Origin of the sequence: Novipirellula caenicola (genome assembly GCF_039545035.1) — a bacterium.
Lineage (GTDB): Bacteria > Planctomycetota > Planctomycetia > Pirellulales > Pirellulaceae > Novipirellula > Novipirellula caenicola.
The window spans coordinates 173,014-230,684 of the sequence record NZ_BAABRO010000013.1 but is presented as its reverse complement, the minus strand read 5'-3'; the positions used below and the strand labels follow the sequence as shown (position 1 = coordinate 230,684).

Genomic DNA, 57,671 nt, shown 5'->3' with positions numbered 1-57,671 from the left:
CGGGGCAATCGCCTCAAAGGGTAGGTGCATCTTCAACGTAGCGGAAGTCGTCAAGACTTTCGTTCCATGGCGTATGCCCCCCGCCGAAACTCTTGACGGCTTGTTGATTTAATGAAGTTTCCTGCGGCAAGGGGTGTATGATGGACTTTCTAGTCCGTCAATGGCGCATTCGACGGACTAAGAAGTCCATCGTACGACTAAAACAACAAGCCGTTGACGAGTTCCGCTACGAAATGCTTCACGGCATTGGGGCAAACAACAAATGTGCTTAATCAATGATTCTTGCCCACCCGCTTACGCATCGGTCAAGGTATCGATCGGTGGCGATCGACGGTAGGTGAATCACATTCTATGAGAAAACTTTTTCGCTCGCGGCAATCGGATGTTTTCTTCATTCGGGGCTACGCCAAATCGGGGACCAATTGGCTTTGCAATCTGATGAATCTGCATCCCCAGATCGGATGCACGGGTGAATTTCATTTGCGTCCTCTGTTCGAAAGTGTGCGTGCCATTCAGTCTGCTCCCTGGGGAATTTTGAGCCGCGAGAAGCAGTCTGGATTCCTCGAAGTTGCTTTCTACCGAATGGTAAAGCAGTTGATCCGCGATGTTTGTGGCAACAAGCGATGGTGCGGCGACCGGACACCCTGTACGCTTCGCTCGACGTTTGTCCCAGGCGTCCGGCAACTCTACATCACGCGGGACGGTCGCGATGCCGTGGTCAGTTGGGCGTACCATACGCTGAACTACAACTTCAATGCAGGGCCGCGAATGCAAGAAAACTTGCAGCGGTTCAAGACTGATCCGAACTATTTTGAACAACGCAAACAAGAGTTGTTGGCGTGTGAGACCGTTGTGCGTGAGTTCGCGTCGCAGTGGAACGCAGCAATCGTCGACGATTTCCAGATGATGCAGTCGGCTGATCGAGCAGAGATCGATCTGCCGTATTACTGGATTCGCTATGAGGATCTGCAGACGGATACGCTGAAATATCGAAACGAGATTTACCAGTTTCTCGGTCTGTCTGTGGCAAAGGCGAGTCCGCTGAATGCATTGACAGAACCGGGGTTTGGCTCACCCGATACCAACCGTCCGAACGATTTTTATCGCCGCGGACGTGCTGGAACTTGGCAAGAGTATTTCACCGCCGAGCAACTCGCGTGGTTTAACGACGAGGCGAGCGAGGCGTTGCGGTTGGTTTCAGCGAATGCATCTTGAATTCACCCCACGAAATGCTCGACCGAATCAAATGAGACACCCATTCATCAGGCTGCGTCCTGTGTCGCTTTGACCGATACAGCAGCGAATGAAAGGCGGCGTCAACAAATGCGGCCATCCGATGCCGACTTGGTTTGCCAAACATCACATTGGCTTGTCCCTGCCCCACAAAATAGGATTGCACGTACCGCTCGGTGGCTCGGTCAGCGGGGATGATGTGTTGGACCTTGGCGTTAGGAACCCAGCGGCCATTGCCCCCGCCGCGAGCGATCCGTTTCAAGACCTGCGTCTCGTCTTCTCCGATCATTCCCGAGCGGACACGGCCGAGCGTGGGATCGAAGCGATATTGCCGCTGGACGTCGGCTCGTATTGCAAAGTTAGCACCATATGGCAGCCGGTTTTCGTTTAGCTCGATCGGTTGTTCGCCCAAATCGCGTGCGGCATAGACCGATTTGCATTTGTCCCAAGTCGCTTCGATCCAATCGGGACAACCAGGCGGTTCGAACCACGGTTCGATGGCGCCGCCAAAGAATGCCACGTCGGGTTCAGCGATAAACGCGTCACAATACGAAGTCAGCCAGTCGTCAGCGACCAGCACATCATTGTCAGTCCAGACGATGTAGTCGCCACTTGCAGCTTCGATCGCACGATTTCGGCTTGCCGAGTGACCCTGGACCGTCTCGATGAGCGACACGATCGGTAGCGTTTCCGAGAATGCGTTGATGACCTGCTGAGTATCGTCGGACGAGTTGTTGTCGACGAGGATCAGTTCCCATTCAAAGCGATCGTCCACGTTGATTTCACGTAGTCGTTCCAAGGTGCGGCGCAGCAAACGCGAACGGTTCCAAGTGCAAATCGCAACGCTGATCTTGACTTGCCGCGATGACTTGGGGGAATCGTATTGGGACAAGGATTTACCTGTGCATCGAGGCTAGATCGGCAATCTTGTCGTAGAAATCAGCGATTGGATCCTCGCTGTAACGCTGGCGAATCCGCGTACCTGCGAGTTCCCCCATGGCTTGCCAGTCGTCGCGTCTCTGCCATGCGGTTTCCAGGGCAGTGTCGAGCAGATCGGCAGTTGCTGCGGGTGCGATAAACCCTGTTTCCCCATCATCAATCAGCTCGCGATTGCGTCCGACATCGGTGGTAATGCAGACCCGATTACAGAGCATCGTTTCGACGATGGCCAACGCGGCCCCTTCGAAACGCGAAGGAAGGATCAATCCATGATGATTCGCCCAAACGTCTTCGATGTTTTCCGAGTAGCCTGCCAATTGAATCTGAGTTTGCAGACCGTAACGCTCAATCAACCGCTCCATCTGTGTGCGATTGCCTTGCGAATCGCCGAACAGCCGAATCGATAGATTTCGGTCACGCCACTTGTCTTGCTTCAGCACGTCGATCAGCAAGTCTTGGCCTTTCGACGTGAAATGAATTCGGCCAACGCAGGCTAGCCGGAATCCGTCATCGGCAGCGGGCCAAGTTGGGGCCGCATGCCAGTCGACATTGAACGGATTATCGATGATTTCGGCTTGATCCAGCTCGATGGCCAGAGTCGTTTCGGCACGATCAAGGTTTTCTTGCGAAACAAAAAACACCTTTTCGGCATTCGTGTACGCGGCCTGGAATTCGTCCAGATAGATGTCGTCCAACGACTCGGTGCTGGCGGCTTGGACGTTGATCGCGTAGGGGATTTGGCGGCGGATTAATTCCGCCGCGGGAGTGACCGCATTGAGATGGTAGCCGAGAATGACGAGCACAAAATCCGGCTGTTCGCGAGCGAGCCAACGTCGTAGATGGTCGGTTTCTTTTTCAAGGTTCAGCGGCGACTTCAGCCGATACGGCCACGATCGCCATGTCGGATCTCGGCGTAGCCAAACGGTTGCCCCTGCGGAACGTAAACGATCCAGTTCGCGGGGTGTGTCCTCCCACCAGCGGTAGTTCACCGTGACTTGGATGTCATTATCGAGCAGTCGGTGGGCCACACGAGACCACAGCACTTCGCTGCCGCCCCACGGCATTCCCGTCATTGTCGAATAGAATCCGATTTTCACCGTGCACAATCCAAAAAACAAAGTCGTTGATCGCTCGGGACGTGCGATTCAATTAAATGACGGGTTTGGTCGTAGCGGAAGTCGTCAAGACTTTCGTTTTCCAGGATGGTCGAAACTCTTGACGAGTTCCGCTACCTCGGTAATAGAATCGCACGTCCCCCGCGATCACACGCCAAGATCGCGGAGCGATCAGCGACACTTGCACTATCGTGGCGTGATCGATGATTCAAGCAAAGGGGTGGTGGCGGTTCGTAGCTCGGAGTCATCGTTTTTGAAGTCCTCGGGACGGGCAAACACCGAGGGTGAATTTAACGCAAACCGGCATTCGTTGATGGTCGGTTCCCCGAATCCAACCCCCATCACACTCAGCAGCGTGCCGCGTGCGTGGTGCACTTTGATGAACGCCAAGTTGTAGTCGACCAAACTGCGTTGGAATTGCGTTTCCGCTTGTGTTGCACGGACTTGAGCTTCCAGCACCTCTTCCACATGCACATCGCCTGCGGCATGACGCTCTGATTGGGCATTCAACCGAATCAAGGACGCATCGCGACTTTGTGCCATCGAATTCATTGCACCATAGGCCCGGTCGAGCTCGATGAAGGCTGCACGCAGTTCCGATGTGATGTGCCGGCGTTGTTCCTCTGCAATTGCTCGTGCCCGAGACAGTTGCATGTGTGCACTGTGTACCGCGGCATTCTCGCGTCGGTTCAAGACTGGACGACTGTATTCGATTCCCACTTGCCATCCCTGCAGCGCTTCACTGAACAGTGCAGTATCGGTCGAGGGATCATCAGCCAAACGGCGATACTTTCCGATCAAGTCGACCTGAGGGCGTTGCAAGTTTCGAGCGGCCTTGAGTTCCAAGACGCGTTTATTGATCTCGTATTGCTGCTTGCGAAGTTCGATTCGGTTGACTTGGGCGAGTGCGTCACTCTCTTGCCAATCGAAACGAAGTGACGCCTCGAGCGGCGGACCGACGGGATGGATCAGTCGATCGTCGGTCGTGGGAAGCGCCAGCAGGGTTCGCAACTTTAGCTCGACGTTGTACACGCCCGTTTGGCCTGGAGTAGTGCCGCAGATCGCGTTGCGGACACCGGCTTCGGCAGAATAGTACTGCTGGCGAGCGAGCGCCTCGACGTCCGCCGGGCTGACGTTTTGAGCGACTCGTTGCTGTTCCCGTTCCCACGCTTGCCGGGCGTTGTCCAAGGCCGTTCGCTTGGCCTCGAGGTTTTGATAGGCAAAGAACAACTCCCAGTAAACGATCGCGACATCGCGAACCAATTCGGATACCGATTGTTCGACTTCCAACCGCGCTTGATTGTGTTCGAGCTGCGAGATCAGCACCCCACGGTACATGCCGGGCTTCGCCATCGGGCCCGCGATTTGGTTGAATTGTGTTCCCGCACCACGCATCAACGGGTGACGTGCTTCGGCTCCGTAGGCAGCATAGAATCCGCCGGCGAGGTCCTCGTCATAGCCGCCGACGCCACCCACCGACACCTTCGTGCCCGACCGCAAGATGCGGCCGACTCCCATCTTTGCCAGCGTTTCGGGTTGGGCGAAAACGCCAAATTGGCCACTCGAAAATGCGGAATTAACCGAGCTGCCGCCGCCGTTGTAAACCAGGCCAGTCTCGAATTGAGTGTCGAAGGCCGACAAGCTTGCATCGATTCCGAGGTTCGGGTCGCTTCGTAAGACCGCCGGATCCAGTGTGGTCCGCACGGCATCGGGAAACGTCAAAACGCGACCGCCGCGATCCCGAATCACCTGGCTGTTGTCCAGCGCCAACATCACCGCTTCGTCCAGCGTCAAGTGCCATGGCGTCAACTGGTCGAACTCATCCGCACTCGGTGGGATTCGCTCGGCCACCGATCCCGCAAAGAAATCGGTCTGAGATGGCAGAATTGGCTCTGCAAACGAAACCGTCTGCAGTAGCGATTCCCTTGCCGCTTTTGTTGGCGAATCTGCGTTGGCGACAGTCTTTTTATCAAGTCCAGCATTCGCGAAGGGACGAACCGGGGGCGAGCGACAACCCGATACCCATGCGATCGCCAGCGTGATCAGCGTCAATGCCGCTGCGCAACGAGTCAATTGGAGCGGCGGCTGGGCATGCATCGGCGGTGAAGTGGACGGAAAGAAGGTCGTGCGTGGTAGTCAAGCTTTAACTTTCATCGGAATGGTAGTGGCCACATATCACGATCATCGTCGCCACCGGACCGAGTCGCCTAACCGGAAAATTTTAACGAGCTGAAGCAGGTCGTTCATTCTGTGAGCCGTGACGCGTGAGCGGCCGGGTCCACGCATCCCCCGGTGCCTCTCGACCCACCACTGCCATTTACATCTCGCTTACAGCGACTGGGTTTCCATGGCGGATTCGCGGTATGGCGAGTAGGTTCCACGCTGAATTTGACGGCCTCGGATTCGATACTCGATTCCTCGCCATGAGATCGTCTTGGTGACGAAACACTTGAAAAAGGTCAGCGGCGAGATGAGTTGAGCGAGCACGATCCAAACGGGCAGCATTGTCCACGAGGTTAGCCCGAGCGATGCTGGCATCACTCGGCTGCTCGCGATTTGGCGACTCGCAGCCCACTGGCACAATCCAACGAGCAAAAGATTCGAAAGTTCAAAACCAACGAAGACGATCACCGCGGCGCGGATGGCACCCACGTCGGATTGGACCACACCAATCGCGACCAATGCCACCGCAAGAAAGGGGACAATCACCGAGATGATCCCGTAGCCCACCGTTGCTGGCCACGAAGGATGGTAAAGTTTGGCGGTCAGCAATTGACGCGGGATCCACTGCATCAGATCGCCGAACGTGCATGATTCGCGGTTTACCATCAGCACGCTTGGCACAAACACTTGCCGATAACCGTGCCGACGCAGCACGCTAAAGAGCATCGTGTCCTCGCAAAGTGCTGTGGACCATTTTTCCAGCAGTCCTGTTTCGTCGATCACACATCGCCGGATCGCCAAACTGCCTCCCCAAGCGATCCGCAGCAGAATCATGTTGATCGCCGTCGGCACGTTCCACAGATAACGGACGATCGATCCGCCCGCAGCGGTCGGTGGGTCGTACCATCGATTGCCGGTCGTCGCCCCAACGTTCTCGCGTGCCAGCGGAGCGACAAGTTCGGCTAACCAAGTGCGATGCGGAGTGGAATCGGCATCGCACAATGCAATCACCTCGAACGACGGATCAAGCTCTCGTATCGCCTGGACAATGCTGCTGCACTTTAAACTGCAACTCTCGGCCGGATCGTTCAAAACATGGATATGTAATCGCGAGTTGGACTCGAAGGCTTGCAAAATCGTCTGCGCTGGATCGGTAAGACTATCGACGACGACGTGCAATTCATAATCCGGATAATCTTGGTCCAAAAGCCGGGCGATACATTGCTCGAGAAACGGGTCGGCCCCGCGAAGACACAGCAGGATCGCGGCTTTGGGAGTGTACGCAGGATTCGCCGGCGTCCGTTTGCGGAACATGATCGCGGCAAACGCCAACGTAAAACCTGTCTGGATCGCCACGATCAGAACAACAGTCCAGCAGATGGCCTCCGTAATCGTCACAGAAAAAACACTTGGTTGTTGAGGAGGTGGCGGCGAGAAAACAAGATCGAGGACCGTCGTCGGTCACGTGGCTGCTGAGTATACTGCCGGTTTTCGTAGACGTGCAGGTCACCCTTCATCGATGTCAAAGACGTTGCCATTAACGCCGTTCGAACGATGTATGTTGCTGCAGGATTCTGCGGCCTATCCCTGCCACTGCTTCATTCGGCTGCATTTCCAAGGCCGGCTCGATCGTGAGACCTTTACTTCGGCATTGCAGAAAACATTGCCGGGGCATCCGCTTCTGCGGGCGACCGTGACATCCGGATGGCATGACCGTTGGTCCTTTGCCGACGGTGTTCAGCCTGAATTGTTGTGGTGCGAAGGCGAAACAGGAGGTCCGCTGCCACAAGCAAAACCGATCGATCTAGGCCGCGAGAGTGGTTTGAAAGTCTATGTCGTCCAAGGGGCGGTGAACGTCGAGGTCACGTTCCAGTTCCATCACGCATGCTGTGATGGAGCAGGAATGGAACGATTTATTGACGATCTTTTCGTACGTTATGCCCATCTTCGAACCGACGGTGAAATTGCCACCGATGCGACGGCCGTGGATCCCGATCGGGTTGCATCTCGCGGCACCTACGGACTGCGACTTGCCAAGCTCCTAAAACTGTTGCCCGGCCAAATGGTGGGGCTGTTAGGGGCGGCCCAGTTTTTGGGACGCCATCCCAAGCCGCTGCTTGATCATCCTGCCCGTGATCGCCAAGCCGAATCGACGGCTGCATTCCCTTCGCTGACAAGTTTTCGGTTTGACAAATCGCAAACGCTGGCCTTGCGAAATACGGCAAACGAACAAAACGTCACGCTTCATGAGTTGTTAGTTCGTGACTTCTTTTTGGCGTTATGGGATTGGCAGAAAGAACTTGGTCAATACCACGACCGACATTGGGTGCGGATGATGATCCCCATGAACATGCGAGACGCATCGTATCGTTCACTGCCCGCGATGAATTGTGTCAGTTCCGTTTTCCTGGATCGTCGTGGCAAGGACAACGTGGATCGCGATCAACTGCTAAACGGCATTCATGATGAGATGCAAGTCATCAAGCGGTTTCAATTGGAGTTCACGTTTTTGTGGTTCTTGAAACTGCTGCACTGGATTCCGGGTGGATTAAAACGCTCGGTTCAGCAGGACACGTGCCAACTGTCGGTGATCTTTTCCAACACGGGGAAAATGACACGGCGGTGCCCCTTGCCCCGCACCGATGGATGTTTGCAAGTGGCGGATTTAGTGCTTCACGATATGGATGGTCTGGCGCCGCTACGACCCTATAACTGCGTGACGATGCTGACGCTGGAATATGCTCATCGGTTGAAACTAAACCTTCACTACGACGCTCAGTTCGTGACCGCACGGCAGTCGGAAAAGCTAATGGACCTTTTCGTTGCCCGCTTGCATGACAGTATTCAATCGCGGGTTACGTGATTTCGCATCCGAGCCGCTGTCAATTCCCGGAGCGTCGATCCGCAGAGGATTACCCATTTTTTGCAAGTATTCATGACATCGCGAGATCAATTGGGTATCCGCCGGCGCACATCGGATCCCACTTTCCCGCAAGGCGTCGAGAGTCTGTTGACAGTCAAAACGGCCATGAATCCCGCGATCATCGGGCGAGGCAAAGCGTGGCATCATGATGTCGACGAGTATTTTTAAACCCTCCGACGATGCATCGGCATGCTTGGCTAAGTCAGCCAATCGCTGTCGCCATGTTTCGATGTCGATCCAATCGACATTGGCTCCGCCGTCACGCATCCACTGAGTCAACGCGTCCGCCGTCATCGGATGCGGGTTGGTCAGATGAAAGGTTTTGCCTTGGTTTTGTTTATGTTGCGCCAGGTATACCATCGCCTTGGAAACAAAGTCCACCGGCGTTGCATCGAGTTCGAAATCGCGAAACGGAGCAGCGCCGACCCACAAACAGGCTTGAACAATTTGATGTAGCAGATCGTCGACGTTGGCAATGCCGGTTTCACTGTGCCCGGTCACATGGCCTGGGCGATAGATGGTCACGGGCAGCCCACGCCGCCGCGCCTGTTCGATCATCCGTTCGGCGACCCATTTGGTTTGTGAATACCCATACAAAACATCCTGGCACGGTGGCAAAGCGTCGGACTCAGCGATCACGCGTCCGCGGTTAGCGTCGGTCGCATGCACCGTGAACGTCGAAACATAGTGCATCGGTATCATCTGACGATGGCACGCCAGACGCAATAATTCACGCGTACCGCCCACGTTGTCCGATTTGAGCGACGAGTAAGGCAGAAGCAAATTCACATTGGCGCCGTTGTGATAGATCACGTCGATGGATTCGGCCAAGCGATCAAAATGATCCGCCGAAAGACCAAGTCGCACCTGAGAAAAGTCGCCGATCAGGACGCGGACCCGATGGTTGAGATCGCTATGCCGCAGACGGTATTTCGCAAAATTCTCAGCGACTCGCTGCTTCCCTGCGATTTCGTTTTCAGCACGGATCAAGCACACCACTTGCGACGATGTGGTTTCCAATAATTCGTACAGCAGATGAGCTCCAAGGAATCCTGTGGCTCCGGTTAGCAACACGCGTGGCGACGCTGCTGCGTTCACTTCGGTTCCGCAAGGAACGATCGAAGGATCGAGTTGAGCTTCACGCTCAAAGTCGATCGGATCATCAGTCGGTTCACTTTCCTCACTTGTTATTTCGCTGTCGGTGTTTGCTTCGGACGCATCGAGATCGGACATCAATGCTAGGATCGAGTGACTCAATTCTCGAATGCTCGGTCCGCTGAGGATGCGGTTCATTGGGATTCGCGTTCCCACCGCGGTCTCGATACGATTGATCAGTTCAACCGCCATCAGCGAATCGATTCCGACTTGCGCCAGCGATGCATCGCGGTCGACTTTTGCGGGTTCGATACCAAAGACTCCGGCCACTTGGCTTGCGACAAAGTCGCCAAGGATATCGAGTCGCTCATTTGGCGAAACGCTGTGAAGTTGCGACTGCAGGCCTGAGTTCGATGGAGTCGAACGCACCTCGTCTCGGACGCATTCATACATCGGAAGAGTTGCGACAGCATCACTTATCTTACTAAATCGTTTCCAGTCGACTCGTCCGGCACCGACCACGGCGGTGTCACGAAGAATCATTTCAGCGAACACATCAAGGGCTTCATTGATCCGAAACGCTTTCAGTCCAACGCCATCCAAATACTCGGCGGTCTTGTGGTTGCGGGCGACGAATCCCGCATCAAGCAGGGCGCCCCAGTTCAACGTCAAGGCTGGCAACCCGCTCGCTTGGCGATGATGGGCCAACGCGTCAAGAAAGCTATTTCCTGCGTTGTAGTTGGCCTGCTTGGTCGCCCCCACTAAGTTTGAAAACGACGAGAAACAGATGAAATGATCCAGCGGAACATCACGTGTGGCAACATGCAAGTTCCATGCCCCCAGCATTTTGGGTTTCAGCACTTTTGCAAAACGTGCTTCGTCCAAATCGGCAATGAAGGTATCGTCCAACACCATGGCTGCATGCAGCACGCCTTTGAGTACCGGGCCATCCGTTTGGATTTGCTCGATCACACTCTGGACATCTTCTGCCTTCGTCACATCACCACGAGCATCGTTGATCGTGATTCCCTCGGTACGCAACGATTCGATTTCACTTGCCACCTCTTCGTTGGGGCCACTGCGGCTGAGCAACACCAAGTGGCGTGCGCCTTGGCGGACCATCCATTTGGCAATCTCCCATCCGAATCCACCCGCGCCACCGGTGATCAGGTAGCTGGCATCCGAGCGCAGCAGGTGCCCATCCTCGGTGCAGGGCCCGATCGATAAAGCCGATGCCGTTGTTGGATCCGAGGGAAATGACAACACATTCTTGCCGATGTGTTGTCCTTGAGCCATGTAGCGAAACGCGTCGACCGCTTCGTTGATCGGGAACACTTTGTGGGGAAGCGGGGTGTAGACGCCCGATTCAAACAGCGATGACAACTCCGTAACGATCGATGCAATCCGGCTTGGCCGTTGGGCGATGATCTGAGCCAGGTCGATCATGTGATACGAGATGTTGTTCTTGAACGCTGCTAAGCCCACTTTGGAATTCTCGTAGACGTCGATCTTGCCGATCTCTAAGAAACGTCCGAACGGCGCGAGCACCGATAGACTTTTGGGAACAAATTCTCCGGCCAGTGAATTCAGGACCGCATCGACGCCGTCGCCCGCGGTCAGATCCATGATTTGATCCGCAAACTGGACCGTTCGCGAATTCATCACATGACGCACTCCCATCGCGGCGAGCATGTCGCGTTTTTTATCGCTGCCCGCGGTGGCAAAAATCTCGAGTCCCAGGTGCTGAGCCACTTGAATCGCCGCTTGGCCAATCCCACCGGCGGCCGCATGAATCAAAATCTTTTCACCCTGCTGCATGCGAGCAACGTGCTTGATCGCAAAGTGCGTTGTCATAAACACGGTGGGCAGCGTGGCGGCTTGTTCAAACGACAGGTGCGTGGGATGCTTGAACGCCAATCGGTGATCGACGGTGATATGGCTGCGAAATGCATACGGAGCAATGCCTGAAACGCTGTCGCCGCACTGGATGTCGTTCACATTCGCTCCGGTCGCCACGACGATTCCTGAGAAATCGTCACCAAACCAAAGCAAATCGTCGGTCGTGCCGGGGTACATCCCTAGCGCCTTCATGACGTCTCGAAAATTGATGCCTCCGGCCCTCACGCGAACTTCGATCTCATCGGGACCGGGCGGACGTCGGTGGGTTTCGTTTAGCGTCAAGTGCTCTAAAACACCCGCCTTGGTCATTTGCAGTTTGAAGGCAGCGGTATCACCGTTTTCAAACACCGCTTTGCTTTGCCGCTGTGGAAATTGATCCAACGTCACTCGCTGCAGTCGATTGACAAACCGCTGGTTGTCACGCAGGGCGATTTCGCATTCACGGTTGTCGCTTGTTATCTCGTCAACCAATTCGTCAATTTCGGAATCACTTGGTTTTGATTCGAGATCAACCAGCGTCCACTGAAATTGGTTTGATTCGTTATTCGCGACGCGGCAAAATCCGGTCAACGGCGATGCGGCCAAACCCGTCAGCGGGTCGGTTTCATGAACGCTTGTTGCCGAGCGGGTGACGAAATAAACACGAGGATCGGTGGCAAGATCTGTTCCGTCCAATGCATGAGAAAGCTGAAGTGCACTGAACACCCCCGATTGCTGTTCAGCAAGCAGTTGCTCGCGGTGAACGAGTATTGCGTTGTGATCGAGCGTCCAGCAGTGAACGATCTTTGTTTGTTTCGAGTCGCCGAGTCCCGTCTCTGCGAATACGCGAATTAATTCGCTAGCGGTTCCGTCAGTCAAGCTGAACTCGTTTTCGCTGGTTCGCTCAAAAGCGGCCCCCCGCCGCAACGAAATAACACGATCACCTCGCTGCTTGAATTTGGCGGCAACCGATTCACCGACCCCACTCTCATCGACGAACACCAAAATCGTCGCGGAAGTCGGCGACAGCGAAGACGCAGGTGCACGATTTGTGTTTGAATTTCCGTCCGCCGCAGTCGCGTTATCGACGGCTATGTCGTTGGCCTGGTGTCCAAGCCGCTGTTGAGCTTGCCATTGGAATTGGTAAAGGTGATCGTTGAATGGAACTCCGTTGTGATCCGTGGAAACTCTTGCGACTCGGAATCGAGAAATCGACGCGACGGGTTTCCCGCGACCATCGACGACACGGATCGAGTATTCGACCGACGTTCCATCGACACGCGAGCGAATGGCGTGAGCCCATAGCTCCGTGGGGATCGCTTGTGTGTGTTGCTGAACCCGCCCGATCGACTCGGGCAGATACATGCTATTGTCATGTTCGTTCTGCCCGCGATCATTTTGCCCCTCCGCATAACGCGTCCCGTGTGTTGCCTGGAAACAGGCATCCAGCACGGCGGGGTGAATGCAGTACCTCGACGCATCATCGGCAACTTGATCGGTGGCGGTAATCCGTGCGAGAGATTCCTGGTGGATGGGCCAAGATTCGGCTGCCTCTGCATGGCTCCATGCTTCTGTGATCAGCGAAAAGTTCGCTCCAAATCCATAGCCCAAACCATGCAGGTCGCGATACAAGTTATCGTGCATGATTCTGCCAGGCAAACGCTTGCAGATTTCCTGCAGGTCAGTCGTTTGTGATTCTTTAGCCGGCGGCATCGCGACCAATCGGCCTTTCGCATGCAGTTCCCATGCTGCGGTACCCGTTGTGCTGTGAACCCAGAATGATTTGGTTTTTTCGTCAAACACCACCTGGATTTTAGGGATGGCGGTGTCGGATACGAACAACGCACTGATGCACTCGAGGTCTTCGACCACATAGGAATCGTCGGGGAACCATTCGGCGGCGATCGCCATGCCGATCTCAGCAAACCCAGCCGCCGGAAAGACAATGCCGTTCCAGATTTGATGGTCCGTCAAATACGGAAACAGGTGAGGATCAAGATGGAATTGCCACGTCGGTTGGGCAACGTTCAGTCGCTCACCGAGAAACGGATGCAGCGGCGGATCGATCCGGTTGGCGGTGTCCCCCTGGTCCAGCCAATACTCTTGGTAGTTCCAAGGGTAAGCAGGCTGAGGAACGAATTTGCCGGAACTTTGGTTCGCCTCGCACCAATCCACATCGACTCCATCGAATGCCAGCTTGGTTAGGTTGGTGGCCAATTCCAGTGCTGCATCGGTGTTGCGAGTCAGCGAATGTGCGATCGTGGCTTGAACCTTTTGATCTGCCAAACAGGCATCGATGGAACTACGTAGCGACGGATGCGGTCCTATTTCGAGGAAGCGGGTCGCCTGGTTGGCCGCCAAGGTAGTGATCGCCGATTCAAATCGCACCGGCTCACGCACGTTGCGCCACCAATAACCGGCGTCCATCTGTGTGCCAGGATATTGCCCGCCGGTGACGGTCGAGACAAAGGGGATCGTTTCGGGGCGAGGGGCCAAGTCCGCTAATGCTTCTAACAAATCGGCTCGGATCGGATCCATTTGGTGCGTATGGAACGCGTAATTCAGTCCTAGCCAGCGGACGAAATGGCCACGCTTCTCTAACCTTGCCCCAATCGCTTCGAGCGGTTCGATATCGCCACCGATTGTCACCAGCGACGGGCTGTTTTCCGCGGTGATTTGGACGCGGTCGGCATCGGCGCCGATGAATTCATTTGCCTCGTTCACCGACACTCCGGCAACCAACATGCCGCCCGCCCCACCGGTTTCGTTTTGCAGTCGGCTGCGGTGATAGATCAGCCGAACGGCATCGTGCAGCGAATAGATGCCTGCGCACCAAGCCGCCGCCACTTCGCCGACACTGTGCCCGACCACCGAAGATGGGTGAATGCCCCACGAAGCCCAAAGCCGAACCAACGCAACCTGGATCGCAAAGATTGCCGGCTGTGCCACTCGAGTTTGTTGGATGTTCGACTCGTTCTCAGGAAGCTCGATCTCCCGTAGTAGTGACCAACCGCTGAGCGGTTGAAAGAGTTCGTCGATTTCTTGAATCGTTTCGCGCACGATCGGTTCACGCTTGAGCAAACTTTGCCCCATCCCGCACCACTGAGATCCCTGGCCCGTGAAGACGAAAATATTTGCGTTGCAGTTGGTTGCAGCACCGAGTGCGGAGTGGGCCGAGGGGGGAGTTGCCGAGTGGGCTGCCACGATGCCCTCGCCGGATTCGCCGCCGGCGAGCCACTGAGCGAGACGCTGCCGAAGCTGGTTCGGCGTCGCTCCGATCACGGCGAGCCGATGATCATGATTTTCCTTGCGGGCCGCGGCCGAATAGCAAAAGTCAGCCAAGTCACCGTCGATTGTCTCGAGCCGTTGGCGATAACGCTCGGCATACGCTCGCAGTGCCACTTCATCGCGTGCAGAGATTGGCAACACAAATGGCCGCTCTGCGATGACGTGATCACGGTGTGAGTGCACAGGTTTGGGGGCCGCCTGCAACACGACGTGAGCGTTGGTGCCTCCGAAACCGAACGAATTCACCGCCGCGATCGGCTGCTGATCATTGCGTGACCGCAGCGATCGCAATTCGGTGGGAACCTGCAATCGGTAGCGGTCCAGGGGAATGGACTCGTTGGGCGTTTCGAAATTGCGGTTCGCTGGGATTTGTTTGCGATCCAGGACCAAAGCCGCCTTGACCAGACCCGCGACGCCCGACGCGCATTCGAGGTGCCCGATGTTGGTCTTGATCGAACCGATGTAGCAAACGTCGTCATCATCGCGGCCCTGCGACAACACCCGTCCAAGTGCTTCGGCTTCGATCGGGTCGCCCACCGGGGTGCCGGTGCCGTGGGCTTCCATGTACGCGACGTCTTGGGGGGCCACGCCGGCTTCGCGATAGGCCGCGGCTAACATCTCGCTTTGACCGGCGACGCTGGGCACGGTCATCGAAGAGGTCTGGCCATCCTGGTTGACGACGGCGGACCGCAGGACGGCGTAAATTCGGTCGCGTTGCCTGATCGCCTCGCTCAATGGTTTTAGCAGAACCAAGCCTGCCCCTTCGCCTCGGACATACCCGTTGGCGCGTGCGTCGAACGCAAAACATTCGCCTGATGGAGACAGCATCGAAGCTTTGCTGAACCCAACACTGGTGTTGGGGGTGATCAATGCATTGACGCCGCCTGCGAGTGCGGCGTCGCATTCGCCCGACCAAATCGCACGACACGCAATTGCCACGGCGACCAACGCTGAGGAACAGGCGGTATCGACGGCAAGGCTTGGACCTTTGAAGTCGAACAAGTACGAGATGCGATTGGCGGCGATGCTAAGCGTGCCACCGGTATTGGAATGCACATCGAGGTTCGCCAAGTCGTCCAGTTGCAGTGTGCCGTAATCATGGCTCGCCGCCCCGACAAACACACCGACGGATGTGCCTCGCAATGTGCTTGGCGCGATCCCCGCGTCCTCGCACGCTTCCCAAGCGGTCTCAAGAAGCCAACGTTGTTGTGGGTCCATCCGTATCGCCTCGCGTGGCGAGATCCCCCAAAACGCCGGATCAAATCGCTTCAGCTGGTCGACAAAGCCGCCTCGCCGCGTGACCATATGGCCAATCGCAGCCGGATCGCGGTGATGATACCGGTCCACATGCCATCGGTCGTCCGGGACCTCGCTGATCGCACTGCGTCCGTCAACCAATAATTGCCAAAGCGAGTCGGTGTCTCGCACCCCGCCGGGAAATCGGCAGCCGACGCCGACCAACGCTAAGGGTTCTCGTGGAGTTGGGGGATTCCGTTCAGTCATCGACGAGTATCCAGGCGTTTCAATGAATCATTCAGCAATACACCAAGAGCAACTCTCGGAAGAGTCTGGTTATGCGGCTCTAACCATTTTGGTAATTTTTGCCCTGTGGGTGGTGGCCGGTTAGAACTATAGCACGCGAGGGCTAATCAGATAACGTGACTAGTAGTGCCTCACTGAGTCGTTTTTATCGATGCTGCTTATGGGGACACCATCTGCTGTGGGGTAACGGAATCGTCCTGGATTGGGCCGTGCAGACGCCGTCTGCAGAACCCGGTGCCGAGCGTGAAGCGAATTCTGTAAGACGTGAGGCGAGCGAATTCCCGGCCGAGCCGTGCATGCATGGAAGGGTTGTGAAGGGATGGGTGTTGCTGGAACCCAAGCGGCTGCCATTGGCGGCGGCTCCGCAAGTGGTCGCGTCCCTGACACCCGATACCGAGTTGGTGCATCCGCTGAACAGCTCGCGGCCAGACGTGATCGCGGATGTGTTGCAGCAAAATCCAGAGCAATATCTGCAGCGGTGCTACGGATTTCAATTTGTCGTGCCAAATCATGTGACATCCTTTCCACTTTCACTGCGATTGGGAACGCGGCAAGTCAAGCTTGGCCACGTTTGTATGGAAGCCGCGTGCAGCGGACCGAATCGATCGTCCGGCGTGCTGGAAGGAAAATCAGGATGGTTGTTTTTAGGCAACGATACGAACCACAGCATGGATCAGCACCGAGGGACGCTGCAATTGACCCGCCGCGGACTGCGATCTTGGGTTAAGTATGCGCGAGGACTACAGCGTTTCGGCAAATCGATCCAGGCGTCTGTGGCCCTGTTGATTGCTCCAGCAAAAGAGAGTGTGCTGGGGCAATACCATCCCCTGGCGGCCGGTAAACAGAATCCGGTGCAGCAGGTTGCAGATGTCCTGCCCCGGGAGTTGCTAGTGCATCCGGTTGCAGCCATGAAAGCATGCGGCGACGATGCGTTTCTAGTCACCGACACCCATTGGAGTGATCAAGGGGCGAAGGTCGGCGCTGTGGAGCTTGCGAAAACATTGGGGTTGGCTTCGAGGGACGTGGTCGAATTGTTTGTCGATGATCGTTATCGCAGTGAGTCGATCGCGGGGGATCTCGGCTGCAAAATGAATCCTCCGCGGACATCGCACACTCAACGTCTCGATTCCTACGACCTTGGTCGCCACATCGTTTACGACAACGGATTGCGCAGCTTTGGCCGCATCTTTGTCACGCGTCATTCAAATGCCCTGGTGGATCAAACGTGCTTGATTTTCGGATCCTCTTCGAGTTACGCGATGCTAAAGTACGCAAGCCGAATGTTTGGCTGTGTGATCTTGGTTCACACCGCAGGCGGCTTGGACCCCCACTTGATTGCCGCAGTGAAACCACAGTTTCTGGTTGCACAAACGAATGCCCGTTATGTGGTCCGAGTCCCACGGTTGACTCATAGCGTACGCGATCAACTGAAGACAAAAGTCAGCAGGCTAACCGAGACAGAACGCGCCGAAGTCATCGCAAATCGTGTGTGCAACGACGCATCGTGGCTGGCCAAATCGGCCTTTGCACCCTACGACCAAATCCTCTGGTAGCGAGAGAATGCCAAGCGTTTCGGCTGGTCGAGTTCGGTGTTACGTTCTCCTGATCGTCAGCTTGGGAGAGGTACAGTTGACGAGTTACCTCTCCCGAGCGCCAGCTGGGGAGAGGTCGGATGGGCCCTTTAGGCCTCATCCGGGTGAGGGCACTGCAGCGGAGGTGCACGTTGCCAAAAAACTTCGGCTTGCTCGGTCGCAAGTCTTGGTATCGGTCGCGACCGGGGAATCCCTCACCTCTATTGAAACAGTTTTTGGCAATCCAATTCGATTTCGCATTGGTCGTCCAAACGCAGTGTTAACGGCTGCGCTGCGTCGACTGCCACTTCGTCATTTCCGGTGACGTGCAGGATGGATCGATCACTCGGGTCGAGGATCAAGTAATGCCGGACGTCGTTCTCCAGGCAAAGCGTTCGCTTGACCGTCAAGTCTCGCTCGCGAGTGGCCTCGGACAGCACTTCCACCATCACCACAGGGGATCGCTCCAAATGTCGCTCGGGTTGCTCGCCGCAAACCACCATCAAATCGGGACGGATCACCGTGTGGTTGTCCACAATCCAATCTAGGTTGGTGTAAACCTCGCAAGAACAATGGCGAAGTTTGAGCTGAGAAAGAATCTCGAAAGACAATCGCGATACCACTCGCTCGTGTGGTCCGAACGGTGACGGGCTCATCGAAACCGCCACACCGTCAATCAGCTCCCAATCCCCTTCCCAGCGGTTGTAGTCGTCGAGCGTGTAGCGAGGAATATAGCGAGGTGCAGTGCTCAAGCGATGGTCTCCATGGAATAACCGAGTGACTGGGCTTATTCTAACAGCACGAAGCGTGCAGCGCACATGCATTTCGGCCGGCTTCAGGCGGTTATTGGCCGCGCTGCAACCGCTCTAATCCATCGAGGATCAAGTCCAGGCCGAACTGCAATTCGTGCAAACCATCGTGGTGACCCGAGATCATCTCTTGCGACATCCCGTTCAGATACGGGTATTCATCGGCAGGAATCTGCGGAAGGTAAGCTTTGGCGACTTCGGCATACTCATCGGGCTGGAAAGGAAAATTCAGTTTCTGCAGCGTGAATCCGTAAACGTAACTGTCGATCGCGTTCCAGGCATGGTCGGCCATCGCGTAGGAGAAACCCGCCTCGACAAGGCATCCGATCGTGGCGTCCACGTAACGCAGCATCGCAGGACCGACATTCGGACGTGACACGATCAGCATCGTCGCCCAAGGGTGACGCATCAGGACGTTGTGGGCCGAGACGGCACGTCGCCGCATTGAATTTTTCCAGTCGCCGTCGAGCTCCGGAAGTTCGATTTCGCCAGCGACGATGTCGACGATTCCGTCGAGAATTGCATCCTTGCTGGACACGTGGTTGTACAGCGACATCGCCTCAACGCCGAGCAATTCCCCGAGTTTTCGCATCGAAAGCGACTCGATCCCATGCTGGTTGGCAAACTGAATCGCGGTTCGTAGCACGGTCTCTTTACTCAGCGAAACCTTGCGTTTTTTGCCTGCTTTTTCGCGATTTGCCTTGGATTTCTTTGCCATAAATGCCTTTTCGTCTCCTCCGTCGAGGCACTGGACCAGAAAGGGCGACAAACGCGAGCGTTATCCCCTCTCAAAAAAATTTTGCCTGTTGCCTCAGCTTACGGTGTAAGTATAACATGGAATTGCCGAAACTTACAGTGTAAGTGTTCGTGGTCCTGTGGTTCTGTTTGACGTGGAGATGAGATGAATACAGCCCCGATTGAGTTGGCGGCCACTGCCACTGACAAAAACAATGGTGAAAACCCAGCAAGCGGCGGCGTGCCCCATCGTTTGTGCCTGCCGCAGAAGACCATGAAAGCAATCATTCAAGACCGCTACGGAAGCCCCGGCGACCTCGAGTTGCGAGAAATCCCCACACCGGTGCCTGCAAAAGGTGAAGTGTTGGTGCGAGTGCAAGCGGCCGCCATTCACGTCGGAGACGTTTTTGGCGTCCGCGGCGCCCCGCTGTTGATGCGGGTGGAAACCGGGTGGCTGAAGCCAAAGTACGGTGTTCCGGGATTCGATTGTGCGGGCCGCGTCGAAGCGATTGGCGAGGGGGTTACACGTTTCCGGATCGGGGACGAGGTGTTCGGCGTATGCAGCGGCGCGTGTGCCGAGTTTGTTTGCGCCAGCGAAGACAGGCTTGTGTTGAAGCCAAACGAGATCACGTTTGAGCAAGCAGCGGCCGTTCCCACGTCCGGCCTAGCCGCGCTGCATGCGCTTCGCGATGTAGCCAAGATTCAATCGGGACAAAAGGTCTTGATCATCGGAGCATCGGGAGGTGTCGGAACGTTTGCGGTGCAGATTGCAAAATCGTATGGCGCCGAAGTCACGGGCGTCTGCAGCACCACCAACGTCGATCAGGTCCGCTCGATGGGGGCCGGTCATGTCATCGATTACACCCGAGAAGATTTTGCCGATGGAGGTACGCGTTACGATTTGATTTTTGACAACGTCGAGAACCGCTCGCTATCGGATTGTCGACGTGCATTAAAGCCGACCGGCACATTGATTTTGAACAGCGGCACTGGGGCGAGTGGGGGCGCCTTTTTATGGCGTCTGCTGAAGCCATTGTTGTTGTCGCCGTTGGTGAGTCAGCGGTTGTGCCGTTATCTGTCGACACCCAACGCGGCAGATCTAGACGTGTTGGCGGAAATGTTAACGTCGGCGGCGGTCACTCCGGTCATCGGCCGAACTTACCCGCTTGCCGAAACAGCGGACGCGATCCGGTATGTCGAAACGGGGCACGCAAAAGGAAAAACAGTCATCCGGGTTGGAGACGAAGGATGAGGAAGAACGCAGTCGCCAGCGACCTGCGAGTTTTGCAGTTTGCAAATCTTGATGCGGCAAGCGACGAAGCGCAGTCGCTGTTGCAATCGGGATACGATCGCTGTGGCAATTGGTCATTGGCACAGATTTGTCGCCATCTGCGGCTGGTCCAAGATCCCAGCATCGATGCCTATCCACGGTGGATGACACTGTTTGCATTCTTGCGGCCGGTGATGCGACGCACGCTATTGCCCCGATTGTTGCAGGGCAATTCGCCGATCGGCATTCCCACTTCGCCTATCTTCGTGCCGCCCGCAGAACTAGACGATGCCGACGAGGTGTTGTTGTTTACTCGCAGTGTGGATCGGTTCAAGTCTTACCAAGGCAAGTACGCAGCCCATCCTGGGTTTGGTCGCATGGATCGCGACGCACTTGAAACGCTCCATGCGACGCACGCTGCCCACCATCTGCGTTTCTTAAAGCCGCACCCACGATCGTAGCGGACGAGGCAACGAGTCCCTCGCAGCAAACCGTAGTGGACGAGGCAACGAGTCCTTCGCCAGTTGAAGCCCACAATGGACTCCTGCCCTAATCCACTACACCCACCTCACCGCCTACTGCTCGTTCATCAAATGCCGTTTGGCAAACTTGATGTACTGGGTCCAATCAAACTCGGTTACCGAGTGTCCGCCCGAGCGGATGTGGTAACCGATACTACCTTGGCTCGGTTCATCCACCGCTGGCATTTCATCGGCTGGCAGCCCTTCGCGACCGAGAAGCTCGTAAACCGGCGTGGCGTGTTTCGCGGCAAGGAATTCGCCTCGTGGATCAGCCCAGGTGTCCTCCACCGCACTCGCGACGTACACCGGACGCGGCGCCATCAACGCGATCAGCATGTGTTGGTCAAAGGGCAGTTGCGACTCGTTGTCGTTGTATTTGAGAAAGTTGTCGCAGAACCAATGTGGGAATGAGGTATTGATACGCGCCACCGATTCACCGATCCGGCGGCGTGAGATCGCGGCGCCACCACAGCCCGAATTATTCGAGATCACTAGCGCAAAACGCTCGTCATTCGCGCCGGCCCACAGCGACGTCTTACCCAACCGCGAGTGTCCCATCACGGCCACGCGGGTCTCGTCGATCTCGGGGACCGTGCCAAGGAAATCGAGCACGCGGCTGAGTCCCCATGCCCAGGTTGCGATCGATCCCCATTGGTCCGCAGCGGGTTTGTCGGGAAACGCGGCATGGACGCCGTTTTCAAATCCATCGTCCACATCAGGATCGACATCGCCGTAATAAAGCGTTACCAGGGCAAAGCCATTGTCGATGATTTTTTCGACCGCCCAACGTGATGCGGCGCTGCCACGATCTTCCTCGCGAGCTCGGTTGTCTGGTTTGCTGCGAACCCAGTTCTTCGTTAATGGAATATCAGCATCATCCAGCACGGTGTGATTGCCATGAAAGTTATAGGCCAAGAAAGCAGGTGCCTGCTGCGAGTCTGTGGGCATCACCACGAGTAAGTTCAGATCGCGACCGGCAAGCGTGATGACTGGTTGCCACATCGTCGCCTTGCCGCCGAGCACTTGTTTCCGCGTTCCGGCATCCTTCACTGAGATTGCATTGAATTTGTCGGTCGGGACCTTGCCGAACATCTCCGCTGCGAACTGTTCGAGGATCTGTTTGCGGCGAGCAGGCCACTGCGCCGCCGACTCAATTCCGGCCAGCGGATCAGGCAGCGTATAAGCGGGGATTTTCGACTCGTCGTAATTCGGTTTAGCGTCTTGTGCGATCGCGATGTGGGCGACGCCAATCGTTAACGCGAGAATCAGGCAACTGCGATATCGCATCATATTTACGCTTGTCCTTCAAAAGTGGTGCTGGTTCTTGATTATTAACCGTTCGTGGCCCCGTAGAGTTTAGTCGAAACTCGCCTCGTTCTCTTGGTGGCTCAAAGCGGTTTCCAAAAACCGATAGGCCGCTTCTCGCATCTCGTCTGGGAAGTCGTGATCACAATCAGGGTGACGTACCTGCAGCTGATCGGCTTTCCCGAACAGTTGATAGACGGGACGAGCCGCTGCGGCGATTCGATCGACGCTGTCGGCACGGAAATTACTGTCGCCGGTGGGAGCGACAATCAGCACCGCTCGCGGGGCGATCGCGGCAATCATCTCATGGAAGTCAAACGGGATTTCTTCGAGTCGTCCTCGGTAGTTTCGCAATCGTGGCATGTAACGTGTTTGTGTCCATCCCTGTTCTGGCAACCATTTCGCCGGGTCACCCTCAAAATAATCCACGTAGGAATCGAGTCCACAGCTGGAAACGACTGCCTTGATCCGTGGATCAAACACCGCCGTATAGACCGCATTGTGTCCGCCCAGCGAATGACCGATCGCACCGATCGGTTGGTCATCGACAAAGGGAAGTGATTGCAGCAGGTCGATCCCGCGGAGATTGTCCCAGACCGCCTTTAGCGTCCCGCTTTGCCAACCGCCAGCCTGCAAGTCGGGTTGGTAATTGGCGAGCAGTGGATAGCTGGGTGACAGCGTGACAAAGCCGCGCTCGGCAAGTTCCATCGCATACTGGCGGTTCGCTTTTCCGCCTAATCCCACAACAACGCCATAGCCAATCTGGGCGTCGGTCGGGTGTAAACAGATCACCGCCGGTCCCTTCGTGCCGCTTTCTAACAACGTTTTAGGAATACATAGATAGGCGGGCGTCTCGCAGTGTGGTTCGCTTTGGTAAGTGATTCGGCGTCGCAGATACGACCCGCAATCGACTTCCTCGATGACCCGGTATGACGGAGCTTCGCGTGGTGCATCTTCGACGGGCAGCGTCCCCATCACGCTTTGCATGGCCGCAACGATTTCGTCTCGCCGCCGCTGCCACTGGGCGATCGACTTGACCGGACGCGCGGTTCCGTTGTCGTCGTGGTACTGCAGCAGTACATCGCGAGGCAGCGATCGGCGAGCCGCGTCGACTTCAGCGGCATCGTGGTCCGTCGCGATCGCGACACTGGCAAACATCAGCAGAGCACCGCCAACGCAGTAGTTCACTCGTTTCATGGGTCGCTAGCTCATTCAATACAAGTCATTTGCACCGATCCTTTGCAGCATCCGTGTCAGTGGAGACTCATCGTAATCGATCTCGACAATTGGATGTTGGACACGAGTCAGTCGGAGCGTGAGTCTCACTCTTCGGATGTTTCAAACATCGCAGTAAATCGTCTTTGCATCTCTTCGCTAGAAACCTGTTCGATCGTCGACCCGAGTAGCCACTCATGACCAAACGGGTCGAGTACTTTGGCTGCTCGTTCGCCGTAAAACTGGTCTTTCGGTTCCATGACAAGTTTTGCGCCGGCATCGACAGCACGCTGAGTCATCGCGTCGACATCCTCGACATGCAAATGGATCGACGACCCTGATCCGCCAAACGCCTCGGGGCCCTCGATGCCGTATTCAGGATACTCGTCCGATATCATCACGGTGTAAGAACCAAATTTCAGTTGAGCATGGCCAATGCGTCCGCTCGGCTCGGCGAGCCGAAATTCTTCGGTTGCACCAAAGACGCTTTGGTAGAATTCGATGGCCGCGTTGGCGTTCCGCACTCGCAGATACGGGAAAACGTCGATGATTTTATTGGTGCTCATGAATGGACTCGCGATTGGGGAAGGGACTCCACTGCGATGGTCACAGCAAGGTATAGTGGAACCTGTCCCTGTCTGCCGAGCAAGCGAGAAAGCGAAATCGTGTATTCTATAGACCGCCGCGTCGCGACCGGCACGCGTCCACTGGTGACCGCACTTCGCTTCTGGTGCTTACCCCAACCGTCAAAAATGAAAACGAAAATTACTGCTGCTCCGAAGAACGTGGGAGCAATGAAGGTCGTGGATCGATGCTTGATCCAGCGTTCCGGTCGCGGGGCGATCAGTGGCGATCCGCCAATTTCGGTTTCGACGTTACTCAAGGCATTGCCGGCGATGTGTTCTATGACCGCTCGATGGGGCATTGCTGCATTGGTGCTGCTTGGAATGACGATGCAGGTGAGCCACTGCATTGCCGCAGAAACGTTGACGGTCGTTTCCGATTTTGAAGGCGCGTCGGTCAGCGAAGTTCAGATCGACGAAGCGACGCGGAGCGTCAGTTTTATGCCCGGTGGCGATCCCGAACGAGGGTGGCCTTGTTGGTGGTACTTTCGCGTCGATGGAATCCAACCAGACGAGACGATCACGCTGCGGTTGCATGGATCAACCGCTACGGTTGGGAAACAGAAGCCATTGTCGGCTTCTTGGGCGATGCCCGCTCGCGCGACTTACTCGATCGATGGTGAAACTTGGCTGCACACGGACAAAGGGCATCGCGATGGACAGTGGATGACCTACACGCTAACGCCCGACGCCGCGTCGGTTTATGTTGCTTGGGGACCGCCCTATACGCCGACGATGGCCGAGTCATTCGTGCGTGCGTTGGCCGCAAAATCACAGCATGCCGAAGCGACCGAATTATGTCGTTCGCGAGAAGATCGCAGTGTTCCGATGCTTTACGTTCGAGAAGGAAATTTAGAAACGAAAAAGCGATTTGGAGTCTGGGTCCAGGCTCGCCAGCATGCTTGGGAAAGCGGTTCAAGTTGGGTGGCACAGGGCTTTGGTGAATGGTTGGTCAGCGATGACGCGAATGCGACTTGGTTGCGGCAGCATGGCGAGATTTTTCTGATCCCAATCATGGATGTGGACAACACTGCAACGGGCAATGGCGGAAAGAACGCGGTGCCCCATGACCATAATCGCGACTGGTCTCCGCAACCTCATTGGAACGAGATTATGGCGGCGCAGCGAAAGATCGGCGATCTCGTCGGGGAAGGTCGCATGGATGTGTTCTTGGATCTCCACAATCCTGGTCCCGGCGACGCAAGTTTCTTTTATGTGCTGCCGCGCGACATGCTTTCCGAGCCGATGCTTAGCCTGCGTGATCGCTTCATCGATTTGGCCTATGCAAGAATCAGCAAGATGAAACCGTTGATCCCGATGAGCAACAAGCCGAAGGTGACGGGGGCGAGTTATCATCCGCTCTGGCGTCAGATTAGTTCTAACTGGGTTAGCATGAATGGAAATCCGCATACGGTCAGTTTGTGTTTAGAGACGGTCTGGAATTCTGAAAACAGCACCACCGTTGGGTACCGAGCGGTCGGGGCAAACTTGGCTGCCGCCGTCCAAGATTATCTCGCCGAGCGTCCCGCGAAATAGTAAGTCGGAGAATTTGTGAATGCATCGTGATCTCGATCCTAGCGACACCGCACAAACGCCCCCTTTTGATGCCACCGCGATCACGCGGCCTGACGATTCGTTGCTGGTCTACTATTTCATCATTTCGGTGCTGACCACCATCGGGTTTCCGATTGTGTTCCTACCGCTGTTCATCCGCTTCAAAACGCTGCAGTATCGCTTTGACGAGCAAGGCGTGTCGATGTGTTGGGGCTACTTTTTTCGGCGTGAGGTCTATTTGACCTATGCTCGGCTGCAAGATATTCATGTCACTCGCAACATCATCGAACGTTGGATGGGGCTGGCCAAGTTGCCGATCCAAACCGCATCGGGTGCCTCGGGGGCGACGATGAAGATCGAAGGCATTCGGGACCCTGAACCGCTGCGAGATTTTCTGTATCTAAAAATGCGTGACGTGAATGACGAGATTGATTCGGAATCCGAGTCGGACAGCGCGAGCACCGAGTTGCTGCGAGAGATTCGTGACGAGTTGAGAAAGTTACGCATCCAGCGTGAGGCGAATCGATGAGTCATGTTGTCGAGAGGTCGGCCGAGTGGATTTATCGTGGCATTTGGCGAATCTTGGTCGAGTGGTTTCGTGTTCCTGACAAGCCGCCGATGCTACCGAGTGCAATGCAAGGCGAATTGCGGGTGTTTCATCCGTCGCGTCGTTTTTTGACGTATTTGAAGGTGGTTTTTTGGTTGGCGTTGGTGCTGATCGACGCTTTGATTCTGGCCGGTTGGATGGTGCTCTATTGGCAATCTGCCTTTTGGGCTTGGGTTTTGGCGCTACCGGCACTCACGCTGGCAATCGTGCCAGACATCATCGCCTACATCGCACTGCATCTGATGTATGACACGATTTGGTATGCGGTGTCAGAGCGAGGGGTTCATCTTCGCCGCGGGATTTGGGTGATCACCGAGCATACGATTTCGATCGCGAATATTCAAAATGTTTCGATCACTCGTGACCCATTGGAGCAGATCTTGGGGATCGCGACGTTGGTGGTCGAAACCGCAGGTGCCTCGGCAGCCGAGGATGCGAACTCGTTGAGCGTGGGGAATCGCGTCATCATGGTCGGACTGGATAACGCCAACGAGATTCGCGAGTTGCTGATGTCCAAGGTCGGCGCAAGCCGATCGAGCGGTCTAGGGGATCCGCCGGACATCAGGCCGTCAATGCAGTGGAGTGCCACCGATCTCGCCCTACTGCGAGAGATCCGGGACGAAGTAAAAGCGATTCACCTCGCCTGAGCAGGGCTTGGAAGAGATAGTGTGTTGCATGGCACCTCTCCCGAGCTTCCGCTTGGGAGAGTTCAGGCGGGCCCTTTAGGCCTCGTCCGGGTGAGGGCCGACCGCGCAACGGAGCTTGCAGCAGGCCACTGGCTTGCTCGGTCTGCCCTCACCCGAGCAATCGCTGAAGGCTCTGCTCGACCTCTCCCAAACTCCGTTTGGGAGAGGTGACATGCGGCAAGTCACCTCTCCCGAGCTGCCGCTCGGGAGAGGTCGGGCGGGCCTTTTAGGCCTCGTCCGGGTGAGGGCCGACCGCGCAACGGAGCTTGCAGCAGGCCACTGGCTTGCTCGGTCTGCCCTCACCCGAGCAATCGCTGAAAGCTCTGCTCGACCTCTCCCAAACAAAGTTTGGGCGAGGTTACATGCGGCAAGCCACCTCTCCCGAGCTTCCGCTTGGGAGAGTTCGGGCGGGCCCTTTAGGCCTCGTCCGGGTGAGGGCCGACCGCGCAACGGAGCTTGCAGCAGGCCCCTGGCTTGCTCGGTCTGCCCTCACCCGAGCAACCGCTGAAAGCTCTGCTCGACCTCTCCCAAACTGCGTTTGGGCGAGGTGACATGCGGCAAGCCACCTCTCCCGAGCTTCCACTCGGGAGAGTTCGGGCGAGCCCTTTAGGCCTCGTCCGGGTGAGGGCCGACCGCGCAACTGAGCTTGCAGCAGGCCACTGGCTTGCTCGGTCTGCCCTCACCCGAACAATCGCTGAAGGCTCTGTTCGACCTCTCCCAAACAAAGTTTGGGCGAGGTGACATACATTTGCCTCCGGCCTTGAGATTCGCACGATCAAGTACGATTCCCTACCTCTTGGCGTTGGCCGAGGTCAGCTTGACGGGCATCTCCGGCAGCGCCTGCAGGAATGCTCGTCCGTAGGGTTTGCTTTCTAACCGCGGATCCAAGACGACGACCATTCCCTTGTCTTGTTGGGTGCGAATCAATCGTCCAAATCCTTGTCGAAATTTGATGATTGCTTCGGGCAATTGATAGTCGTTAAACGGATTGCGGCCACTGGCCCGGATCGCTTCCAATTTGGCTTCCAACAGAGGATGGTCGGGCACGGAGAATGGCAGCTTGGTGATGATGACGTTCGTCAGCGCTTCACCGGGAACATCAACCCCCTGCCAAAAGCTGTCGGTGCCAAACAGCACCCCTTTGGGATTGCGGCGAAACGCGTCCAATAGTTGCGTACGATTCTGAGTCCCCGCCTGGCTGTACAGCAGCAATTCGTTTTCAGCCAGCCATGGCGTCAACGCCGTGGCACATCGCTTTAATAAGTCGTAGCTCGTGAACAGCACAAACGCGTGTCCGTCGCTATGGCGAACAAAGCGTTTGATCTGATCGGGAAGTGCCTTTTCGAACTCGGCACGCTCTTTTGATGGATCCGGAAGTCCGCGGACGACCACCAATTTTGCTTGCTCTTTGTAATCAAACGGGCTGCCCACGCGGAGTGATAAACCACCCGTCAATCCAACTCGCGAACGATAAAAGTTGAACTTGTCATCGTTGCCAGTCGCCAGCGTCGCGCTGGTCATCACGACGCTGCGGATCATTTTGCTTTGAAACAATTGTTCGCGAAGCGTCGCGCCGACATCGATCGGCGATGCCGCTAATGTGACTCGGTCCAATCCGCGACGCGAACCGCTGCGTTCGAGCCAATACACCGCGCCGTCCAGATCGTGATTGATCCATTGCCGCAACCCCCCAGCGAGCGCCATCATGCGATCGTGAGCCGACTCAAAATCCTTTTTCTCGGATTCATCCTTCTGACCTTCTGCCTGCTCCAGCAATGATCTCGCGAGCGCTTCCATCGGTTGGCTGACGCGATTGTCGACCACGCCGGGGTGCATCACGCGCCCATTGCGAGTGCCCGAATTTTCCCACCAATCCAGGATGTCGGCAAACAGGTTGGTGGCGGCAAAGCGGCAGCGTTCGAGTTGCTTTTGAAGCCCTAGCAATTGTTTGTCGACCAGCAGCCCTTTTTGCGTGCGGTCGTTGTACAGTTTGTCAAACAGGTAATCGAATTGGCCGCTGGTCAACCGGATCCCTAGATGGTCCCCCGCAACGGCTTCGATCGTGTGACATTCGTCCAGAATGACGGCGTCATAATCCGGCAAGATCGAAACGCCTTGTTGCCGTAGGGCCAGATCGCTGAAGAACATCGCATGATTTACGATCATCAATTCGGCGTTGTTGGCACGTCGTCGCGCCTTGAAATAAAAGCAATCCTTAAAGTGCGGGCATTTTCGGCCCAGGCAATTGCCGGTATCGCTTTTCATTTCGTCCCAGACCGACGAGTCGGGGCGATTGGGGATCGTCGATAGCGAGCCATCGTTGGTCACTTCGGCCCATTTCAGTACCCCGCGAACTTGTTCGTACTGGATTTCGTTGGCCAACAGCGAAGTCATCTTCGCGGCGGTGCGGTTCATTCGCCGCAGCGACAGATAATTCGAGCGGCCTTTGACAAGCACCGAGGAAAATTCGCGAGGAATGACGCTGTTCAGCAGCGGGATGTCTTTGTGGATCAGCTGTTCCTGCAGGCTGATCGTGTGCGTCGAGATCAGGATTCGGCGTTTGCGACCGGGGTCGTTTTCGTCTTCGACATCAAGCAGCGGTTTCTCGGCCTGCCCTTGCTGCTCTGTCGCAAACAAGATCGCGGGAACGAGGTAGGCAAAACTTTTGCCGGTGCCGGTGCCCGCTTCAGCGATCAGATGTTGGTCGCTGCGAAGCGCCTTTTCCACCTTGCGTGCCATCGCAAGTTGTTCGGGCCGCGGCGTAAAATTCTTCAAACGCCGGGAAATACTGCCGTCCGCACCCAGGATCGATTCGGATTGAAGATTCTCAGACAACGAAGCAGGTCACTTGGAGCGAAGGGATAATGGGATGGACGAATCGCGAACGCTTCAAAATAACAGTCTCGCGAAGTTTGGGCGAGCGCCAACGATTCAGTTTAACCGGCGGACCGGCGGCAGAGGTCTCGTTTCCAAAAGACGGATTGGGGTTTCGGAAAGGTGGATTGGGACGCAGCCCCCACTTAATCATGCTTGCATGGTTGCATCACGGCGCAGCAGCCCTTGTAATGATCCTGGTCCATCGCCTTGCTTCCATCTGTGCCGAGTGATTTATGAGCCTTCATCGTCAGCCCTGTCCTTCGTGTGGTCGAGAACTTGAATTGCCCGCCGAGGCGGTTGGACGTTTGGCAAAGTGCCCTGCTTGTGAAGCGACTTTTCGGATTGGAGAGAATGGGGGGAATCCAGCGAGTGCCGCGCCGAGTTCGGGGCGGTCGGATTCGGTGAAACCTGACTCGGCGACCTCGGATCCAACCCCACCCGAGGCCACCACGCTCACCCCGGTGCCGCCTGCACCGCGTAGACCGCCCGCGTCGAGCGACTCGGCTAATTTTGCTGGCAGTGAAAACCCGTTTCAGTCCCCCATTGCGAGTTCAAGCGAATCGACGGGATCCGCCAGCGGTCGCCCGGTCAATCCCTATCAAGCGACGTCGTACTCGGCCGAACCCGTGCTTCAGTTAGGTGAAACCGAAATCGTCCAGCGTCCGATCGAAGACATCTTTTCGCCCACCTTGGCGATCTTTGGGGCGCGTTGGTCGCCGCTGATTTTGGCAACCCTGATCTTGGCGGTCGCGATCGGCTTGATCGTCGGGGTGCCATTTTTGTTGCTGTCGATCGTAGGCGGCATGATTGACAACGGTGCGTTACCTAACGCAGGTCCCATTCTGGCGATCGGGATGTTTTTGTTCTTTCCGCTTATGGCCTTTCTTAGTTGCTATACCACCGTGGGGTTTGCGCGTGTCGCGCTTGCGGTAGCCCGCAATCAACCGAGTCCGCTTTCGGAATTAATGCCGCCGATGAGAATTGTATTTCGCTTTGCCGGAGGATTGATTGCCTTGCTGTTCAGTATGGCCGCGCTCAGCGTGGTGGTGATGGTCGTGATCGGTTTGGTGGGCAGTTTCGAAGGTGGTCAGGTCATCGCGTTCGGGCTTGCGATCCTGGCGATGATCGTGGGGACGGTCGTCATGATTGCCGCCCAGTGGTTGCTATGGCCTTGGATTTTTGTTGTCAGCGACGGCAGGACATCCGCACTGGGATCGATTCGCGTGGGCTACCACATCACGATGAGCAACAAGATTACATCGTTGTTGATGGTGATCGTCGCGACCGTGTTGTCGATGGCCGGTTCGGCAGCCTGTTACGTAGGGCAATTCGTGACGGCGCCCTTGACGATGTTGCTGTTTGCTGTCGGCTATTTGTTGTTAACCAATCAAGCGATTGATAATCCCAAAGACTCGATCGCCCCCTACGTGCCTCCCTCTTATCCACCCCAACAAAATTGAGTTTGAATTCCATCACCCAAGTCTGGGCCGACGTCGGCGGCACATTTACCGATTGTTTCGTTGTCAGCGGCGGCGTGCGTCGTTCGGTCAAAGTGCTGAGCAGCGGGAAGGTCCGCGTGAAAACGCGGCGATGCGAGCAATCGAAACACGAATTTGAACTCGAGTCCGATACGACCGAACATCCACTGCCCGATCATTTTTGGAACGGATGTCGGGCTTCGTGGTTACGCAGCGATGGAACCGCCGTCGAAATCGGGACGGTCACCGGTTTTGAGGTGTCCAAGAACCGTATCACGATCGATGGCGGCGAACATGTCGCGGCGGAGTTCGCAAGTGTCGCCGGATCGTTCGTCTTAGAGTTGGATGCTCAATTGGAAGCCCCGGTGCTGGCGACGCGATTGTTGCTTGGGTGTCGACTTAGCGATCCACTGCCCGCATTGGCGGTTCGGCTAGGGACCACTCGCGGCACCAATGCGTTGCTGACCCGCACGGGGGCCAATACCACGCTATTGGTGACCGAAGGTTTCGCGGATGTGCTGCGAATTGGCGAGCAGGATCGGCCTGAGTTGTTCGCGTTGGCGATTCAGAAACACGATCCGCTTACCGAGCAGGTCGTCGAGGTGCGCGAGCGAATCGACGCCAAGGGCAACGTGTTGCGTCCGCTCGATGAGTCGGCGCTGCGTGAATCATTGTTGCAGGTCAAGGCGTCGGGGACCGAGTCGCTTTCGATTTGTTTGATGCACGCCCATGTCGATGACACGCACGAACGCATCGTCGAGCGGATGGCTCGCGAGTTAGGATTCGATCAGGTCAGCCGGTCGAGTGAGGTCGCTCCGCTGATCAAGTTGGTGTCACGCGCCGAAACGACGACGCTGGATGCTTATTTGAATCCGATTTTGGCGAGTTATGTTTCCCGGGTGTGGAATCAATTTGGCGGTCGTGATTCGTGTCGATTGCAAATGATGACCAGTGGCGGCAATTTGGTCGCGGGCGATACGTTTCGAGGACGCGATAGCGTTTTGTCGGGACCGGCCGGCGGAGTCGTGGCGCTTGGACAAGTCGCTAAGTCCGTGGGGGCCGCGTCGGCAATCGGATTGGACATGGGGGGAACGAGCACCGATGTCAGCCGGTACACGGGACAAGTGGGGCGATGTTACGAAGCACGCGTCGCGGGGTTGCGAGTGTTGACGCCGATGATGGACATTCGCACGGTGGCCGCTGGCGGCGGATCGATTTGTGATGTCGTGAACGGGCGAATGGTGGTCGGGCCCGCCAGCGCCGGGGCGGATCCGGGACCGGCGTGTTACGGACGCGGCGGGCCGCTAACGATCACCGATATCAACCTGCTGCTGAAACGGTTGCCGGTGGATCGGTTCCCGTTTCCGCTGGATGAAATGGCCGCCAAACGCCGGATCGAGGAAGTCGCAAAGCGGTTGCCTGATTCGGTCGAAATCCCCAGTCTGGAGACACTCGCCGAAGGCTTTTTGCAGATCGCTGTGACGCACATGGCCGAAGCGGTCCGCACCGTCAGCACGGCCGAAGGCAACGATGTGCGTCAGATGACATTGGTGGGGTTCGGTGGTGCGGCGGGCCAGCATCTGTGTCGTGTCGCCGATTCGCTAAAGATGAGCCAAATCATTGATCATCCTGACGCCAGTATGCTGAGCGCTCTGGGGATGGGACTGGCCGATATTGGCCGCGTCGTGACACGAGGCGTCTATGCAAAATTGGACGACGCAGCTTCCGAAGGGATCTCGCAGATCGCTGCAGAGCTTCGCAGCGAAGCGGACTCGATGATTGCCGAAGAAAACGTCGACCATGTGCCGGTCAAGTATTCGTTTGAATGTGATATTCGCTACCGAGGCACCGAGTCGTCGTTGCCGATCCCTTATCAATCGCTGGCGAACCAATCGGAAAACACTTCGGCTGCATCGCTTGCCCAGCGGTTCAACGACAAACACTTGCAAACCTTTGGGTACAACCAACCTGGCCGTGACCTTGAATTGGTGGCCGTTCGCTGCGAAGCCAAACTGTCACCATCAACGTCGCTTCAGCAGGACGCCGTGGTGAATTCGCCGGATGCGGACGCACACGAGCAACCGAAACGCTGGAGCGATTGCCGTCGGATCGAGCGATCGCAGCTGAGTGAAGGGGACACGATCACTGCGCCGACCATGGTCATTAGCAGCGATTCCACTTTGGTGGTCGAGCCTCATTGGGTCGGCAAGGTTTTAGCCGGCGGAGTGATCGAGTTGCGTCGCGAATCCGAGTCGGACTTTGGTCACGACGCCACTCCGGAAAACGATGCGGTGCTATTAGAAGTGGTGGCTCGGCGGCTGCAGGGGATTGCCGATTCGATGGGCGAGGTACTGCGCCGGACCGCTGTCAGCGTGAACGTGAAGGAGCGTCGCGATTACAGTTGTGCGGTGTTCCGAGGCGACGGGTCGCTGATCGCCAATGCCCCTCATGTTCCGGTTCACTTGGGAGCGATGGGGCATACAGTTCGACGATTAATCAGCGTCTATCCGTCGATGTCTGCGGGCGATTGTTATCTCAGCAACGATCCCTTTTCGGGCGGATCGCATCTGCCGGATATCACGGCAGTCACGCCGGTGTTTTGTGATCGAGCGGTCAAAAGTGGTCGGCCTGATTTCTTTGTGGCCTCAAGAGCTCATCACGCCGAGATCGGCGGTCGCACGCCCGGATCGATGCCGCCGGACGCCACTTCGTTGGCCGAAGAGGGAGTGCTGATTCGCGATTTTGCCATGGTTCGCGACGGAGTTCATTTCGAAGACGAGTTGAGGACGTTACTCAAGGGGGGGCGTTATCCATCGCGAAACGCCGAGGAGAATTTGGCTGATTTGGCGGCCCAGCGTGCTGCGGGCGAAGATGGCGTTCGGGCGCTCGTTGAGATGGCGCAAACCTATTCGGTGACGCAGATTGATTACTACATGCAGCGATTGTTGCAGGTCGCCGGTGATACCGCTCAAGCCTGGATTCGCACCCTTCCCGATCATCCGATGTCGTTTACCGATTCGCTGGATGACGGCACCGCGATCGCGGTCACGCTGTGTCGCCAAGATGATCGGCTGAAGATTGATTTTACTGGAACGGCTGCGGTTCACGCGTTCGGTTTCAATGCGACCAAGGCGATTGTGACCGCCGCTGTGCTTTACGTCGTACGGATGGTTTCGGGATCCAATTTGCCGCTGTGTGATGGAGTGCTTCGCGATATCGATTTGGTGATTCCCACGGGATTGCTAAATCCACCGGCCGATGAGGACCCGGCAAAATGTGCTGCGGTCGTCGCCGGCAATGTGGAAACGAGCCAGCGAGTGGTTGACGTGTTGTTGGGGGCGCTGGGCGTCGCGGCCGCGTCGCAAGGGACGATGAACAACGTGTTGATCGGAGATACTACGTTTGGTTTTTATGAAACCATCGGGGGCGGATCGGGAGCGACGGCCGAACAGGACGGCGCCGATGCGGTCCACACGCATATGACCAACACTCGGATCACCGACCCCGAAGTGATGGAGAGCCGATTGCCGCTGCGATTGCACCGGTTTGCGATCCGCCATGGCAGCGGCGGCGCAGGACTTCACCGTGGTGGTGACGGCATGATTCGCGAGTTCGAGTTTCTAAAACCGCTGACACTGTCGTTGATCACCGGTCGACGAACGCGTCCTCCGTATGGTGCGGCCGGAGGGGGCGACGGTGCGGTAGGCCAAAACACGCTGGTGCGATCAGGGAAATCCGAGTTGCTACCATGGGCAGTTTCGATTCAGGTTGACGCTGGCGATCGTTTGATCATCGAGACCCCCGGCGGTGGCGGTTGGGGAGGCGAAGAGGTTGGTTGATTCGGGAATCCGTAGCGAGTCGCTTGTGAGAAATAATCACGATAGTGAGGTTTAATCCGCATTATCAGGCGATAACGGTTAAGTGAACGAACACTTGGACCGCTTTTGCTTCGTGGCGGCTTCCGCAGACGTTATAATACAGCCCACGCCCACCTATGCTCTGCGTCGATCCCCCAAGCCAATTTCGACGCTCTTCGCACCAAAATCCGGATCCCTCCTTCGCCAGGAAAGCCATCCATGATTCATGCTCGAATCGCTATCTGTTTTTGGCTCGTATTTCCGCTCGCCTCAGTAGCTTATTCGAAGACCATTGATTTTGGCCGCGACGTACGTCCCATTTTGTCGGATCACTGTTTCGCTTGTCACGGGCCCGACGAAGAGCATCGTGAAGCGGATTTGCGTTTGGATACGTCCGAGGGGGTGTTGGGAGCGGTCGAGCCCGGCGAGCTCGACAACAGCGAATTGATCACGCGGATTCTATCCGATGACGCTGACATGCTGATGCCGCCGCCAAAGTTTGGGAAGCCACTCAGCGGCGAACAAATCGAAACGCTCAAGCAATGGGTCGATCAAGGTGCTGCGTATAGCGAGCATTGGGCATTTCAGACGCCTCAGAAAACCACGGTTGATGGTCGCGAGATCCGTACGGCCAGCACCGCGATTGATGCGTTTATCAACGCCGAATTGGAACAGGTCGGGCTGGAACCCAACGGGCCTGCCGATCGCCGAACGCTGTTGCGACGAATTTGTTTCGATCTGACCGGTTTGCCGCCGTCTGATCGCGATGCCGAGTCCTTCCTGAATGACACATCGCCGGATGCGGTCGAGCATTTGGTCGACCGTTTGTTGGCGTCGCACCATTACGGCGAACACATGAGCCGGTATTGGTTGGATTTGGTGCGATACGGCGATACCCACGGATTGCACTTGGACAATTACCGCGAAATGTGGCTGTACCGAGATTGGGTGATCAACGCATTCAATAGCAACATGCCGATGGACCAATTTATCACCGAGCAATTAGCTGGTGATTTGCTTCCGGATGCCACCGTTTCGCAAAAGATAGCCAGCGGTTTCAATCGCTTGAACGTTACCACCAACGAAGGCGGTTCGATTGTCGAAGAGGTGTTTGCACGCAACGTGATCGATCGCACGGATGCGTTTGGTACCGTTTTCCTGGGCCTGACAACCGGCTGCAGCGTGTGTCACGACCACAAGTTTGATCCGATCACCACGACCGACTATTACTCGTTGTCCGCCTTCTTTAACAGTCTGGACGGCAAGGCGATGGACGGCAACGTCAAAGATTCGGCGCCATCGATCAAAGTGCCTACGGCCGAACAAGCAAAAGAGATTGCTGAGTTTGACGAAACGCTGCGTGACATTCGCGAGCAGATGGATGGCCCCATCGAATCCGTCGATCAAGCTCAACTGGTTTGGGAACGCGGCCTCGGCAGTAGCGAACCGCCTGCGTGGACGGTTCTCGCCCCTGAATCGGCGGTGTCCGACGCCGAGGTGGAAATGAAAATCCGCGAGGATCATGCCGTCGAAGTCGTGGGCAAGGTCGCTGCCAAAGACACGACGACGATCCTCACTCCTTTGCCCGCCAACACGCCTTGGAGATCGTTGCGGTTGGAAGCACTGGTGAATTCGTCCGAGGAACGAGTCGGATTGTCATCCAACGGCAATGTGGTGTTGTCGGAAATCGTGCTGGAGATGCAACATGGCGACGATCCCGAGAACTGGATTCCCGTTCCGATTCGCGGTGCGATCGCCGATATCGAACAAACCAACGGCGCGTTCGCGGTCACCTATGCGATCGATGGTAAAATCAAGCCCAACGAAGGCTGGGCGGCAGCGGGACACGAGCAAACCGGTGGTCGAACCGCATGGTTCGATCTCGGCACGCTGTTAACCGAAACCGCCGATGCGAAGCTGCGGGTACAACTGAAGTACCAGTCACAGTTTTCACAGCATCAATTTCGCACGGTTCGCTTGTCGTTGTCCGAGACGATGCCGACCGCTCCGGAATCAAAACAAATTCAGCGAGGTCCGATTCACAGCATCGGTCCCTTTGCCGTCGCCACGACCGAACTGAGTTACGAGCAATCGTTTGCATCGCAAGCCGCCGCGTTCGATCCGAACCAAACCTTCACGTATGAGGGGAACCAGTTCCAATGGCAGCTGCGTGAGGACCTTGCCGAAGTCCGCGTGAATTCGCTTGAAACGGTGCCAGATCACGGCAGCGTGAATTTGTTGCACCAAACCGTGACGTCCCCGGTCGCACAAAAGACGACGTTGTTGCTGGGGACGAGCGATGGGCACGTCGTTTATCTCAATGGAAAACAGGTCGCAATCTCGCAAGGTTCGCAGGACATCGATCCGCTCGGTAAAGAGATCGAATTGGATTTGAAGCAAGGAGACAACGATCTGTATATCAAGGTGGTCAATCATGACGGCCCTTCGCTGGTTTGTTATGCTTATCGATCGCCGATGGTGCAGGTGTCTCCGTCGCTTGTGAAGCTGTTGGAAACGCCGGTGTCTGAACGCTCGGCGGCGGATCGTGAATCGCTGCGAACGTATTACCGCAGCGTCCATTGCACTCACCCCGATTGGCAAGTACTTGTTGATCAAGCCAAAGGGATCGCAGCCGCCAAGGAAAAAGTCGAGAGCGAATTTCCTACCACCTTGGTTTGGAAAGAACTTGAAAAGCCACGCAAAGCTCATATTTTGCTGCGTGGTGCCTATGACCAACTCGGGCCCGACGTTTCCCGGACGACGCCCGCGTTTTTGCCTGCGATGGAAGACAGCGATCCCAAAGATCGATTGGGATTGGCAAAGTGGTTGTTGTCCGACCAGCATCCGTTGACCTCACGCGTCGCGGTCAACCGGTTCTGGCAACAAATCTTCGGCACCGGGTTGGTGAAGACCAGCGAAGATTTCGGCAGCCAAGGCGAACAACCGAGTCACCCGGAATTGCTCGATTGGTTGGCAGTCGATTTTCGCGAACAGGGATGGGACATCAAACGATTGATGAAATCGATCGTGATGAGTGACACCTATCAACGATCGGCGAAAGCCGAGCCGATCCAATTGCAGGTCGATCCACGCAACCGTTTGCTGGCTCGCGGCCCGCGGTTCCGGCTCGATGGCGAGATGCTGCGGGATCAAGCGTTGGCGGTATCGGGATTGTTGGTGGATCAATTGGGCGGCCCCAGTGTGAAACCGCCACAACCTGCGGGGCTCTGGTTGGCGGTGGGCTATTCCGGAAGCAACACGGTTCGATTCAAAGCTGATGAAGGCGACAAGATCTATCGACGCAGCGTCTATACGTTTTGGAAACGGACCAGTGCACCGCCGCAATTGTCGACCTTTGACGCACCAAGTCGCGAATCGTGTATCGCTCGTCGCGAGCGGACCAACACGCCGCTACAAGCGTTGTTGTTGATGAACGAGACTCAGTTTCTCGAAGCCGCGAAACAATTGGGGCGGCAAATCACCGAGCGATCCGATCTGCAAACCGCCGAAGAAAAGATCCAGTGGGTGTTCGAGCGAGTAACGATGCGGCCCGCCTTGGCCGCGGAAACAAGCGAATTAACTCAGTTGGCCGAGGATTTGATGCAGCACTATGCATTGCAGCCCGAAGCTGCCGAGAAGTTGGTGGGGACATCGTCGGCGGAATTGGCGGCCTGGACGATGGTTTGCAGCACGCTATTGAACCTGGATGAAGTGTTAAACAAGTAGCGTGTTAAACAAGTAGCCCGGTCGAGTGAGTGGCAGCACGCCGAAAACGAATTCAGCCAAACCGTAAACAAGAGAACGATCATGCAAACGAATCCGCATTGGGAACAAATGACGCGGCGAGCTTTTTTCTCGCGATCGTCGGCCGGGATCGGTGCTGCGGCATTGGCGTCGTTGGACGCATCGGCGGCACCCGCAGCGGCGGCCAATCGCGGCGCGGTCGGAGGGCTGCCGAATTTGCCTCATCATGAACCCAAGGCTCGGCGGGCCATCTATTTGTTCATGTCCGGGGCGCCGAGCCAGATGGACATGTGGGATCACAAGCCGGCGATGGCGGATTGGTACGACAAGGATTTGCCCGAGTCGATTCGCAAAGGGCAGCGGTTGACCACGATGACCAGCGGTCAGGCTCGCTTTCCCATCGCCCCGAGCATTTACAAGTTTTCGCCGCATGGGGCCGCCGGAACGATGGCTAGTGAGCTGATTCCTCACATGGCCAGCAAAGTCGACGATATAGCCTTGATCAAATCGATGTATACCGAGGCGATTAATCATGATCCCGCCATCACCTACATTTGTACGGGCAACCAATTGCCCGGCAAAGCGAGTCTCGGGTCGTGGCTGAGCTACGGTTTAGGAACCGAAAACGAGAATTTGCCCGCGTTTATCGTGATGACCGCTTCGTGGACTGGACGCAAAGAAGCGCAAGCCCTTTACAACCGATTGTGGGGCAGCGGGTATTTGCCGAGTAAGTATCAAGGGGTGGCACTGCGAAGCAGCGGCGATCCGGTGCTGTATTTGTCCAATCCCGATGGCGTCGACCCGGCGGTGCGTCGCCGGATGCTCGATTCGCTGTCGCGGCTCAATTCCGCAACGGCGGACCGACTCGGCGATCCGGAAACGCATGCGCGTATCGCTCAGTACGAGATGGCGTTCCGGATGCAGACCAGTGTGCCTGATTTGACCGACATCAGCGATGAACCGAAATACATTCTCGATCTGTACGGCCCTGACGTGACGACGCCGGGAACGTTTGCGAATTGTTGTTTGATGTCGCGGCGGATGGCGGAACGTGGCGTCCGTTTTACCCAAATTTTCCATCGAGGATGGGACCAACACGGGGCGTTGCCGAAGGATCTGCCGAATCAATGTCGCGACGTCGACCAGCCCTCGGCGGCGCTGTTGACGGATCTGCGACAGCGGGGGATGCTGGACGATACGCTGGTGGTATGGGGCGGTGAATTTGGCCGTACGATTTATTGCCAGGGCGGATTAACGAAGACCAATTATGGTCGCGATCATCATCCCAAATGCTTTACCGTTTGGCTGGCCGGCGGTGGGGTCCAAGGAGGGGTGGTGCATGGCGAAACCGACGAATTTAGCTACAACGTGGTCAAAGACCCCGTGCACATTCATGACCTGAACGCCACAATCTTACATCTAATGGGGATTGATGATCAGCGGTTTACGTATCCATTTCTTGGTCTTGATCAACGTTTAACAGGGGTCGAAGAAACCCGAGTGGTGAGTGAGATCTTGAGTTGATCGGCTCGCCGTCTGTCAAAAACTCTCATCCACACGATCTACTTTGCAAAACGAAACACTTATTGCCCTGCTAGGCCCGTCCGCGGATCCCGTTGCGGCGGGTTGGCGATTAAGAGAACTTGCCGAAAACGATTCTTACCAAGGCGCGGATCTGATCTCGCAGCTGAGCGAGCAAGACGACCTCGTGCGTCGCTCGGATCCCGCGATCTTAGGCGGACTGCTGCATGTCGTGCACGGCCGCGTGATTCGAGCGGCCGCAGAGAGTCGTGGCGAATCGTTTGCCGAAGTGGATGCCGAACACATCCGGCGACTCGATCAAGCATTGCCCGAGGCGACTCCGAATCGTCACTTGCTTTTGCAGTTGTTGGCGATGATCCAATCCGATCAATCGCTAGCCGTATTGATGGATCGGTTAGAGCAGTCGCCGCCGCAAAAGTGGATGGACGCGGCTCAGGCGATCAGCCCGCTGATGCAAAATCGTCAGTGGAAAATCGGACTCGTGTTCCCGCGGCTGCTGCAGTGTTTGCAATACCCATCGTTGGCGGCACCAACATTGGATCTGGCCAATTTCTTGGTGCGAGAACGCAACGTGTCGCCGCATCCGGCGGCTGAAAACCTAGCGATGCTCAATCACTTGTTGGGCGAAGTCAGCAATCGGTTGGGCCGATTCGAAGAGAATCCTCACGCCTTTGGTGACGACGTCGAAACGGTGCAAGCGACGTTGGGCGAGGCGGTCTCGTTGGCGGTATCGCTGTGTGACGCAGTCGGGTTGATCGGCGACGAATCGTCGATTGGAAAATTGAACCAGACCGTTGAATTAAAACATCGCCGGGTGCAGTGTGAAGCCGCCGGAGCGCTGGCACGATTGAAAGATGAACAAGGCATCAAGCGGTTGTTGGAATTGACGGCCGATCCCGCCGCCCGACTGCGAGCGATCGCGTATGCCGATGAACTTGGATTAGGAGATCAGATTAATCCCGAATTGCGATCCGATGTCGCCACGGCCGAAGCAGAGATGTCATTGTGGTTGACTCAGCCGCAACAAATGGGGGTGCCACCGACATCGCTCGAAGTGGTTGATTCGCGGCGGATGTTGTGGCCGAGTTTTACTGATCGCGTCGATGTCCATCTGGTGCGATTCGAATACAGTTTCGGCGAGAAAAAATATAGTAATGTTGGTATCACCGGGCCGGTCACCTTTGCATTTTCCAGCGACGTCGCCGATCTTCCGCTCGAAGACATTTATGCGATCTATGCGGGGTGGCACGCGGAACACCCTGAGATTTTTGCGATCCCGGCAGATCAGTTCAACGTCGCTCAACAACGTGCGATGAAGGACTACGTCAAGCATCTCGAATCATTAGAATACGAAGAGATCAAACCGGCGCTGCTCGGTTTTTTCTTGGATGAACAAGCGGGGGTATTCAACGCCGTTCGCGACTCGACCGAATGTGTCGTGGTGACCGATGGCTTGGAAACGATCGACCAAGCGGTTGCGGGGCGAGCGCGGCCGTTGACGCCCGGGGACGTATTCAATCTGTACAAGGGACGCAAGATGCTGCGGACCTTCAATCCTTCGTCGGACGTGTGATGGCAATCAAATTAGGTCCTATCCAGGATGCGGAAAATCGAATCAAGCGAGATTTCACCGAGTTTTCGCGGCTCTGGAGTGAGGTCCGCCAAGATTGGCTCGACGACCGCTGTCGCCAATTCGAGCAGCAGCATCTGACGACGATCGGACCAAGTTTAAGCCGCGTTTCGGCCGCACTGCAAGAGTTTTGTGACGTGATTCGCCGCGCCGATGACGCACTTAAGGATGATCTGGTGAGCTCGGACAGGTTAGAATGAAGTGTTGGCTGTCCCCGAGAACCGTCCTTGTCAACTGCCTTGATTGACGCTGTCCTCCTGAAAAACGCTGCGAACAATGAAAGATTCATCGGTTGGTCCCGTCGGACTGTTAAACCCCACTCGCCAGCGTCGGTTATTGGAGGGGTTGGAAGACCGGTTTCGCTCGAGTGTGGCCGAACATCAATCGCTGATCGAACGTCATGCCAAGGAAAGCGAAAGCGAAGAAACGACGCTCGGGTCGCAGCGTGCGGTTAAAACCGATGCTTGTCGGCACATGCGTCGCGGCATGCTGTTGGAATGGGACGAGCAGGAAGAGAAGCTGACCAGCCAATACGAAGCATTTGCGATCAAAAACCGCCAAGAACTGAATCGGCTCGGCGCGGTCTATCGCAAAAAAGCCAGCGTTTGGAAGGATGCGATCGAACGCAAAGTCAAAGCGCGTTGCACTGCGATTCACCATCAATACAACGAACGCAAAGACAAACCGGGGATCCACCGCGACAAAGAGATTGAACAGATCGATCAATCGCTTAATCGGATTTACGGCGACGTGGAATGGGCGCGGGCGTTGACGTTGCGGCGTTTGGATCAGCTACCCGAAGTGCCGCCGCCGGAAACACCCGAGGACAATCAACGGTTGCCTGCACCGCAGGATGTTCGCGAAGCGCTCGAGGCCATCGATACATTGACGCGGCGGTGTAAACAAACCGTGACGCAAATGCAGACCGGGGCGGCGTCCAAAATCGTCGACTCCTTCTACCTGCCCGCTGGCGTCGGCGTCTTTATCGTGATCTGGGCGCTGGCCGTGTTGATGATGAAGTTCGATCCGCCCTGGATACCCATGGCTGCCGGAGTCCCGATCGCCGGGGTCATCGGGTTCACCATCTTCCTGTTGTTGATGATGCCGCTGAAACGGATGACGCGTCAATTGCACCCAGTGGTCGAACGGATTGCCGAAGCGGCCGAAGAAGCAGCCGAAGCGGGTCGGAAGATTGCTGCTCGGACTGCCAAAGAAGCCGAGGTGGAACTGCTGAATCAACGCGATGCTCATCTGGAAACCGCGGCCCGGTGGCGGACCGAACAACTCACCCTGCTCGAACAAACCATCAACACCGAACGGGAACAAGCCAAACAAAAATTGCTCGCGGCCCTCAGTAACGCCAACAACGAATACAAGACCGCGTGGAATCGAGTCAGCGAAACGATGTTGGCCAAAGCCGATTCGTTGGCTAACCGTATTTCGACGGATTTGGCCGACACCGAACAAACGTTGACCCAGCAGCGACTTGCCGCGGCCGAGCGACGCGATGCCGAACGAACTCGGTTGGTCGAGCGATTGGAAAATGGGGTCGAGCGAGGACTTCGCCGCATTTCCGAATCCACCAAGCGTGTGCGTTCACGATTCCCCGATTGGCAAGCCGTGGTCGACGGCGATTGCCCAAGCGATGCGACCACCGACTTTATTCCGGTGGGACAATTGAAGGTCGATCGCCGTTTGCGTCATGTGCTCGATGCCTCGGCTAGCCAAAATGGAAGCCCCACCCCGTCGCACCAATCGTCGTCTGTATCGGCAGAACTAGTGGGCAACCCAGTGACAGGCAACCCAGTGTCGGGAAATCCGATGACGGGCAATACGATGACGTTGGCTGATATCAGCGTTCCCGAATCGATGCCGGTCGTGCTGCACCGACGATTGCATTGTGGTTTGTTGATCTCGGCCAAGTCAGCGGACTTTGGTCAAGCCATCGATGTCGCTCATCAAGTACTGTGGCGTGTCTTGACTGGAGCGGCTGCCGGGCGAGCCAAGTTGACGTTGATCGATCCGGTCGGACGCGGTCAAAACTTTACCAGTTTCATGGCGCTGACCGACCACGATCCATCGCTTGTGGGGCATCGCGTTTGGGCGAGCGAGACACAAATCACCGAGCGGCTCGGTGAAATTGCACAGCACGTCGAAGATGTACTGCAATCGAGTTTACGAGATCGATTTCAGCGAATCGAAGATTACAACGAACTTGCCGGTTCGATGGCGGAACCCTATCGAGTGATCGCGGCGATTGGTTTTCCCGAGGGGCTGACGCGAGACGGTTACAAGCATCTGCAAGCACTCTTGGAGAGCGGGCTTCGGTGTGGCATTTTTTGTGTCATCGTTTGTGACAAATCCAAGCCGTGGCCGGCGGAAACGCCGTTGCCGAAGACCGACAAATTGCTGCGAATCGATCTGAACGATGATGGCGAATGGCGAGTGGTTCAGGATGGCTTGGATGATTTGCCCTTTGAACCAGATCCCTCGCCGCCAATGAAGTTGCGGCCGGCACTGGTCGAGCAAGTCGGTAAGGCGGCGCTGGCCGCATCACGAGTCGAGATTCCGTTGGCGGACATCCTAAAAGACAGCCAAGCCGCCGGGGGCTCGACCGCCGACCGCATCAAGATTCCTATCGGCAGCCAAGGAGCCAATCGGCATCTGCCGCTCGATTTGGGCGAAGGTGTCCGCCAACATGTGTTGATCGCCGGGAAAACGGGCTCGGGGAAAAGTACGCTGCTGCATGCGATTATCACGTCCGGAGCGTACCGCTACACGCCGGACGAGTTGCAGTATTACCTGTTGGACTTCAAAAAAGGCGTCGAGTTCAAACCGTACGCCGACGCGAGCTTTCCGCATGCTCGGGTGATCGGAATCGAAAGCGAACGCGAATTCGGTCGCAGCGTGCTGCAGCGTTTGGATGAGGAACTGCAGCAACGAGGCGAAAAGTTTCGTGCGGCTGGCGTGCAGGAGCTGGGGGAATATCGTAAGAAGAGCGGGCAAACGATGCCCCGCATCATGCTTGTCGTCGACGAGTTTCAAGAGCTGTTTGTTCGTGACGACCGCTTGGCAGGCGATTGTGCGATGTTGTTGGATCGTTTGGTCCGGCAAGGTCGTTCGTTCGGGATGCATGTCATCTTAAGCAGCCAATCGCTCGCCGGGGCGTATTCATTGCCGCGGGCAACGCTGGGGCAAATGGCCGTCCGAATCGCGATGCAGTGCAGTGAAGCAGACGCCGCATTAATTCTGGCCGACGACAACACCGCTGCCCGGTTGATCAGCCGTCCTGGGGAAGCGATCTACAACGATGCGGGCGGATTGATCGAAGGCAACCAACCGTTTCAAGTCGCGTGGTTGTCCAATACGGCCCACGGCGAAATGCTGCAGTCGATTGCGACACGAGACCAGGGGTACGTCCAATCGCTGCCTCCAGCGGTCGTGTTCGAAGGCAACCGGCCTTGCCGCTGGACCCCGCTACTGGCAAACCAAGTGGTGTCCTCGCCTGAGGACAAATCGCTGTACGGGCTGCTTGGCGAAGCCGTTGAAATCGGGCCTCCGGTCGCCGTGAAACTGACTCGTGATACGGGCCGTAATTTATTGGTGATGGCGCCGGCGGATTCACGCGGAGCGGTTATCGCCACGTGCGTCGCAAGCTTCTGTAAATCCGATCCGCGTACCGAAGTGATCTATTTCGATGGCGCACGCGTCGATGACGGCGAGTCCGTCGGGCCGTGGCTGGGGGAATCGGGAATCCCGTCGAAAATCATCAAGCTTCGTGACGTCGAAAACGAGATGGTTCGCGTGCATGGGATCGTTAAAGAGCGGATGAAGGAGGAGGGCGATTTTCCTCCCATCGTTTTGGTGCTCGATCCACTTGAACGTTTTCGTGACTTGCGACAAGACGAATCGTTTAACTTTTCGCTCGACGCGGCAGCGAGTTCGCTCAGCGGGGCGACCGCACTGCAGGAGTGTCTGCGAGATGGGCCCGCCGTCAATGTGTTTACCATCGTCATCAGCGGATCAGCCGAAACGCTGTCGCGATGGTTGCCACGGGCTTCGCAGCATGATCTAGAGTTGCGAGTTTTGGGGCGTATGAATGCGTCGGATTCCGCGCTGCTGATCGATACCCCCATGGCTTCGGAATTGTCGGCGGCGACGATGCTGTTGTACGATGACACCGATGGGCGGATTTGCAAGTTTCGCCAGTGTGACCTTCCCAACGCAACCGATGTCAAAGCTTGGTTGACGCCCTCCTAATCCCCGCGTCGCTTGATGCTTCGTTGATTCCGTTGTGGACGCACAAAAACGCTCTCCCTGCAGATCCAGCCCCTTCCCAAATCCAGATGAGTCGCCGCTCCTCAAAGGAGCGGCCGCGTAAATCGCTAATCTCGACCGCGAGTGACATCAATTTGATCAATTCTCCGCGCAGTCAAAACGACTTCATTCGTTGAGCTTTGTTTCGTGAAACACGAAGAAAACGTTGTTTTCTCCATTTGGCATGCTCCGTGCGATGTGAAACTCACATCACTCACCCGCTTTTTCCTGGAGCTCCAAAGATGTCACGTTTGTTCGCCATTGCCGCTGTGTTCTCGGTCCTTTTCGCTAGTGGCCAAGCCGACGCGCAAGTCACCGCGTCACCCCATTACCCGCATTCGCAACCCTATCACGGGCCGGTGCATGGCGGTGATTGGGGCCATGACTATTGGCACGCTCCGCCGCATGTTCCCAATGTTGCCCAATTGGACGAGTACGCGGACCAATTGGCCAAAGTCGCTCGCCATCTGCACGAGGACGCCCACAAGTTGTCTCAGGACTACGAGCATTCGCATTCGATTGAAGGCTACGTCGATCAAGTCGATCGTCTGCAACAACACATGCATACGATTTTGCACGAAGCCGTTGAACAGAATCGTCTTTCGACGGGGCTGCTCTCGCACATCAAGAGTGATGTTCGTCAAGCCAAAGCGTTGTTTTCGCGGTTGTATGGCGAGCTACAACACCAAGGTTTTGATGGAGCCCGCACCAACGACTTCTACGCGATGGCTCACATGCGAGAGGTGATTGTTACGGAAGCCAATCCCTTGATTCGTCAATTAGAGATTGAGTTGTACGGGTACTCGCATTCAAGTGATATTTACCATTCCCATCGCCGCTCACTGCATACACCTTGGTATGGCCACCACGGCGTCTACCCGCATCATTAGTTAACGTCGCCGGTATCCAAGTGCAGCCGCCCCATGCCGTCCGCTGTGGCACTTAACGGGCGGTTTTGTAGCGGAGCGGCGCGTCGCCCAGTGAGGCCAGCTACGCGTGGCGTGTTTATTCCGATTCGGCGGCGATGACCAATCGGCCTCGCATTCCACTTCTTAGTCGTGTTTGAGGGTTACTGACGGTCGCCCACAATCGCACTTGCCCCGTGACCGGATGGACTTCGGGGGAAACGAAGGTCACGTTGCCGCTGAACTCAGCAGCGCGATCCGATTCTGGATCGGCTCGAGGAAGTTCGTCGCAAACAAATTGCACCTGCCGACCGACCAATTCCGATCCATATTTGCGGCCATCGATAAAGCATTCCACGCGAATGGGATCGAGGGAAATGACTCGAATCAGCGGCTTGCCGGATTCGACCGATTCACCGGGTTGAACCGTGATCTCGGCGACTTGACCTCCGACGCTGGCGCGAATCGCATGATCGCGAACGCGTTGTTCGGCAATCTTTACCGCAGCCAACTTCTCGCTGGTGTGAGCAATCGCAACTTGTTGTTTGTGTTCGGCTTGCTCGATCGCGAGGATCGCTTGATCGAGAACCAGTCGCAGTTTCTCGACTTCCGAGTCGCTGATTGCCCCTGGGAATTTCTCATTGGCTTGTTGCGACTGCTCCAATTGACGGACATGAAATTCCTTGGCTCGACGGGCGTAACGAGCGTCGACATCGCTGTCGCTCTCTAGCTTCGCCGCCCGGTGAGCCGCCACGGCGGCTTCCAGTTCAGTGCGGAAACGCTGGTCGTCCAACTGGATCAACAACGCATCCGGTTGAACCTTGTCGCCTTCTTTGACCAACACCTTCTCGACCACTCCAGAAATTGGCGAAGCGATAAAGGTGTTGTGGATCAGCGAGACTTGGGCTTCCGAGACATCGAGTTGCGGTGGCTTGGCCGGTTTCTGGGCGAAGCTTTGCGTTGTGCTGATCAGCGCGATTGCCATGCCGCCAAACAGGGAGGCGGCGGGGATGAAACGGATGATCATGAGCGAACTCGGAGTGTCAAGAATGAATGGATTCGTGCGATGGGTCCGCCCATTGTGAATCGAGTGCGAGCTACAATCAATGCTTAGTCATTGACGCGATTTTTGTTTAAGGAAAACAAACGATGGACGATACCTCCACTCTCGCTCTAGTCATCTCGACCGTCGAATCGGAAGCCGACGCAAAGCGATTGGCAAACGAATTGGTCACCCAGTCGCTTGCCGCTTGTGTGCAGATTGATGGCCCGATTCAGAGTGTTTATCGCTGGAACGGACAAATCGAACAGGCCAGCGAGTATCGTTTGATGATCAAAACCACACTAGCGGTGTGGCCCAAACTAAAAGAACGTCTAGCGAAAATGCACCCGTACGATGAACCCGAAATCATCATGCTGCCGATCGGCGGATCGAGCGACGGCTATCAAACCTGGGTCGTCGACCAAACCACTTGACGCCGAAGTAAGTCTTCCAGTGGTCCTTCGCTGTTCAACGCTAAGGTCGTGAACGGGACGCTAAGGTAGTGGACGAGGCAACGAGTCCCCGCAGAATCGGTGACAAGGCGGGACTCGTTGCCTCGTCCACTACACATTCACGACACATTCACTACAGCAGCACAATCACGCCGGTGACCGCTGCACCGATGGCCGCCACTAGCACGGCCGAGGCGGCGGTGTCCAGCGCGTCGCCGATTTCGGGATGACGCTGTGCGTGAAGCACGCGAACTAGCCGCTCGATGGCTGTATTCATTAGCTCTGCAGCGATGACAATCGTGATGGCCAGAACCAAAACGGCCCATCGCCACAAATCAAAATCCAAATAGGTCGCAAGCGAGAGCACCACGACGGCGGCAAGTACATGCACCTGCAGACTGGATTGATCACGAAGCGAGATTCCGAGCCCGCGAAATGCGACCGCAAACTTTGTAATCCAAGTTCGGACGAATCGCATTACTCGAGTCCCTCGACACCAGGCGGTGGAATCAATTGTCCACCCACGTTGCCCAATCGCGAGGATGGCCAGAAACGCGGCTCGATCGTAAAGCCGAAGCCAACGTTGTCACGTCCGCTGTCGACGTTGATCCCCATGCGAACCAAAAAGGATTCGCCAATCCGAGTGATCCCAAAGGACTGGCCGATATTCCCGGTCTCGCCAAAGTCGTAGGTCATTCCAGACGACGCCAGCCATTTTTCGTTTAGACGATAATCCATCGTGCTGCGGAACACCGTGCTGCTGATCGGCCCTTCGAGCGACAACAAGCCAAGGTAGATGTCGCCCACGCCCGGTCGACTGGTTCGCACCCCCGCACTGACCGAACGAAGTCCCGAATCGAAAAAGTCGAAGTAGCCATCGCTCAGCAAGCTGACGCGATCTCCAATGTGATAGGCCGTGTCAAAGGTCGCAGGACCAATGGTCTCGCCAAAATTGTCGCGATCTGCTTCTGGGAACAACAATACATCGGTGTTGAAATGGAACACGTCGACGATCCGTTCCAACCCAGGCAGACCACGTTTGGTTTGGAAGCGTTGATCGAGCCCGAGTCGGACTTGTTGCAGATCGTCGGCGATCACATCACTGCCGCTGACGACATACTTTTGCGTACCGTGACGCAGCGCGTAGGTGCGTGGGTCAAAGGTCGCCGGCAACATGCCTGCATAATCGCTGGTAATGAAACGGCGGCGAAATTGTTGTTGTGAATGGTCGTCTAGCGGATCATACAGCGGCAATTCGTCGAGCGATGTATCGCTGTCGGCATAGAAGTAGTCAATTTTCCATTCCAATTTATGTGCCAAGCCGCGGATGTTCAGCAAACTGCTTTGGATGGTGGGATCGACCCGCGACATGGGCAAACTTGCTCGCACCCCGCCTTGACCCAGCAAACGCGTCAATGAGTCTCCATCGCTTGCTTCGCCATAATGAGCCGCTTCGCCGGAAATGTAAGGCACCACTTTGATCGGCCCGGTTTGAACCGGCAACGACAATTCTTGCCGTGTACGTGCCACGATCCCAGAACGATCTTGTTCGCCAGGCAGCGTCGACATCGTCGCCGCCTCGGCTGGATTGGTGGCGGTATCCGCAGCATTTAGCCGTGAATAGCTGATCTGGTTGTGGGCGGACCACGTCAACAGATCAGCAAACAACGAGCCCCCAATCAAGTAGTGATCCAGTGCCGGTAACTGTTCGGTTTCTTGAAAGAAATCGTTGACTTGAGCTTGAGCAGACAATTCCAAAAGGTTGCTGCCCCAGTACTTACGCAGTCGCAACGACGTATCTTGGTTCTTTCGTTGATCCCAATCCTGTTCGTAATACTGTTCAAGGAAGTTGCGATCGCTGAGGAAGCCTAGTTCGGCGATCAGCTCGTAGTCGTTTGGCATGATTTGTCGATGCTGCCAAAACACGCGGCCACGATACGTTTCTTCGGGTGGCAGGTTTTTACGGTCGCCTCCGAGCGTGTCGGTTCCATCGTCGTCGATTCCCCAGGCATCGAAATAGCCTTGGGTCGGGCCGGGGACTCCAAACATGCCTGGCAATTGATAATTCAGCGTCGTTCCCAATGCGGGACCGCGATCGCTCAAGTAGTCCGTCGAAAGCTCCCATTTCAAACCTTCCGGCGGATTATCAATGCCGAGGATTTGCAGCAGGTTGAAATCCAGCAGCAGTTGGGTGCCGAAGATGCTGTCGTTGCGCGCACTGGCGCCACTGAGATAAAACGTGGGTTCACGCAGTGAGGTGGCAAACCGTGGCCAATATAAAATCGGGACGCCGCCAAAGTACGTAAAATTGTCACGGCTACTGACAAACGGGTCACGACGTACCGTCGGCAGTCCCGTGATCGGATCAGCAACGGTGGTGTTGCGGTCGGTCAGCTGCAGCTGTTCGCTCTGCAACCAATAGCGTGGCACGCCCATCCGGCTGCTGGTAACCGCTGCGTCAAACGCGACAAAATTGCCTCGCGAAACCTGTTGCATCACATCCGCTTTCAAGCGAACGATCCCTTGGTAGCTAGGGATGGTCGTGATCGCTTCGGCATCGAGCACAATTCCTTGTTCGGTGGCGATGTTGTAGTACATCGATTCGGCATAAATGATCCGCTCGCCCTGGCGAACGACAATGTCGCCTTCGAGATAGAGCTCGCCTTGCGCTTGCGATAGATTCGCCGATCCGTTGAACAGGTTTGTAACCAGCGGAAGCCAAGCGACGATGCGATCAGCCGAAAGCGAAATCGTGCCCAATTGCATCAGTTCTCCGCTTGGCAATTGAGCGGTGACGTCGCGAACCAGCACGGTCACCCCGCCACGTGCGATGATAACGGTTTCCCCTGATTCGGGACGGTTGATCGTTTCGAGTTGCGGCGGCATCGTCGATCCGCGCGCCAACACTTCGACGCTGCGGGTTCCGCCGCCGACAAAAAATTGGAACCCGCCGCTGGTCGCTCCATCGGACATCGTGATCGGAGGCGGCGAATTGGCCAAGCCATCCGACGGCAACAAACTGCCTGGGGCTAGGTCGAAACTGACTTGCGGCGGAGTCTCGGTGGGCGTGACGGACCAATTGCTCGGTCCCGACAACACTTGTTGTTGCGGCTGCTGGGCCGGTTGAAACGCACCACTATCGATACCCGGGTCGGCAAAGACCGGATTGGCAAAATTGGGTTGTTCTAGCGGGATGGATTGATACTGAATTTGCTGGACCGAACCCACCGGTTCGTGATGATTCGATTCATGATGATTGGCATGCGTGGCACCGCTCAAGCCGGATTCACCCAAACCCGATGTCCTACCCGAGGCAAACGCGACCTCGCCGGATCCAAACCCAAGTCGCGGTGGCTTGGATGGTTTTCGGTACTGCAGCAAGCGAGGCGTTTGATCCGGAGCACCGCGGTACAGCGGCGCCTGGACTTCGGGATCCATCAGCGTCACAAATTCCATGATGCGAGGACCCGAACGGGTTCCATTGGGCAAAGGAATGCCATCGAGAACGACTTCGCTGCGAACTCGGCCGACATCACCGCTGACGATCACCAAGATCGATTCCGCTGTGATCCGTTTGTCGCCATGTTGCAAGACACAATCGCCCTCTAACAACGAGGCTTGCGACGTGCCGATGGCCCAGCGATAGATCACGTTTCCGCTGACGCGGACCGGTTCGGCACTAACCTGATCCGTGCTAGTCGTTACCACGCCGACATTGGGGACGCCGGTATTGGCGACACCGATGCCGGGTTCGAACGCCTTGCCTATCGATGGCAACCATGCTGCCATCAAGAACAATGCGATCATGGAAATTCCGTAGCGGCGGGCCGAGTTCGAGAAACGTGAAAGCGCAGCGATCCCCTCAGGGTCGCGTGTGATCCACTTGAACCTGGTTGTACGTAAATCGGTGGTGGCGTCCGTGCCGACCAAAAGCGTCATATCCCGTTGGTAAGAGTCTCGCGGAGTATACGAATGCTTTTCCTCCGATCACAACCGAGAAAATCACGCAAAAAACCGGTAAAACCTCGGTTGTCATAAAATTTTTTGCGTGGAACACGAATGAAACTCGCCCGGATGGTGCCGTTCAGGCGTTTGGTCACTACTTGATCTTTGGGTAGCGGACGCGGCGACGAGTCCCTGTTGTCCTGCGATGGACTCGTTGCCTCGTCCACTCGGGCTCGACTCTATCGAGCGGTGGACGTTTCCGAATCCGCCGCCGCGTCGGCCGCGGTTCGTTGACGCAGCACGTCGCTGAGTCGCTGGCGGATGATCGATCCCCACAACTGGTAGCCTTCGGGGCTCAAGTGCAGTTTGTCAGCGACGAACAATTCCGGGCGTGGGGAATCATCGGCAGTCAAATAATGCTCGGCAGTCGGAATGAAATAGGTGTCCGGCGTTGTTAACGCGATCTCTTTGAGTAACGCGTTGACGGCGCGAATTTTGTCCCACGACGCAAACCGACTTTCACATGGCGTGATTTCGATTAGCAGCACTGCGGCGTCGGGTTGGTGGGACCGCGACACCCCAATGATGTAGCGCACCCAAGCTTCGATCTTGTCGAGCGGATGATCGTTCGAACGGCCGGAAACATCGTTGGCAACAAACATCACCATCGCACGGTACTGATGAGGCTCGATCAAACGTTTGGCAAACACCGCGACGTCACTGAACTTGGCTCCCCCATAGCCTCGCTCGATACAGCGAAACGGTGCCATGTCGGTGGCGATCGTGTCCCAGCGGCGAATACTGCTGCTGCCGATAAATAAGACTGCGTCTTGGTTCGGTTGCAGCGACTCGTTTTCCTTTTCGAGCGAAACGATGTCGCGCTGCCAACGCTTGATGATCGCGGCGTGTTCGGCGGCGGTGATCGGGACTTCGTCCGATGGCGGAGCCAACTCGGTATCGCGAGTTGCATCGGATGCGGCAGAGGCATCCTCAACGATCGCAGCCGCTTTGGGGGTGTCAGCAGTGGCGGCGGCGTCTTGGGCCATCGCGTCGTGAAAGGCCGAAAACACAACGCAAAAAACGACGGGGGTCAGAAAATGTCGCATCAGAAGAGTTCCTATGCAGGCGGGAGGGGTGGGGTCATCGAGGAATTGAGGGACTTGTTATAGTTCATGACAAGCCGGAAAACAGCGTAGTCGACACGTCTCGGTTGCGTAATCAAAAAATCTTCGATACGAGTGAGGTCCCATGAATTTCCAGTGCCGTGCCAATCCTATTCTTGTCCTGCTGATCGCGGTCATGACGCTGCAAAATGGAGTTGCAAACTCCGCCGAATCGTCCGCTGCAGCGAACACCTCACCCGGCGACGCTGCGATCAACCAATTATTGGACCGGGTATGGGATTTCCAATTGACCGAGTTCCCGATGTTGGCGACCGATGTCGGGGACCCGCGAGGTCAAGACCAATTGGCCGACCAAAGTCTACAAGCCATTGAGCGACGTGTTGCGAAAACGCGAGCGTTTCTAGAGGATCTGCAGGCGATTGAACTCGAATCTCTTAGCTCGCTACGGCAGATTGACTATGCCATCTTGCAACAAAGTCTCGAGGCGGACATCGCGGATTACGAATTTCAAACTCATTTGATGCCGATCAACAATCGCGAAGGATTTCACATTTCGTTTCCCGAGTTGCCTCGCGTGATGAATCCGCGAACTCGCGAAGACTTTGCCAACTACGTCAGCCGGCTGAAAGCGTTTTCTGAGTACACCGACCAACACATCACACGGATGAGAAAAGGGATCGAGTCGGGGATGACTCAGCCCGCGATCATTCTACGAGACTCGGTCGATCAAGTGATGGCACATGTGGTGGACGATCCATCAAAATCGTTGTTGATGACCAACATCAACGAGGAAGCCAAGGATCGTTTTGACGCCGAAACATGGTCGCAGATTACGGCCGAAATTGCGGCTGCAATCCAATCAAGCGTCATCCCGTCGTACCAACGGTTGGCGACGTTTCTAAAAGACGAGTATTTGCCGGCGTGCCGTGGAACCATTGGGGCTTCGTCACTGCCCAACGGACGTGCGTTTTACCGCAACCGCACTCATCATTTCACCACGTTGGACATATCGCCCGAAGAGGTACACGAGATCGGCCGCCGCGAGAACAAGCGGATTCGTCAAGAGATGGAAGCGATTCGTGAACAGCTGGATTTTGCCGGCGATCTGCCTAGGTTTATTCAGCATCTTCGCACCGATCCCAAATTCTATCCCAAGACGGCTGAGGAATTATTGCAGCGAGTGGCCTTGGTGCTCAAACGCGCCGATGGCCGATTGCCCGAGCTGTTTGGCCGCTTGCCACGGATTCCGTACGGGATTCGCGAGGTCCCCGATTATGTCGCTCCGCAAACCTCGTCGGCCTACTATTGGCCACCCGCAACCGATGGGTCACGCGGCGGTTACTACTACATCAACACCTACAACCTGTCGTCGCGTCCGCTGTACCAAATCGAATCACTGTCACTGCATGAAGCGGTCCCCGGACACCATTTGCAATTGGCACTGCAAGCCGAACTCGAAGGCCTACATCCGCTGAGTCGCCTAAGCAACTTCACCGCCTTTATCGAAGGCTGGGCGCTGTACAGTGAACGGCTCGGGAAAGAAATCGGCTTCTACAAGGATCCCTACCAGGACTTTGGTCGCTTGAGTATGGAAGCATGGCGAGCGAGTCGATTGGTCGTCGATACCGGCATCCACTTTTTGGGTTGGAGCCGTCAGCAAGCGATCGAGTACATGCGAGACAATACGGCGCTGAGCGAGCACAACATCGTTGCCGAAGTCGATCGATACATCGGATGGCCCGGCCAAGCACTTGGCTACAAAATGGGCGAACTGACGATCTCGCGATTGCGTGCCGAAAGCGAAGCCGAGCTGGGCGACGCGTTTGATCTTCGTTCGTTTCACGACCGCGTTCTGTCAGCCGGTTCGATTCCGCTGCCGCTGTTAGAAAAGCGGATCATCCAGTGGCGGGCTGAGCAAACCGAACAGTAACGCTAGATAAAGTTACGGTTGGGGTGCCGGAGGCACTTCTGGTGATAGCCTTGGACTTTTAGTCCACGGTTGTTGTCTCCTCCAACTTCGGAGCCTGCTGATTTACCAGCAGGCGAATAGGCCGGAGGCCGAAACATGCCTTGCCGTTGGCGTGAGCCAACGGTTTAGGAGCGACCTGGCGCCGTAAGGCCGGAGGCCGACATAATGACCGAGAGTGTGTCGCCAGCGTGGCTATGTTGTCTTACACCCTCAGCCGGCCTCCGGCCAGTATTCGTTGACTCAACAAAAAAATCCCCGCATGAAACTTCGTTCCATGCGGGGATTTTCGATTTGTCTTGCCGATCGAAATAAGACGATCGGTGTTTAGTCACTCTACGGAGTGTATACCTGCTCGGCCTCTTCGCCGAACAACAACATCAATCCGCCGCCGCGACGAGCTTGGCCGTTACCGTAGGTGTAACCCGCTTCGAGTGCTCGGGCGATCCGTTCGGATGCTTCCGACAAATGAGCACGCGAGTAGGAATCCATCTTCTTGCCACAGCTCTTCAACGACGCATCGATCCGCGTTTGAAGATCCTTAAGTTCCATGCGAGCGAGGTTGCTGATCGGCTTGTAGGCCGCAGTCGAACTGTCTTGTTCAAGAACAAGGTCGACAAGCCGCTGCATGTGTTCACGTTGCAAGTTGCGACGTAGCGAGCTGATCATGGTGTGACGATCGCTGCGACCTTCAGGGCACTCTTGATCCAGTTCGCTCCAAACCGCGGTGCTGATCGTGTCTAGCAATTCAGGCAGCGTCAGCGCGTCCTGATCCGATGGCAATCGCATCTCGTTGTCGTAAACGCGGCGAAGGGTCGTCGGGTTCATCAACAAGGTCAACGAACTTGCTTGAGCGGCGAGGATGCGATCATGGATCGGCCATGTCGCTTCGCTGCTCATCGACGAATGTCCTCCGCCATCGAGCCATTTGTCGACACTCATGCGCTCCAACAATTCGGGGGTCAAACCGTAGGCATCGTCGTTAAATGACGTGTCGATCACGAACTTGAGCGCGTCGCGTTGCTGTTCCGCAGGCACCACTTCGACGGGCGGTCGATTACCAGGGTCGCCCTTCTTGTCGCGATAGACAAACGCACCGCCAACCCAATTAGCCATCATGCTGACGCTACGGGTTTGCAAGCCAAGCGTCAATTCGTAGCCACGGCGAGCCTTGGCCCAACTGTCACCTTCTTTGACGAATTTGTCCAGCAAACGCTCGCGGTAAAGTTCGATCAGCTTGGTTTGTTCCTTGCAATATTCAAGCGGATCAGCGGCAAAGTCATAACGTCGCGCCAGTGGATCCGGTCCGCTGGTGTCCTCGTCCGTCGCGAATTGCAACTCGGGCTCACTACAACGTTTCAGGATCTCGGGCAATTTCTTTTCATCCGCGGTGTAACCATATTCGATTGCCCAGTAGTCATAAGGGCCGATGTCGATCATCGCGTAATCGCCTTGGGTTTCGCCCGCTTCGTAGCGGTAATTGATTGGCGAGTAATCCATCACCGAAGCGGCGAATACCTTCTTGCCTTTGACATCGTTGCTGTTGATGTCGGCCAATTTCATCATCGCCGATGCTTTGAAGTTGTGACGCAGACCAAGCGTGTGTCCGACTTCGTGAGCCACCAGATCGGCAAGCAGCGGGCCGACAAACCATTCGGGCATGCCATCGACCAAGTCGCCAAGATCCTTCTTCGTTTCCGGTTGGTCGTCTTCGGATTTC

At 56.1% G+C, this 57,671-nt stretch carries 34 protein-coding genes (1 of these 34 running past the window's edge); 18 read left to right on the top strand and 16 right to left on the bottom strand.

Translation table 11 applies throughout. The features are described from left to right. The first annotated feature begins 351 nt into the window (after positions 1–351). Positions 352–1,215 (top strand): sulfotransferase domain-containing protein, encoded by an 864-nt coding sequence (locus ABEA92_RS22605; RefSeq protein ID WP_345686458.1) that lies wholly within the window; start codon positions 352–354, stop codon positions 1,213–1,215. On the opposite strand, the gene ABEA92_RS22600 is transcribed toward ABEA92_RS22605, so the two are convergent. From ABEA92_RS22600 to ABEA92_RS22585, 4 genes are all read right to left on the bottom strand, one after another. Further along, a complete protein-coding gene (locus tag ABEA92_RS22600; RefSeq protein WP_345686456.1) occupies positions 1,163–2,125 on the bottom strand; it encodes a glycosyltransferase in 963 nt (320 codons plus the stop codon). The two genes, ABEA92_RS22605 and ABEA92_RS22600, sit on opposite strands and share 53 nt — an antisense overlap. A gap of 4 nt (positions 2,126–2,129) precedes the next feature. Then, positions 2,130–3,269, bottom strand: a complete 1,140-nt coding sequence (locus tag ABEA92_RS22595) for a glycosyltransferase (RefSeq protein WP_345686454.1) — start codon at positions 3,267–3,269, stop codon at positions 2,130–2,132. 204 nt (positions 3,270–3,473) lie between these two features. Continuing rightward, positions 3,474–5,360, bottom strand: a complete 1,887-nt coding sequence (locus ABEA92_RS22590; RefSeq protein ID WP_345686452.1) for a TolC family protein — start codon at positions 5,358–5,360, stop codon at positions 3,474–3,476. Between the two features lie 255 nt (positions 5,361–5,615). Then, positions 5,616–6,806, bottom strand: a complete 1,191-nt coding sequence (locus ABEA92_RS22585; protein ID WP_345686450.1) for a glycosyltransferase family 2 protein — start codon at positions 6,804–6,806, stop codon at positions 5,616–5,618. A 163-nt stretch (positions 6,807–6,969) separates the two neighbouring features. On the opposite strand from ABEA92_RS22585, the gene ABEA92_RS22580 reads away from it, so the two are divergent. Continuing rightward, on the top strand, positions 6,970–8,313 hold the full coding sequence (locus tag ABEA92_RS22580; RefSeq protein WP_345686448.1) for a hypothetical protein: 1,344 nt from the start codon (positions 6,970–6,972) through the stop codon (positions 8,311–8,313). Here ABEA92_RS22580 and ABEA92_RS22575 read toward each other — a convergent pair. After that, positions 8,257–16,137 carry a thioester reductase domain-containing protein gene (locus tag ABEA92_RS22575; protein WP_345686446.1) on the bottom strand — a complete coding sequence of 2,627 codons (7,881 nt, stop codon included), beginning with the start codon at positions 16,135–16,137 and terminating at the stop codon, positions 8,257–8,259. The genes ABEA92_RS22580 and ABEA92_RS22575 overlap by 57 nt on opposite strands. A 335-nt stretch (positions 16,138–16,472) precedes the next feature. On the opposite strand from ABEA92_RS22575, the gene ABEA92_RS22570 reads away from it, so the two are divergent. After that, entirely contained in the window at positions 16,473–17,729 is a 1,257-nt protein-coding gene (locus tag ABEA92_RS22570; RefSeq protein WP_345686444.1) for an alginate O-acetyltransferase AlgX-related protein, read from the top strand. A 239-nt stretch (positions 17,730–17,968) separates the two neighbouring features. On the opposite strand, the gene ABEA92_RS22565 is transcribed toward ABEA92_RS22570, so the two are convergent. Next, on the bottom strand, positions 17,969–18,499 hold the full coding sequence (locus ABEA92_RS22565; RefSeq protein ID WP_345686442.1) for a Uma2 family endonuclease: 531 nt from the start codon (positions 18,497–18,499) through the stop codon (positions 17,969–17,971). A 91-nt stretch (positions 18,500–18,590) separates the two neighbouring features. Next, positions 18,591–19,274: a TetR/AcrR family transcriptional regulator gene (locus ABEA92_RS22560; RefSeq protein ID WP_345686440.1), complete on the bottom strand. Its 684-nt coding sequence runs from the start codon at positions 19,272–19,274 to the stop codon at positions 18,591–18,593. A 183-nt stretch (positions 19,275–19,457) separates the two neighbouring features. On the opposite strand from ABEA92_RS22560, the gene ABEA92_RS22555 reads away from it, so the two are divergent. Both ABEA92_RS22555 and ABEA92_RS22550 read left to right on the top strand, forming a co-directional pair. After that, positions 19,458–20,543: an NAD(P)-dependent alcohol dehydrogenase gene (locus ABEA92_RS22555; RefSeq protein ID WP_345686438.1), complete on the top strand. Its 1,086-nt coding sequence runs from the start codon at positions 19,458–19,460 to the stop codon at positions 20,541–20,543. Continuing rightward, positions 20,540–21,022: a DUF1569 domain-containing protein gene (locus ABEA92_RS22550; RefSeq protein ID WP_345686436.1), complete on the top strand. Its 483-nt coding sequence runs from the start codon at positions 20,540–20,542 to the stop codon at positions 21,020–21,022. The genes ABEA92_RS22555 and ABEA92_RS22550 overlap by 4 nt, the downstream gene beginning before the upstream one ends. 114 nt (positions 21,023–21,136) lie before the next feature. Here the strand turns inward: ABEA92_RS22550 and ABEA92_RS22545 are convergent, their stop codons facing one another. The 3 genes from ABEA92_RS22545 to ABEA92_RS22535 form a co-directional block, all read right to left on the bottom strand. Next, the gene (locus ABEA92_RS22545) at positions 21,137–22,372 is read right to left on the bottom strand and encodes a glucuronyl esterase domain-containing protein (RefSeq protein ID WP_345686434.1); all 1,236 of its coding nucleotides are present in this window, start codon (positions 22,370–22,372) and stop codon (positions 21,137–21,139) included. 66 nt (positions 22,373–22,438) lie between these two features. After that, on the bottom strand, positions 22,439–23,584 hold the full coding sequence (locus ABEA92_RS22540; protein ID WP_345686432.1) for an alpha/beta hydrolase family protein: 1,146 nt from the start codon (positions 23,582–23,584) through the stop codon (positions 22,439–22,441). Positions 23,585–23,709: 125 nt separating this feature from the next. Next, the gene (locus ABEA92_RS22535) at positions 23,710–24,168 is read right to left on the bottom strand and encodes a VOC family protein (protein ID WP_345686430.1); all 459 of its coding nucleotides are present in this window, start codon (positions 24,166–24,168) and stop codon (positions 23,710–23,712) included. 186 nt (positions 24,169–24,354) lie between these two features. On the opposite strand from ABEA92_RS22535, the gene ABEA92_RS22530 reads away from it, so the two are divergent. From ABEA92_RS22530 to ABEA92_RS22520, 3 genes are read left to right on the top strand one after another with little or no spacing between them, the layout of a single operon-like run. Beyond that, on the top strand, positions 24,355–25,761 hold the full coding sequence (locus ABEA92_RS22530) for a M14-type cytosolic carboxypeptidase (protein WP_345686428.1): 1,407 nt from the start codon (positions 24,355–24,357) through the stop codon (positions 25,759–25,761). A 19-nt stretch (positions 25,762–25,780) separates the two neighbouring features. Next, a complete protein-coding gene (locus ABEA92_RS22525) occupies positions 25,781–26,308 on the top strand; it encodes a PH domain-containing protein (protein ID WP_345686426.1) in 528 nt (175 codons plus the stop codon). Beyond that, complete coding sequence (locus tag ABEA92_RS22520; RefSeq protein WP_345686424.1) at positions 26,305–27,033, top strand: PH domain-containing protein; 729 nt, start codon at positions 26,305–26,307, stop codon at positions 27,031–27,033. The genes ABEA92_RS22525 and ABEA92_RS22520 overlap by 4 nt, the downstream gene beginning before the upstream one ends. An 828-nt stretch (positions 27,034–27,861) precedes the next feature. On the opposite strand, the gene ABEA92_RS22515 is transcribed toward ABEA92_RS22520, so the two are convergent. Further along, a complete protein-coding gene (locus tag ABEA92_RS22515) occupies positions 27,862–29,907 on the bottom strand; it encodes an ATP-dependent DNA helicase (RefSeq protein WP_345686422.1) in 2,046 nt (681 codons plus the stop codon). A 443-nt stretch (positions 29,908–30,350) separates the two neighbouring features. Between ABEA92_RS22515 and ABEA92_RS22510 the strand changes: the two genes are divergently transcribed. The 8 genes from ABEA92_RS22510 (at position 30,351) to ABEA92_RS22475 (ending at position 47,407) form a co-directional block, all read left to right on the top strand. Continuing rightward, on the top strand, positions 30,351–31,409 hold the full coding sequence (locus tag ABEA92_RS22510) for a hypothetical protein (protein ID WP_345686420.1): 1,059 nt from the start codon (positions 30,351–30,353) through the stop codon (positions 31,407–31,409). Continuing rightward, positions 31,406–35,266, top strand: a complete 3,861-nt coding sequence (locus ABEA92_RS22505; RefSeq protein ID WP_345686418.1) for a hydantoinase B/oxoprolinase family protein — start codon at positions 31,406–31,408, stop codon at positions 35,264–35,266. The genes ABEA92_RS22510 and ABEA92_RS22505 overlap by 4 nt, the downstream gene beginning before the upstream one ends. Positions 35,267–35,503: 237 nt before the next feature. Then, positions 35,504–39,010, top strand: a complete 3,507-nt coding sequence (locus ABEA92_RS22500; protein WP_345686416.1) for a PSD1 and planctomycete cytochrome C domain-containing protein — start codon at positions 35,504–35,506, stop codon at positions 39,008–39,010. A gap of 81 nt (positions 39,011–39,091) precedes the next feature. After that, the gene (locus tag ABEA92_RS22495; RefSeq protein WP_345686414.1) at positions 39,092–40,552 is read left to right on the top strand and encodes a DUF1501 domain-containing protein; all 1,461 of its coding nucleotides are present in this window, start codon (positions 39,092–39,094) and stop codon (positions 40,550–40,552) included. Between the two features lie 43 nt (positions 40,553–40,595). Continuing rightward, positions 40,596–42,143, top strand: a complete 1,548-nt coding sequence (locus ABEA92_RS22490) for a HEAT repeat domain-containing protein (protein WP_345686412.1) — start codon at positions 40,596–40,598, stop codon at positions 42,141–42,143. Continuing rightward, positions 42,143–42,400: a hypothetical protein gene (locus ABEA92_RS22485; protein ID WP_345686410.1), complete on the top strand. Its 258-nt coding sequence runs from the start codon at positions 42,143–42,145 to the stop codon at positions 42,398–42,400. Before ABEA92_RS22490 ends, ABEA92_RS22485 begins: the two co-directional genes overlap by 1 nt. Before the next feature lie 76 nt (positions 42,401–42,476). Continuing rightward, positions 42,477–46,460, top strand: a complete 3,984-nt coding sequence (locus ABEA92_RS22480; RefSeq protein ID WP_345686408.1) for an FtsK/SpoIIIE domain-containing protein — start codon at positions 42,477–42,479, stop codon at positions 46,458–46,460. 299 nt (positions 46,461–46,759) lie between these two features. Then, complete coding sequence (locus tag ABEA92_RS22475; RefSeq protein WP_345686406.1) at positions 46,760–47,407, top strand: hypothetical protein; 648 nt, start codon at positions 46,760–46,762, stop codon at positions 47,405–47,407. Between the two features lie 115 nt (positions 47,408–47,522). Here the strand turns inward: ABEA92_RS22475 and ABEA92_RS22470 are convergent, their stop codons facing one another. Next, positions 47,523–48,449, bottom strand: coding sequence for an efflux RND transporter periplasmic adaptor subunit (locus tag ABEA92_RS22470; RefSeq protein ID WP_345686404.1), 927 nt, complete (start codon positions 48,447–48,449; stop codon positions 47,523–47,525). Between the two features lie 122 nt (positions 48,450–48,571). Here ABEA92_RS22470 and cutA point away from each other — a divergent pair, with 122 nt between their 5' ends. Then, positions 48,572–48,898, top strand: coding sequence for a divalent-cation tolerance protein CutA (cutA, locus tag ABEA92_RS22465; RefSeq protein ID WP_345686402.1), 327 nt, complete (start codon positions 48,572–48,574; stop codon positions 48,896–48,898). Positions 48,899–49,049: 151 nt separating this feature from the next. Here the strand turns inward: cutA and ABEA92_RS22460 are convergent, their stop codons facing one another. The 3 genes from ABEA92_RS22460 to ABEA92_RS22450 form a co-directional block, all read right to left on the bottom strand. Continuing rightward, positions 49,050–49,394, bottom strand: a complete 345-nt coding sequence (locus ABEA92_RS22460) for a diacylglycerol kinase (RefSeq protein WP_345686400.1) — start codon at positions 49,392–49,394, stop codon at positions 49,050–49,052. Beyond that, complete coding sequence (locus tag ABEA92_RS22455; RefSeq protein WP_345686398.1) at positions 49,394–52,723, bottom strand: LPS-assembly protein LptD; 3,330 nt, start codon at positions 52,721–52,723, stop codon at positions 49,394–49,396. The genes ABEA92_RS22460 and ABEA92_RS22455 overlap by 1 nt, the downstream gene beginning before the upstream one ends. A 377-nt stretch (positions 52,724–53,100) precedes the next feature. Then, on the bottom strand, positions 53,101–53,967 hold the full coding sequence (locus tag ABEA92_RS22450; RefSeq protein WP_345686396.1) for a GDSL-type esterase/lipase family protein: 867 nt from the start codon (positions 53,965–53,967) through the stop codon (positions 53,101–53,103). 142 nt (positions 53,968–54,109) lie between these two features. Here ABEA92_RS22450 and ABEA92_RS22445 point away from each other — a divergent pair, with 142 nt between their 5' ends. Further along, complete coding sequence (locus ABEA92_RS22445; RefSeq protein ID WP_345686394.1) at positions 54,110–55,915, top strand: DUF885 domain-containing protein; 1,806 nt, start codon at positions 54,110–54,112, stop codon at positions 55,913–55,915. Positions 55,916–56,287: 372 nt separating this feature from the next. On the opposite strand, the gene ABEA92_RS22440 is transcribed toward ABEA92_RS22445, so the two are convergent. After that, positions 56,288–57,671 carry the final stretch of a zinc-dependent metalloprotease gene (locus tag ABEA92_RS22440; RefSeq protein WP_345686392.1) on the bottom strand. It continues 1,598 nt past the right edge of the window, so the window shows 1,384 of its 2,982 coding nt (coding positions 1,599–2,982); its start codon lies off the right edge, out of view; the stop codon is at positions 56,288–56,290.

What these genes read in the sequence shown, in the direction of transcription:
- ABEA92_RS22460 (WP_345686400.1), bottom strand. Translation starts at nt 49,394, where the DNA reads ATGCGATTCGTCCGAACTTGGATTACAAAGTTTGCGGTCGCATTTCGC.
- ABEA92_RS22540 (WP_345686432.1), bottom strand. Translation starts at nt 23,584, where the DNA reads ATGAAACGAGTGAACTACTGCGTTGGCGGTGCTCTGCTGATGTTTGCC.
- ABEA92_RS22535 (WP_345686430.1), bottom strand. Translation starts at nt 24,168, where the DNA reads ATGAGCACCAATAAAATCATCGACGTTTTCCCGTATCTGCGAGTGCGG.
- ABEA92_RS22530 (WP_345686428.1), top strand. Translation starts at nt 24,355, where the DNA reads ATGAAAACGAAAATTACTGCTGCTCCGAAGAACGTGGGAGCAATGAAG.
- ABEA92_RS22480 (WP_345686408.1), top strand. Translation starts at nt 42,477, where the DNA reads ATGAAAGATTCATCGGTTGGTCCCGTCGGACTGTTAAACCCCACTCGC.
- ABEA92_RS22555 (WP_345686438.1), top strand. Translation starts at nt 19,458, where the DNA reads ATGAATACAGCCCCGATTGAGTTGGCGGCCACTGCCACTGACAAAAAC.
- cutA (WP_345686402.1), top strand. Translation starts at nt 48,572, where the DNA reads ATGGACGATACCTCCACTCTCGCTCTAGTCATCTCGACCGTCGAATCG.
- ABEA92_RS22545 (WP_345686434.1), bottom strand. Translation starts at nt 22,372, where the DNA reads ATGATGCGATATCGCAGTTGCCTGATTCTCGCGTTAACGATTGGCGTC.
- ABEA92_RS22550 (WP_345686436.1), top strand. Translation starts at nt 20,540, where the DNA reads ATGAGGAAGAACGCAGTCGCCAGCGACCTGCGAGTTTTGCAGTTTGCA.
- ABEA92_RS22455 (WP_345686398.1), bottom strand. Translation starts at nt 52,723, where the DNA reads ATGATCGCATTGTTCTTGATGGCAGCATGGTTGCCATCGATAGGCAAG.
- ABEA92_RS22500 (WP_345686416.1), top strand. Translation starts at nt 35,504, where the DNA reads ATGATTCATGCTCGAATCGCTATCTGTTTTTGGCTCGTATTTCCGCTC.
- ABEA92_RS22575 (WP_345686446.1), bottom strand. Translation starts at nt 16,137, where the DNA reads ATGACTGAACGGAATCCCCCAACTCCACGAGAACCCTTAGCGTTGGTC.
- ABEA92_RS22450 (WP_345686396.1), bottom strand. Translation starts at nt 53,967, where the DNA reads ATGCGACATTTTCTGACCCCCGTCGTTTTTTGCGTTGTGTTTTCGGCC.
- ABEA92_RS22570 (WP_345686444.1), top strand. Translation starts at nt 16,473, where the DNA reads ATGCATGGAAGGGTTGTGAAGGGATGGGTGTTGCTGGAACCCAAGCGG.
- ABEA92_RS22520 (WP_345686424.1), top strand. Translation starts at nt 26,305, where the DNA reads ATGAGTCATGTTGTCGAGAGGTCGGCCGAGTGGATTTATCGTGGCATT.
- ABEA92_RS22485 (WP_345686410.1), top strand. Translation starts at nt 42,143, where the DNA reads ATGGCAATCAAATTAGGTCCTATCCAGGATGCGGAAAATCGAATCAAG.
- ABEA92_RS22525 (WP_345686426.1), top strand. Translation starts at nt 25,781, where the DNA reads ATGCATCGTGATCTCGATCCTAGCGACACCGCACAAACGCCCCCTTTT.
- ABEA92_RS22475 (WP_345686406.1), top strand. Translation starts at nt 46,760, where the DNA reads ATGTCACGTTTGTTCGCCATTGCCGCTGTGTTCTCGGTCCTTTTCGCT.
- ABEA92_RS22445 (WP_345686394.1), top strand. Translation starts at nt 54,110, where the DNA reads ATGAATTTCCAGTGCCGTGCCAATCCTATTCTTGTCCTGCTGATCGCG.
- ABEA92_RS22495 (WP_345686414.1), top strand. Translation starts at nt 39,092, where the DNA reads ATGCAAACGAATCCGCATTGGGAACAAATGACGCGGCGAGCTTTTTTC.
- ABEA92_RS22605 (WP_345686458.1), top strand. Translation starts at nt 352, where the DNA reads ATGAGAAAACTTTTTCGCTCGCGGCAATCGGATGTTTTCTTCATTCGG.
- ABEA92_RS22470 (WP_345686404.1), bottom strand. Translation starts at nt 48,449, where the DNA reads ATGATCATCCGTTTCATCCCCGCCGCCTCCCTGTTTGGCGGCATGGCA.
- ABEA92_RS22560 (WP_345686440.1), bottom strand. Translation starts at nt 19,274, where the DNA reads ATGGCAAAGAAATCCAAGGCAAATCGCGAAAAAGCAGGCAAAAAACGC.
- ABEA92_RS22580 (WP_345686448.1), top strand. Translation starts at nt 6,970, where the DNA reads ATGTCAAAGACGTTGCCATTAACGCCGTTCGAACGATGTATGTTGCTG.